Source organism: Agrobacterium sp. CG674 (genome assembly GCF_053521645.1).
On sequence record NZ_JBNWDZ010000003.1, the window covers coordinates 1 to 55769 of the forward strand.

Sequence of the window (55769 nt, forward strand, 5' to 3'; positions counted from 1 at the left end):
CTGCAATCCCGGCCAGCGCCGGGCAGGCCAAGCGCTGATCGCCTAAAGGGGGTCAAAATTGGATAAGTAAAAGGGGTGAATGTTCGGTGCTGATTGACAGGGATATCGAAATCTCTAATCGTGCGGCTGTCTTCGCGGATATTCTTGGTCACAACGATTTGTGCAGCGGTAATTTTCATTTGAGATGCCCCGGTCACTCCGGCACCGAAATCTTGCTCTTTATGTGCTTGAGTTGCGACACGATGGAAAATGTCATGATGACAAGGAGAGACCACGAGCTCCATTTGCCGATGTGGACGACGGACCAAGCGCCCAACTGGTTCGGATATTTCCATATGCCGAAGAAGGTGGAGATGTTTTCTGCCAGCCATACGAAAAACCCGATGAGAATGAAGGATAGCAGCAGCGGCATTTTGCGATCCCGATCATAGGGGCGATAGATTACGGTCGCGCGGGCGTAGAGGCCGATGGCGCAGGCGGCGATGTACCAGCGGTAATCGCCGATATAGTGGTGGGTGAAAAAGTTGAGGTAGATGGCTATGCCAATCAGCGTTGCCATCCAGTAGGGTGGATGGTGGCGGATGCGGACATCCAGTAATCGCCACGCCTGTATGACGTAGCTGCCGACAGCCGCATACATGAAGCCGGAAAACAATGGGACGCCGAGAACTTTCGTGTAGGCGAAATCTGGGTAGGACCATGATTGGATGCTGCCAGAGGTTTTGAAGACCTCAAGAGCGAAGCCGACGACGTGGAACATGAGGATCGCCTTGGCTTCATCCATCGTTTCCAGTTTGCTCCAGATCATGAAGAACTGTATGGCGAGCGCTATAATGAGCAGCACGTCGTAGCGGGGTAGTCCTAAAACGCCTTCGCGGGGGACGAGGAAAATCGAGATGAAAAACAGACCTGCAAACAGGCAGGCACGGGCTTCCTTGACGCCGAAATAGAGGAATTCCACAATGAAACGCTTTGTGCCCTTCAATTCACCCCAAGGTTTTGCGTCGCAGAGAAGCGCATCGAGTGAGGAAAGACGGCTTGGTGGGTAGGGGTTTTCGATGCTCAATCTGATGTCCTCTTGCGCGGCTAGATTGCATATCTATAGCAATCCAGATTAAAGCAACATCATGATCGAATATCGACATCGCCTGTTTAACCGTCGCGCGTGCGTTCTGGCTGCCGCGTGCGGAGTCATTATTGCAGGGCTGGCATTGCGGCGTTTCGGCTACGATATTGGTCTGCCGTTTGTTGTCGTGAAGTATGGTGGTTCGATCCTGTGGGGATCGATGGTCTTCCTGTTGGTCGCCAGCTTGCTGCCTTGTCGGAACCGGCGCACTGCGATTTTCGTAGCGTGCAGTGTTGCCGTTGTTGTGGAGCTTATACGCCTCGCGCATTTTCCTGCGCTGGATGAGTTTAGGGCAACAACGGCGGGTGCGTTGCTGCTCGGGCGCGTTTTCTCGCTGTGGAATATTGCCTGCTATCTGGCTGGCATTTGCGCGGCGGCCCTCATCGCGTCACGGCTCTCGAAGACGTAGCGGCTTTGCGAGCCCGTTTTCGCGCCATGATCGCGGGTCGGATGGAGCGGTACCCCAGCAGGATAAACATCACCGACAGATAGAAGACGGGCTCCAGCGTCAGCGATTTACGAGCCAGCACGAAGTGGAGCACGGCACCGATCAAAACGAGGTATGAGAGCTTGTGGAGCGTGTTCCACCGCGAGCCGAGTTTGCGGATCGACCAACGGTTGGACGTCAGCGCCAGCGGAATGAGCATGACGAGCGCCGCCATGCCGAACATGATGTAGGGCCGCTTGAGTACATCCGACAGGATGGAACTGAAGACCAGTCCGCGGTCGAGAACAATGTAGACAGCGAAATGAGCGAGCACGTAGTAAAAGGCTATGAGGCCCAGTGCACGCCGGTAGGCGATTAGATTGATATTGAAGAGATCACGCAGCGGCGTGACGACAAGACCTATGCAGAGGAACCGCAGCGCCCACGTTCCGAGAAGGTGTTCGAATTCCTTGACGGGATTGAAGCCAAGCCCGCCGGTCGCAGCGAGGTAAAAGTACCAGATGCCGGGACAGAGGCCCAAGCCGTATAGCGCCCAGATGGCCGCTGGTTGGTACCGCTTGGGCAAAGATGGAAGCGAAAGGGCCAATGCCATGATCAGTAATTCGCCTTGAGATCAAGATCGCTGTAGAGGCTGGCAACCTCGTCATAGCCGTTGAACATCAAGGTTGGGCGGCGTTGGGTGCTGAAGAAGCCGCCTTCGCCAATGCGCTGCTCTGTTGCCTGGCTCCAGCGCGGATGGTCCACCTGCGGATTGACGTTGGAGTAGAAGCCATATTCCCGGGCGTTGGAGTTCTTCCACGTCGTCTCAGGCTGCTTTTCCACCAGCGAGATACGGACGATGGACTTGATTCCCTTGAACCCATATTTCCATGGAACCACGAGGCGGATCGGCGCGCCATTCTGGTTGGGCAAGGTTTCTCCATAGAGACCAACAGCCATAATCGTCAGCGGGTGGCGGGCTTCGTCCAGGCGCAGACCTTCGACATAGGGCCAATCCAGCGGCTGGAACAGACCGCTCTGACCCGGCATTTCTTGCGGGCGTACCACGGTTTCAAATTTCACGTATTTGGCGCTGCCCAACGGCTCGACCTTGTCGAGGATGGTGGAGAGCGAAAAACCGATCCACGGAATGACCATCGACCATCCCTCAACGCAGCGCATGCGGTAGGTGCGCTCCTCAAGCGGATTTTTCAGCAGTTCCTCAATGCCGAATTCCTGCGGCTTGCCAACAAGACCATCAACCTTCACGGTCCATGGCGTCGGCTTGAAGCTGCCGGCGTTTTCTTTCGGGTCTGCTTTGCCCGTCCCGAATTCGTAAAAGTTGTTGTAGCTGGTAACGGCATCGAGGGGTGTCAGTTTATCATCCAGCTTGTAAGGGCCGGGCTTGGCAGACAGGGGCGCAGCCATCGCGCCCTGTGCGGTCAGCCCCACTGTCGCCAAACCTGCCGCCGTTCCGAGGAAGTTTCGTCTGGAAAGATAGATGTCGCGCGGCGTGATTTCGGAAGATGAAATGCGGGGCGGGCGGTAGGCGGGCATGAAAACCTCCTGGAGAAGCCAATCAACGGTATTGCTATCCAATACCCAGGAGTTGGCCTCGTTAGATGTGTTTTATATTACGAGGAAAAAAAGGAATTGGAGCAGGCGGAGAAAACAATTTTACGAGATCAAGAGAAAAATCGAGATCCGGTCCCGTTGAAATATCGAAGCCCGCGAGGCGCACCAGAAAATGCGCCTCGCGGTCCCGCTTTTAAAGCGTCAGGCGGAACTTGGCGAAACCCTCTGCGCCATCGCCCGCGTCTTCAATCTTTGCGCCTTTTACATCCCCAACATATTGCCGGGCCTTAGGGCCGGTCTCGAAGATCGCCGTTGTGTTGGCAACAGGAGAGAAAGACCAGTTGTCATCTGCCGAGGGGTTGATTGTGCCCTGCGCGATGATGTAGCGCACGATGACATCGCGGTTGGTATCCGGTGCTACAAAAATGATCTTGTCTGAGCCGATATTGGGGAATTTGCCGCCACCGCTGGCGCGGTAGTTGTTTGTCGCCACCACAAATTTCTGCTCGGGGTCGATGGGCTTTCCAGCAAATTGCAAGCCTATGATGCGGTTGCTGTCCGGGTTGATCGCCTTGCCGTCCTTATCGAACTTCGGTGGCTTGGAGACATCGATCTGGTACGTCACCCCATCGATGATATCGAAGTTATAGGAGGGAAAATCACTGTTGAGCAGTGGCGCATCCTTGGCACCCGCCTTGACCGTCTGGAACATGCCAGCCGACATTTCGAGCCAGTCCTTGACCTGTGCGCCGGTAATCAGCACGGCCTGAACCGTGTTGGGGTAGAGATAGAGATCGGCGACGTTCTTGATGGCGATGTCACCGGCGGGGACATCGGTATAATAATCAGCTCCACCACGGCCGCCGGACTTGAAGGGGGCAGCCGCCGAGAGAACCGGCATGTCCTTGTACTGCCCGTCTTTCAGCATGTCCTTGATGTACCAGGTCTGTGCATTGGAAACGATCTGCACGGATGGATCATCCGCCACCAGCGCGAAATAGGAATAGAGCGGCGCGGTGCTCTTGCCCACGGCGCGGCGAACATAGGCCAGCGTCGCTTCGTGATCGGCCTTCACGGCAGCGATAACCTCCGCCTTGTCCTTCACGTCTGCCACGATCTTGCGGTTGTCATCGCGGTGATAGATCGGGCGTACCTCGGTGGTGAAGTCCACGATCTTCCAGCTCTTGCCGTCTTTTTCCAGCAGCAGGTCGATGAGGCCCATATGCGAGCCCCAGAAACCGCCCATGACGGCGGGCTTGCCCATCAGCGTGCCTTTGACGGGGTCAACGCCTTGAATGCCGTCCCAGGTCTTGGGGCCGGGAAAGACGAGATGCTGGTGGCCGGTAAAGACGGCATCGATGTCTTTGACGCCGGCGAGATACAGCGAAGCGTTTTCCATACGGTCGCTCTGGCCCTTGCCATCGATGCCGGAATGCGACAGCGCGATGATGATATCGGCACCCTGTTCCTTCATGACAGGCACCCAGGCCTTGGCGGCATCGACGATATCGCGGGTCTGCGCCTTGCCTTCAAGGTTCTTGGCATCCCACATCATGATTTGTGGTGGGACGAAGCCGATGATGCCAACCTTGACAGGGCTGGTGGCGCCAGAGCCGTCCTTGATCTGCTTTTCGAGGATGACATACGGCTTGAAGAAAAGGTCGTCATTCTTCGGGTCGGATGCAAGCTGGCCCTTGGTGAGATTGGCGCAGACATAAGGGAAGCCCGCGCCGCCCAGCGTGTTGAACATGAAGTCGAGGCCGTAATTGAACTCGTGATTGCCAAGCGTTCCGCAATCATAGCCCAGCACGTTCATGGCGTTGATGACGGGGTGCTTGTCGCCCGCCTTCATGCCCCGCTCGTAGGCTATGTAATCGCCGAGCGGGTTGCCTTGCAGGAAGTCACCATTATCCACGAGCATGGAATTACCAGCTTCTGCACGAATGGAATCAATGATGGAGGCCGTGCGCGCCAGCCCCAGCGTATCGTTCGGCTTGTCGGCGTAATAATCATAAGGGAAGACGTGCACATGGATGTCAGTCGTTTCCATGATGCGCAGATGCGCCTGGTTGCCCTGTGCGCGTGCCGCGAAAGGATGCAGCATCACAAGAGCTGACGAGGCGGCAAAGCCTCCCAACAGGGAACGTCGCGTGATGGGGTGAAGGCCTGTAAACGAAGACATGGAAACTCCTCGATGAAATCCTGGCTGCGTGGGGTGAGGGCAGCGTAAGATGAATTCAAGAGGAGTCCATCATCAAAATGACAGGCTTATGACTTGTCCCGGATTTTAAACCACCCGGTAAAACTGGCTTATCCGGCCAGCGTCGGCTTCACCTCATCATGGAAGAAGCGGAAGTAGGATGAAAGCTGCGCGAGTGTGTTGGTGGAAAGCTCCAGTTTAAGCCCCAGGCGGCTTCCGCGCTGCCACTGCACGATTCCCTCTATATAACCGAGATCCTCGCTCTCTACCTTCACCCGGCTTCCCTTCGCCGCAGCAAACGGCCCCTCAAGCTCAAGCGCCATGCCGGTGGCCGAAAGATCGACCACGCGGCCGCTTGCCGTCTGGTTTAGATAATGGACGGTTCCGTAAATGCGTGTCTTGCTGCGTCCGGCATTGCGATTTTGCATGTTTAAACTGCTGGTCATTCCATGGGGTCCACATTTGCTTTTGTGCAAAACTCGCATGGAAGGTTTGAGACCCCTTTAGAATATTGGATAAAATTACACGCAGTGTCGTTTCAGGCGCGGTCTATGCGGCATTGATAGCAATTGTTGCGGGCCGAGCGGACGTGCACATAGGCGATGTCATCCCTTACCAGCAGATCTTCCGCTCGCTGTGTAATTATGTCCGTCGGGGTAACGGCGCCGGTGCCATAGACGATGCGATTGTCATGGCTATAGCCGCGAGTGATGTAATCGGGGCTATTCAACATGGCGGGCAGAATTCCATGCGATTCGTCAGGGCTGCATGATTCGGCGTGAATGAAGATCGGGCCGGTTTCCGCAAAAGGTTGCAGCGCCGGAAAGGGGCGATAGGCCAGCAAAAGTGCGCTTTCGCCATCCTTTATGTGCCCAAGGCAGACCCGGCAGGGAAGGGTTCCCGTCGCGCGAAGGCGTTCCGGTTTCTGGCCGTTTGCGTCCGGTTTGCCGTTTCGGAAAGCGTCTGCCTCATCGGCAGCCATTGCGGTGAAAATGATCTTGGTCATAGCGGCTCCTTGCGTTGCTGGTTTGCCGCTATGCTCTTCAAACATGCGTGTATCCACCCGTTTCTTGCGTCAGAATGCGACAACCCCATTGCTTGTGCTGTTGAGTGTGGCAATCAATCGAACATCCTCTTTTTGGAAAGTTCATATCCATGCTGCGCAGGTTGATGGCCACATCTCTGGTCACCGTTTTTTCTCTTCTTTCACCTGCAGCCCACGCGCAAACAGCGCCCGCGCTGGATGATCTTTCCGAGGAGCAACTGCAGCAGACGGTCAACTTCGTCATCGGAAACGCGATTTTCAGCCTGTACCATGAAGCCTCGCGCATGCTGATCTCTGACCTTGCCTTGCCGGAACTGGGCGGCGGGAAAGATAGCGCTGATCAGCTGGCGGCAACCATCATGCTGGAGGCAAATGAAGAGTGGCTGGATACAGCCATCGTCAATGCCACAGACAGCTGGTATCTTGCGCGCTCAGTGCAGGTTCTGCCTGATCACAGTGCGCCACTGTTCTCCTCACTGGTGCCCAACACCTCTCGCGACAAGCAGATGGCCTGCATGATGGTGGGCAAGGATGCTGGTGGCTATGGCGATCTTGCCGATATGATGGGCCTTGCGAAGACGGAATGGAAAGCCTGCGAAATAGCCTATCCGCAAACCGTCGCGCATTGGAACGAGGTTTTGCAGTCTCACGTTGCCAAACCGGGAGCCACGAAGTTCGTGGCTCGATATGAGCCTGCCCGTGATGCCTTTCTGGATATCTACGCGACCATCCTGAAGGAATCGAAAGTTCTCGATCTGATCGCCCGCAGTTTTGATGGATATGATCTGAAAGGCGAGGTGAAGTTGACGGCGCGCACATGCGGACGGCCTGATGTCTATTGGTCAGCCGAAAAGCGTGAAATCACCTATTGCTACGAGACAGGCAAATTCCACGGAGAATTGATCGCGGCGCATCTGTCTGCTGGCGGCGGCGAGAAAGAAAGCGCCCCAGCTCAGGAAATACCGACAGCGGTGAACCTCGGGCTGGAGCTCTGACGCTTTGGAAGTCACCATCCTCGGGTTGAGCCGAGGATGGTATGGAAATTGGGATTACCCCCGACCTGAAATTTCCAGATATTCGCTGTCCGTCAGCGGCTCTACCCATGTCTCATATGTGCTGACGGGCGAGAAACCCATCATCTGGTAAAGCTGAAGTGCGCGCGGGTGGTCGAGCGTGTTGGTGGAAACTGTGACCTTCTTGGGGCTGTCCTGCCACGCGGAATAGAGCGCCTGCAACAGGAACCACTTGCCCACACCAGCGCCGATAGCCTCTTCCATCAAACCAAAATAGGACAGCTCAGTCACGTCAGAATCGACCTTGTGCAGCTCGAAGAAGCCAGCGGGTGCGCCGTTCATGTAGAGAACAGTGACGCAGTTGGCGGGGTCGCGCAATGTTGCCGTCAGTTCGGCGTCGCTCATGCGCATCCGCTTCTGCCAATGCCAGCGTTTTCCAACCCGCCAGAACAGATAGCGATAGAAATGCAGCGGAATTTCCGTGGTGCGCATAATGGCGGTCTGTATGTTGACCGGCACCGGCAGGCTCATCTTCGGCGCCGAGGTCATTTCCAGTTGCGTGACATGCGCCTTAATCGGGCCGTAGGGCGCAGTTTCCACGGGCTCGGCGGGCCCGGTCACGATTGCCGTATCCGGCTTGCTGCCCCACTCGGACCACGAGCCGTCATAGAGCGAATTGTCTGTATGTCCGAGGGATTCCAGCGCAAGGGTAATGACGGCTGCCGTTACGCCGGAGCCACAGCTTGTCACGACAGGCTGAGACAGATCGATGCCCGCATCCGTTATCATCTTGCGGATGGTCGGCAGATCCTTGAAGTGGCCGTTTTCTGAAAAGGCGGTTGCGGGCAGGTTGCGCGCACCCGGCATATGTCCAGAACGCATGCCGGCGCGGGGCTCTGCCTCTTCGCCGGTGAAGCGTCCGGCCCCACGGGCGTCGGCAATCTGCTCTTCGCCGGCATCAACAATGGAGCGCATGGCTGCGAAGGACGTCACGCGCTTCGGTTTGAAGTGCGCGTCGAAAATCACAGGCTCGACTTCGCTCACGCCTGTTTCGAGTGGCTTGCCCGCAGATTTCCAGCCGTCCAGACCGCCATCCAGAACATAAACCTTGTCAGCGCCCATGACCCGCAACATCCACCATACGCGAGGCGCGGAAAAGAAGCCGGGGCCATCATATACGACGATCGTGTCGCTCTCGCCAATGCCCAGCGCACCCACCTGATCAGCAAAGAACTGCGGTGAGGGAAGAGAGTGGGGCAGGCCAGTATCGTGATCGGCAATCTTGTCCTGATCGAAAAACACGGCGCCGGGTATGTGTCCGGCTGCATATTCCTCTTTGCCATTGCGCTTGTGCGCAGGCAAATACCACGAGGCATCCACTAAACGAAAATGCTGGGTTCCAAGCTGCTGCTCGACCCAATCCGCCGAAACGACGAAACGGCTTTTGTCCGTGCTCACTGTGTGTCTCCCAGATGTCAGGCGGTTTCACCGGGCTTGCCAAAACGAATTCGGAAGCGGCGGTTCTCCTTGCCCTTCTTTTCAATCTTGGCGATATGAATTTCGCCAACTTCTTGCGTGCTGGCTACATGAGTGCCACCGCAGGGCTGGCTGTCAACCGCAGAGTTTTCTCCGATGCAAACAAGGCTAACGCGACCTAATCCAACTGGTGGACGGACATTCTTGGATTTGACGATATCGGGATTGGCGGCAAGCTCTTCGTCGGTGATCCATTTGAGAAAGACCGGATGATTGGCTTCGACAAGCGCCATCAGCTTTGCCGTGACCTCGTCCTTGTCGATGGTCTCTGACATGTCGAAATCGACGCGGGACTCATCTTCACCAACGGCAGCGCCTGTAATCGGCCAAGGGCAGACGACGGACAGCAAATGGCAGGCCGTGTGCATGCGCATGAGCTTGAGGCGACGCGGCCAGTCAATATGCAGTGTCAGCTTTTCGCCAATGTCAGGCGATGTTTGACCTTCAAGAGGCGAATGGATGATGACGCTTTTATCAGCACCGTGCCGGGTCAAGCCCAGCTCGATTTTGGAGCCATCCGCTCTTTGCAGAAAGCCCGTGTCGCCGGGTTGGCCGCCCGAAGTGGCATAGAAGCAGGTCTGATCCAGCTCTATGCCACGATCTTCATGAACAGCTGTGACAACCGCTTCGCATGTGGAAAGATAGAAATCGTCACGAAACAGGGCATTCACAGGCATGTGGGCATTGACCTCTATGCAGTCTCGTAAGGCACCGAAATCTGCGTTTTTTCCGTCAGCCATGCGGGAACGGGAAGACCCTTTGACCGCAGGAAATCAGGGTTGAAGAGCTTCGACTGATAGCGGCTGCCATAGTCGCAAAGTATTGTCACAATTGTATGGCCCGGACCGAGCTCACGGGCAAGCCGAATTGCACCGGCAATGTTGATTCCGCTCGAGCCGCCGAGGCACAGACCTTCCTTCTCGATGAGATCAAACACCAGAGGGATCGCCTCTGCGTCTGAGATCTTGAATGAGAAATCAGGCTTGAAACCTTCCAGATTGGCCGTGATGCGACCCTGCCCAATGCCCTCGGAAATGGAGGACCCTTCCGATTTCAGCGCACCGTTCTGATAATACTCATAAAGGGCGGCACCATCCGGATCGGCAAGGCCGATTTTAATATCGGGATTGAAATCGCGAAGACCATCCGCCACGCCCGCCAATGTGCCACCAGAGCCAACGGCGCAGATAAAGCCATCCACCTTGCCATCGGTCTGGTCCCAGATTTCGGGAGCCGTCGTTTCGATATGCGCCTGCCGATTTGCGATATTATCAAACTGGTTGGCCCAGATCGCGCCATTCGGATCTGTCGCGGCCAGTTGCTGGGCCAGCCTGCCGGAAACCTTCACGTAATTGTTCGGGTTGGAGTAGGGCGCTGCAGGCACCTCGACCAATGTCGCACCCAAAAGCTTGAGCGCGTCCTTCTTTTCCTGGCTCTGTGTCTCAGGAATGACGATGACCGTCTTGTAGCCTAGCGCATTGGCCACCAGCGAAAGGCCGATGCCGGTGTTGCCCGCCGTGCCCTCCACAATGGTGCCGCCGGGGCGAAGATGGCCGCGGCGCTCGGCATCGCGGATGATATAGAGAGCCGCACGATCCTTGACCGACTGACCCGGGTTCATAAACTCGGCCTTGCCCAATATCTCGCAGCCCGTTGCTTCGGAAGCAGCGTTGAGACGGATGAGCGGCGTGTTACCGATGGCGGTCAGCACAGAACTGTGAATGGTCATGATCAGGCCTTTTGGTTCGGTCAGTAATTGAGTTTCTGTTTCTCCTTGTCATCGCGTTCTATGACAAGGAAATATCTTCTGGCGAAAGCGGGCAAGGCGCAAAATCCTGCCCGGCGCACGCTTTATTCGCTTTTCTTGATGTCGGAATACGCGCTCAAAGCACGCTGTCTCGCTTCATTGTGATTAACAAGCGGCGCAGGATATGTCTTGCCCAGTTCAATGCCGGCCTTCTTCAGCACGTCCTTCGGTGCATCGAAGGGCTTGTGAATGAACTTCTTCTCAAGCCGGGAAAGCTCGGGCACAAAGGTTTTGACATAGTCTCCATCCGGGTCAAATTTCTCACCCTGAAGGATCGGATTGAATATTCGGAAGAACGGCGAGGCATCCGCACCCGATCCTGCCACCCACTGCCAGTTGCCCGCGTTGGACGCGGGGTCGGCGTCAACAAGCGTATCCCGAAACCATTTTTCACCCTTTCGCCAATCCACCAGCAGGTGCTTGATCAGGAAAGAGGCCGTTATCATCCGCACTCGGTTGTGCATCACGCCATGGCGCCAGAGCTGGCGCATCCCGGCATCCACAATTGGATAGCCCGTCATGCCTTTCGTCCAAGCTTCGAACTTGCTGTCGTCAGCGCGCCACTCAAACGCATCGAAGCTGCTATTCCAGTTTTTCTCATCCAGCTCCGGAAAATGGAAAAGCAGATGGTAACAAAACTCGCGCCAGACAATTTCCTTGCGGAACCGGCTGGTGTCATTTGACGCAATGTTGCTGGGCAGGCTTCTGGTCGCGTCCCAAACCTGAGCCGGAGAGATTTCCCCCATAGTCAAATGTGGCGAGAGCATGGACGTTGCAGGTCGCGCCGGGAAGTCACGGCCTTCCTCGTAGCCTTTCAGGGCGTTTTCAATAAAATCTTTCAGCTTGTCCTGGCCGCCGGTTTCACCCGGCGTCCACACGTCTGAAAACTCTTTTGCCCAGTCAGGCTTGGAGGGCAAAAGGCTCCAGTTTTCCACCGTTTCGCTTTTGGGCCAGCTCGAAGGAGACAACAGTTTTTTCGGTGCTGCCACGGGCTCGGCAGGTTCATCGCCACCTTCGATGGCGCGCCAGAACGGAGTGTAGACCCGATAAGGGCCTCCGGTCTTTGTCTTCAGTCGCGATGGTTCGTGGATAAGATAACCGGCAAAGCTCTCGACCTCCAAACCTTCTTCACGAAAGTCTGCCTTGATCTGGCTATCGAGCTTCTGTCCATCAGGATCATATCGCCTGTTCCAGAAAACAGTCCTAGCCCCGGTCTCTTCAATCAGTGTTTTGAGCACCGTTTGCGAGCTCCCGCTGCGCAAAACAAGCGTGCTGCCGAGCGTCTGCAGAGCGCTTGAGAGCGCCTGCAAGGAGTGGTGCAGCCACCACTGCTGGGCACTGCCGATAGCCCCCTGTAGGGCCACGTCATCATCGTGAATATAGACCGGAATAACCGGTCCCTCATGGTCGATGGCAGCGAGCAAAGCGCGGTTGTCAGCAAGCCGTAAGTCTTTGCGAAACCACACAATAACGGGAGCGTTTTTTTCTGTCATATGTCACCCGGTTCACTTTGGACTGAACGTTTGTTGATCGGCCTTGTTCCCAATTGCCGTGCATATCGCGCTCACGTTGATATGGTTTGCAAGTGGTGAATCGCTGTCTCTTGAAACCAATTAGCGCGGAACCATATCCCGGGTCCAACGTTAGAGGCGGGTTAATTGAGTATGGAAGTCCAATCAATGATGCTGAATGACGTCAAATGGGAGAGCCCGGTGATTATCTCCCTGGAAAACGGCGCACCTAGAACTTTCACCGGCGCCTACGAAGCCTTCGATTTCTTGCAGCATGAGTGGCCGAGCCGCCATGGCAAGGTCTATGAGCAAGCCTTGCGACTGTGCAGGGCATCTCTCATGGGCAGCGTGGGAGGAGAGATAGCGCGCATTGCATTCATAGAAGCGAGCCGCGACGCCCATTGCCTGGTCGAAGGTCGCAAACTCGCATCCTGATTTCTAACTTCTCGATAAAAGCCACCTGTGCAATCCGCCAGGTGGCTTTTTTAATGGGGCAATTATTTCGGGACAGGGCGGGCATGACCCGCGCATGCGGGGCCATTAAGAAAGGCCTGGAAATTTCATTCTAATTTTCGCCTATTTCCTGTCAAATTCTCGCTAAATTGCAGGGATAGGTCAGATACCGTCAGCCAGAGGGCGCTCGTCCTCCAGCGCTGACATACTCTGAATATGCATGTGTGTGACCTCCCACGGGGCCGGAGCGTGTCACATGCTTCTAAAGGGCAAGAATTTGAAAGTATCTGCGTACATTCTAGCCGTCGCTGTCTGCGCGGCGCTCACTGCACCTGCGTCTGCTGGCATGCTCAATCAAGCCGAACGTTATGCTGGGCTTCACGAGGGAAAAAACAACAAGACGCTCAAGGCCATTCTCGGCGTCAATCCGAGAAAGACGCCATGGTGCGGGCATTTCCTTAGCGTCGTGGCTGAAAAGTCCGGCAGGCAGCCCCCGAAGTCCTCTGCAATCGCCAAGTCGTGGACATCTTTTGGTTATGCGGTTCCAAAGAGCAACGCGAAGCCCGGCGATGTCGTTGTTGTCAGAAGCGGTGCTAGTTACCACGCTGGTATTCTGAAAAGCCTGGACAAGAACACCGCCCAGATACTGGGCGGCAATCAGTCTGGCCGGGTTCAGGTCTCAAACTTCAGCCGCAAGTCGATAGTCTCCGTGCGCCGCTAGTTACGGCTGCTCGTGCATGCCGTCTCTCTGATCGTCGTCTTCAAGATCGGTGGCAACGATAAATGCATCTTCGTGCTGTCGTGCCGCCTGCTTGCGTGCCCTCAGATTGATCGACTCATCGGGATCAATTTCTTCGGACTCGCCCTTCAGCTCACGTTCTGTCCGAAAGTTGGCTACGTCCTTGTCGTCAATATCCAGAGAATCGGTGTGCTTTTCCTGATCCATTGGTTTTGAGTGTTTCTCGTCCATTTGGTTACTCCTTTGTTAACCTATTAACGAGGTGCCATGCCTTCAGGTTCCCTGTTGGTGTGCATCAGCAGCAGGAACCAAATCCCACGCCGGATTGTTTGTGCTCCGACAGGTTAAAATCGGAGACATGACATGACGACAGAACGCGAAGACAAAATCCGTGCAAGAGCCCATGAGAAGTGGGAAAGCGAAGGCCGTAAAGAAGGCGAGCATGAACGCCACTGGGCCGAAGCGGAGCACGAGCTAGATACTGACACCGCTGACGGCGTTGACCCCAGCGAGGCGACACGTTCTCCCGCGGTTGCCTCTCTCAGTCAGGAGCGCACCGAGACAAAGCGCAAGGGCAGCGACAGCGAGCTTCAGGAAGGGCTGGAAGATAGCTTCCCTGCGAGCGACCCAGTTTCCGCTACATCCTCGACAGTGACAGGCGGAGCGTCGGAGAAAAAAAGCTCAGCCCAGTCTCGTTGATCCGAGAAAATTTCTATTCGATATTTTAAGGCGCGGTGCCGCATGCACCGCGCTTTATTTTTTCTGATCCATAAGATGATGAGGGCGAGGCACAAAAGTGCAACTGGCCAGAAATCTGTCGCTTGGTCCCAGGACCAGTTCCAGAGGTAGTAGCCTTCGAGGTGAGGCGGCTGCATCTGCACCGACGTTTCGAAGTCCCGCTTTTCACGCCCGTGGAAGTGGCCTACAGCGAATGCAAGGCCAACAATCACCGCATCTCGCCATTTCATTACAATGCGCGCCAGCGTGGCCACAATGCCAGCCATGACGATGGCTTCCAGAATATGGCCAGCCCAATCCCAATCGCGCTGAATGGTGCCCCAATCGATTTCGATGACACAATCCTGTCGTGATGAAAGTGCTATTCATTTCAATGAGAATAAAGTGCAGCGAACGAAACAGTACCTCTGTTCCAATCCATTTCTTCACTCTTGGAAGAAATGGCTCCCCGGGCCGGATTCGAACCGGCGACCTGTCGATTAACAGTCGAATGCTCTACCGCTGAGCTACCAGGGAACGTGCGCTGCTTGGCGCGGTGTGAGCGGGGTAATACAAACGCTTTGGCGATTTGCCAAGCGGTTTTTTCAAAAAAAATGAAATCATCTTGTTTTATCCACCGAAGACCCCACGTTTCCGGGCATGTTAGCAATAAAAAAGTTTTTGGCGGATGTTCCTGAAAGGGGTTTAGCGCGATGACTTTCGGTCTTCACCCCCAAACGGGGCGTCTTCATGTGGGAAAATGGAGCATGCCGATGCCTCGCTCGCGAGTCGGGCGCATCGTTATTGGCGTTTTGCTCATTATTTGTGGCTTGTTGGGGTTCCTGCCCGTGCTGGGCTTCTGGATGGTCCCGCTGGGGCTTCTCGTCCTTTCGCAGGATCTGCCCTTTGTGCGCCGTCAGCGCCGAAGATTGACTGTGTGGTGGGCACGTCGCCGGCGCGCCCATGAAGCGCGCCGGGAAGGCATTACGCGCCCGTGAGGGAGTTGGTGATGCCTTGGCCTGCCCAGAACGCGGCATAGCCCAATATGGCGAAGTAAATGGTCGTCAGAATGAGGAACAAATAGCCGCCTAGCACAGTCGCGCCATCGCGCTGGATCATTCCTGCCGAGAAGAGCAAAATGGCGACGCCGGGCAGCGTGTTCGAAAACGGCACGAAGCCGAGCGGCATCATCAGCAATATTCCGGCAGACATAATGGCAAGGCCATTAACGCGCGCCATAACTGCGCCAGTGGTGAAGGCGGGCAGGCGAGGGCGCATATAGCGGTCCAGCTTTGAAACGATCCCAACCCCCTTCTGAAGGGCAGGGCGAAGCCGTTCGGTTTCCATCTGCTTGTCAAGAATGCGTTTTGGCAGCCATGGCATCCGGTTGAGCGTGATCGCCAGGCTGATCATCACAATTGCCGCACCAAAAACCGTGCTGACGCCGGGAATTGAAACCGGAATCAGAAATGGCAAAGAAGCAATGGCACACATCAGGAGCAAACCCTGCTCGCCAATGGCTTCCATTAGCTCCCGCAAGGTAATCGTTGCGCCTTTCAGATTATCGATCAGTTTTTGGAGAACCGCGCTCAGGCTCTCCGATGTGTCTGCGAATGTCGTTTTGCTCGTCATACTCTATCCCGAAACATGTTTGATGCGGGATAGATACCACTCGTAAAACGACGTGCCTATGGCAAACCCATGTAAGCTAGAACTCTTGATCTGCCTGATACACTACAGCCGTGTCTAACCTCAGTGAGAGACCCAGGAACTGTAGGCGCCCGCCGCGAGAACCAGAAACAGAATGCCAATGATAAACGGATTTAGCGAAGTAACGAAGCCAACATAGTCCATACTCATTTCCTCCTCCATTTGTCCCATTACGAATATAGAGAAATTCACCAAATTTACTAGTATAAATTGATTTATAGTTGCAGCGCACCATAAAGTTACGCAATGGCCGCAGTTCTGGGGTGATTGGAATGTTGCGATGCAAGAAAAACCATTCCGCCGCCGCAATATTGCCTCGCATGAAGCATTTTAAACCTTAAGCTGGATGGGCCAATAGGTGAGGTGCGGGATGCTGAGAGAACTTTATGCGCGGACCATGGCGCTGGCTGCCCGCAAGACGGCCATATGGTGGCTGGCCCTTATTGCGTTCGTAGAAAGCTCTGTCTTTCTCGTGCCGGCCGATATCCTTTTCATTCCCATGGTCTTGGCCAAGCCGAGGCGGGCCATGGTCTATGCACTGGTGGCCACGGTCGCTTCGGTGCTGGGTGGCATCGGCGGGTGGTATCTGGGGCACTATGCGTTTGAAAGCATCGCGAGGCCTGTGCTGGAATTTTATGGCAAGCTGGACAGCTTCGAGCATTTGAAGGCCTCCGTCGATGACCAGACAATCCTGCTGCTACTGGTAACGTCTGGTCTTGCTCATCTGCCGCCAATCAAGGTGGTTACGATTCTCTCCGGTGCCGCAAATATCAATCTCGGCCTGTTCATCGCCGCAGCCGTCGTTACCCGCGCAGCACGCTTTTTCATTCTCGCAGGCTTGCTGCAACGATATGGCGAACCCATCCGCCATTTCATCGAAAAACGCCTGGGAATCATGACGGCTATCGCCGCCGGTGTGCTGATTGCCATCTACGCGACTTATGTCCTCGTTCGGTGACATTGGCGGGCTGAGCTGAATGATCGCTCGCGCCCGGTCATCGCATTCAGCTTAGTGTCAGCATTCAAGACCACGTTCCCGAAAGAAAAACGGGAATGATGATGATGATGCGCAGTTTGGTATTTCGAGGTGTTTTGGTTCTGGTTGCCCTGTCATGCGCCTTTCTGCTCTACATTGGGGCGCTTCAGCTTTCCGGAAACCGCCATGAGGTCATCCCCGGGCAGCTCTACCGATCCAGCCAGCTTTCACAGGATCAGCTTGCGAGTTATGTAAAGGCAAACGGCATCAAGACCATTATCAATCTGCGCGGCCAGAATGATGGATCCGAGTGGTATCGCAGTGAAGTGGCGACCGCGGAGAAGCTTGGGGTTCAGCACGTGGACTTCGGAATGTCTGCCCGCAAGGAGCTAACGCCGGGGCGGGTCGCGCAACTCATCCAGATCATGCGCGACGCGCCAAAGCCGATCCTCATTCACTGCAAATCCGGAGCCGATCGTACGGGGCTGGCGTCAGCGATCTACGTCAGTCGGATTGCGGGACTGGACGAAGACACCGCAGAGCATCAACTCTCGATCCGCTTCGGCCACCTCGGCATTCCCTATTTTTCATCGGCCTATGCGATGGATCGCAGCTGGGAAGTCATCGAAACCATGAAACCCGCACCCATCATCGCAAATGCGATGGAGCAGGTCATCTGATCGGCCATCGTGTGAATCGATAACACGGATTGATGCAAGATGGCTCTTGCATTTTGATTCTCTGGATTTTGGGAAAGCCGAGGCACGGGGGATGCCTCTAAAATAATGGTCGGAGCGGCGGGATTCGAACCCACGACCCCTTGACCCCCAGTCAAGTGCGCTACCGGGCTGCGCTACGCTCCGACACAGGAAAGGCGTTTATATAGATGGCTCTTCATGCGCAAGGGGAAAATTGCTGTGCTCGAAAAAACACCTGTAGAAACCAATGAGAAAATGCTCAGGATGCCGTGCGAATCTGCATTGAGCTATTATTCGGGCAGGGTGAATATTTATTAGACAAATAGACTGCCGCGATCTTGCCATAATTCTTTGACTGTGGTTCTCTCTGCTTGCCCTGACTGGAGGGGTAAAAGGTTGAGACCCGTCATTTGCTGGGTGGGACAGCGACGGGTCTCCCGATTTTCTTTTTAAATATTGCTGATGGCCCGAGGCCAGGTCAGGTAGTAGAATTTGCTGCCAACGGCGCCAAAATAGGCGCTTTCGCCAGACATCACATCCACATACCCGCCGTCTGAGTCCTTCACGTAGCCGACGCCATCTTCGCGCTTGACGTGCTGCTTCAGAAACAGGCTCCAGCCAGCAGGCGTGATTTGATCGCGTTTGACGTGCTCGGGTTTTTCGCCTTCGACATCCCAAGCCGTAACGACAAAGCCCTCAACGGGGTCGCACACCTTCAATGTCCCGGCCGTGAGAGCCGCAGCCATAGCCTTGCCCTGAGCGGCGCTAGCGGCATCACGTGAGGTGTCTACAATCCAAGTCTTGACGCTCGCCATGAAAACGTCGCTGGCGATATCGTCATCCGATCTGGTGGAACTGGCTCTGATCTCGACCCGGGCTTTGGCTGGCGCAGTGGCATCCAGCAAGAGTTTTTCAGGACTTGTTGTGGAGGAGGGGTGCTCCAGGCCAATTTCGATCTTTGCTTCGTGCTGCGCGATGACTTCTAATGCAAGTTGCGTAGAAGAAAGTTTCAGGTGAGTTCCAAGAGCCGAAACCATTGCTGGCATTTTCCTGTTTCAGGCCGGCGCATTCATCTGCGCTCTGGCCACCGCTTCCCATAAGCGAGCATTTACGTGGGCTCTTCTCATGAAAAGACCGGCTTCGTCGTTTAAAAAACTGACACAAACCGGTCTAAATTCGTCAACATGCGCGAAACTGGAGTCAATCAGTTTTCTTGTACGGAGACGCCGCCGGGCCCAATGTTCATCTCGATGCCCTTTGGTTTTGTCTCTTCATTCCAGGCGTAAATTCCGAGGCCTACAACGGCGATGATAAGCGCGCCAATGATGAGGTAAAGATTGTTGGTTCTTGTCATGTGTTTTTCCTGTGCACAAATTTGCGAGGTGCAAACGTCTGAAATGACAAGAGGTTCCACGCAAATCAGTAGGCGTTTTCGGATTTTATCAGACGAATCGGCGTCAGCACCAAGATCTTGAGGTCAAGCCACAACGACCAGTTCTCGATGTAGTAAAGGTCATGGGCTGTGCGGTTCTTGATCTTGTCGCCATGGTCGATTTCGCCCCGCCAGCCATTGATCTGCGCCCATCCCGTCACGCCCGGCTTGACCTTGTGGCGTGCAAAATAGTGCTCGACAACTTCGGTGTATTTCAGGTCGCCGGTCTGCGCATGCACAGCGTGTGGTCGTGGTCCAACCAGAGACAGATCGCCTGCCAGAACGTTGAACATTTGCGGCAGCTCGTCCATCGACGACTTGCGCAGAAACCTGCCTACCGGTGTTACGCGAGGATCGTTCTTCGTGACGGCCTTCTTGGCCGTCGGATCGCTCATTTCGGTATACATTGACCTAAACTTCCAGACATTGATTGTCTCGTTGTTGAAGCCATGCCGTTTCTGCTTGAACAGAACGGGACCTTTGGATGTCGTTTTTACCGCGATTGCAGCGCCCAGCATCAAAGGCCACAGCAGGGAGATGCAGATAAGACTGAAAACAATGTCAAAGACCCGCTTGGCAACCGCGTCCCAGTCGCGAAGCGGCTTGTCCATGACATCAAGCATCGGCACGCTGCCAATGTGTGAATAGGAACGAGGGCGGAAACGCAGCTTGTTGGCATGCGCGGCTATGCGAATATCGACCGGCAAGACCCAAAGCTGGCGAATGAGCTCAAGTATTCGCCCTTCGGCACTCATCGGGATGGAAATGATCAGCATGTCGAGCTTCGTCAGGCGGGCGAATTCGACGAGCTCGGCAAAGGTGCCAAGCTTGGGATAGCCAGCGACAACGTCTGGCGACCGTGCGCTTTTACGGTCATCAAAGATACCGCAGATGCGAATGTCATTATCGTGCTGTTCGAGCGAGCGGATAAGGTCTTTTGCGGCCTGTCCGCCTCCAACGATAACCGCCCGACGTTCCATGACGCCATTTCGGCCCCAGTGGCGAATCATCAATCCGACGATAATGCGCTCGATCAGCAGAAAAGCGGCGCTCGTGCCGTACCAGAGCCATAGTGTCTGCCAGGTGTAATCCTCGGCCGGCAATGTTGCGATTATCACCAGAGCTGTCAGCAAAAATGAAGCGAGAAGGGCAAGTTGAACACGCGGCATCGTGCCGATGGAACGTCGCAGCATGGGTAGCTGGTAGGTATCCGCAATTTGTAGCAGGATGGTGCAGCACAGACTGTTCCAGATGCAAATGGAAACGAGCGCTATCTGCGATCCGAATGTCGCTGGCGCATCAAATGCTGTGATAAAGATTCCCAGACCCGTCAGAATAGCAAAATCGAACAGCCGCAGCTGACCTATGACGATATTGGGGGAATGGCTCACTGCCCGAAGTTGGTTCGCAACCTGAAGAGCCACGGGGTTGAGCTGAACCTGCTGGCGCTCTTGTGCCGGCGCCTCCTGGCTGTTTCCAGTCAGCTTTTTGCGCAAAGCATCCAGATCAATCGGGGTATTCTCGCCTCCTAAATCGCTCATTTTATCATTCCGCATTCTCGACTGGAGAAGAGAGTAAAAATAACTTCCTAAAAAATGCTTAGAAACACACTTTATTTTGTATGCCTACATCAATCTCAGATGTCTAAATAGTCGCTTAATAATATCGATGACTATTTTTATTGCGGATGAACAGCTTAACTGTCCATCCGCAAATATAGGGCGCGGGATACGCAATACCTGTTTACCCGCAACTGTGGGCCATTTGGAAACGACGCGCTTGGCGTGCTGGTTCCTGGCTACAAACTTTGTCTCAATTCCTCTTGAGGTAGAGCGCCTGTACCGTGGGATGGAGGGGTACGGCTCAAAAGAATCGTTCGCGAACGTAGATGGTGTCTCCGGCGATGACTGGTCCAGATATGATGATTCTGCCTGTCATGACATTGGCGTTGATTTTGCGGGTTATATCGACGTCACTCTGGTTGGCCCTGGATGTGAAGCCGCCCGCAACGGCAATGGCATTCTGCGCTGTCATGCCGGGTACATAGGAATATTGGCCCGGCCTGCCGACTTCACCCATGACGAAGACCGGGCGGTAGCGGTCGATCTCGATCGTCACGTCAGGATTTTTCAGGAAGCCCTGCTGCAGCTTCTGCGCAATACCGGATTCAAGCTGCGAGACTGTTTTGCCACGTGCTGAAACCTGACCCACGAGAGGAAACGCGACGTAACCAGCCTGGTCGACTGTATAGGTGTTCGTTAGCCCTGCCTGATCGAAAACGTTGACACGAAGGCGGTCGCCACTGTCAAGCCGATAGGGAGCAAGCGCTGCCTCGTTAAAGGCGCGCGGTGCCGGCTTATAAGCCGAGCAGCCGGCGAGAGTTGCTACCACAGCAACGATCAACGCCGATATCAAGGGTGGGGCAGCGAATGTCATCCGCAATCATGCTCCGAAGGAAACGTCATGACGCAGTTATCGGGGTGTTATGGTTAACACCCAGTAAACAAAAGAATTTCCTTTTCGATTTTGTCTCGTTTCATAGTCCTGAAGCGTCGCCTTAACGCTTGTGTTACCGGATGCAACTAAAGTTCCCGATGATCCGAATTGAAACACTGCGCTCAAAAAACCGAGAATGAATGTGAACGAAAATGCCCCTCACGCAGGTGAGTTTGATGACGCTCCGCAAAGACGTCGCAACCTCTCGGTCAACGACGTCGCCGATTTTCTTTCCATGCGGGGTGCAAAGCCGATTGTTGCCCTGCTTTCACCCAGTGGGGATGAAGGCTCCACCGCAAGCGTGATGTTGGCGAGATCCATTTCCGAGCTCGGTCAATCCGTAGTGCTGGTCGATATGACTGCCTCCGGCTGCCCAACGAAGCTCATGTCACAGGAGCCGGAACTCTCGGGGATTTCAGACCTCCTGTTCGGAGATACGGCATTCGGCGAAGCCATTCATCACGACCGCCTTTCAAGCGCACATATCGTGCCGCAGGGTGTCGCTCAACCCCGTAACGCCACCAGGCTCATCGAGCGGTTGACCATGATCCTGAATGCGCTCTCGGATAGCTACGACACCGTGCTGCTGGAGTTCGGTGCCGCTGACTTTGCAGGCGTCGCGACCTTGCTGAAATACATTGATGCTGAAGTCATCCTATCCCTTCCGGGATCGGACGCTTCCGCAAAAGCAGAGATACAGCTCGAACTGCAATCACACGGCTATGCCGATGTCATGGTGATCGGTGGAACTCACTCTGCTGATCTCGCAGCAGAGTGAGATTCATTTTTGTGGCTTAGGCCCAGCCATCCAGCGGATGATGAACATGGCTGGCACAATCCAAAGCAGGCCTGTTGCCATGAAATAGCTGAGATGCACCCACCAGGGCTGGGTGGAAAGCGCGGCTGTTGCGAAGCTTGTTGCGACCACCGCATAGGCGATTACCAGACAGATGATGATGATGGTGCCGATAAATGACCTGAGTCGCTGGGGCATGCCGTCTTCCGTTCGCGTTTGATCTCTACGGTTTCTTATACAGGCGCGACCCAATGCCGCAAAGCTTATTGCCGTGGAGCAGGGGTCTGAGGGCTTGTTTTGCACGATGTGTTGTTGCAAACCACCTTAAGGACTTGCGGAGTGTCAATACATGCGGGCAAACACGGTGGCCACATCAGAAATTCCTGTCGACCAGCGGCACGCGGAAGCGTTGAACAAGCAGGCGAAAGACCGTCATCTCTTGCGCATCTGGCTGCGGGTGGTGCTGTTTACGCTTTTCTGTCTGGTTCTGGTCGGTGGCGCAACGCGGTTAACCGAGTCAGGTCTTTCCATCACTGAATGGAAGCCGATCCACGGTGCCATTCCGCCGCTTTCCGTGGCTGAATGGGAAGAGGAATTCCAGCTTTACAAGCGCATTCCGCAGTATCAGGAAATCAACAAGGGCATGTCTCTGGAGGCATTCAAGGTCATTTTCTGGTGGGAATGGGCGCACCGGATGCTGGCCCGGGCAATCGGGCTGATATTCGGGCTGCCGCTGGCTTATTTCTGGCTTACGGGGTGCATCGAAAAGCGTTTGAAAATGCCTCTGCTTGGTCTGCTCGCGCTGGGTGGTTTTCAGGGCTTCATCGGCTGGTGGATGGTTTCATCCGGTTTGGTCAACCGCACGGACGTCTCGCAGTATCGGTTGGCGACGCATTTGACGATTGCGTGCCTGATTTTCGCAGGCTGTATGTGGATCTTGCGCGGTCTTTCACTCCATTCCACAGACGCCACGCATCAGCGACAGGGCAGGATGTTCGCTGCGTTTCTGGCCTTCTTCTGTCTGTTCCAGATTTATCTTGGCGCCCTTGTCGCCGGGCTAAACGCAGGACTTTCATACAATACATGGCCGCTTATGGATGGCGCACTGATTCCCGGCGACCTATTCCTGCAACAGCCATGGTGGATCAACCTCTTTGAAAACCCGAAAACCGTGCAGTTCGTGCATCGTCTCGGCGCCTACGGCCTCCTCGCGGCAACGCTCTGGCATATGATTTCACTGCTGCGCGCGAACCCCAGCACGCCCCACGCCCGTCGTTCGGTGTTGTTCTTCGTCTTGATCTGTCTTCAGGCGGCGCTCGGCATCACGACATTGCTGATGCACGTCAACATTCACGTGGCTCTTGCCCATCAGGGCATGGCGCTGCTGGTCCTCGCTTTCGCAATTGCCCATTGGCGCGGTTTCGTGGGTGAATATCCTGCCGACGCACAGGCTGTGGCAAAAGGCTGATTTCCGTCGTTGTGTTCCTTAGCTATTGTGGAATGAATGGCCGGTACGCTCTCAGTGTGATCATACGAAAAGGGCGGTGGAGATGCTCCACCGCCTTTCCGAATTCCGGTCTATGGCATTTCAAGCCAAGGCGTCGATCATGCCGACAGCATCAGTTCCATGTTCTGCACAGCCGCGCCGGATGCGCCCTTGCCGAGATTATCAAGAACCGCGACGAGGTTGATGTGTTCGGAGCTTCCAAACACAAACAGCTTCATCGTGTCCTGATTGACGAGCTCTTCCGCATCAATCCGCGTGACAGACTTGCTGTCTTCAAGCGGTACGACCTGAACGATGTCTTGACCAGCATAATGGGCAGTGAGGGCAGCGTGAATGCTCTCTACACTTGTTCCATCCTTCAGGTCGCCCAAAAACAACGGCACCTGAACAATCATGCCCTGAGCAAAGCGGCCGACGGAGGGTGAGAACAGCGGGGAGCGATCCAACTGACCGTGAATTCTCATCTCAGGCACATGTTTGTGCTTGAGTGTCAGGCCGTAGAGAAAATTGTTGGCGGCGATAGCGTCATCGCGGCTCTGGTCTTCCATCTGCGCAATCATCTGCTTGCCGCCGCCGGTGTAACCCGACACGGCATTGACGCTGACGGGATATGCGTCCGGCAGAATGCCTGCAACGCGAAGCGGTCGGATCAGGCCAATCGCACCCGTTGGGTAGCAGCCGGGATTCGCAACGAAACGGGCCGAACGCACTTTCTCGGCCTGTGCCCGATCCATCTCCGCAAAGCCGTAAACCCAGTTCTGATCGACCCGATACGCAGTCGAGGTGTCAATGATGCGGACCTTGTTGTTGCCGGATACCATGTTCACGGCCTCGATGGAGGCGTCATCCGGCAGGCAAAGGATCGATATGTCCGCATTGTTCAGCATATCCTCGCGCATCGCCGCATTCCGGCGCTCTGCCTCGGGAATTGACAGCAGTTCGATATCGCGGCGCTCGGCGAGGCGCGTGCGAATCTGCAAGCCCGTCGTGCCATGTTCGCCATCGATGAAGATTTTCGCTGTCATGTCCTTATCCTGAACTTTCAATAGGTTACAATTGTGGGCGGATTCAATGTGCCAATCACGTGATTCTATCTGTCAACTCGCTTTCGCCAGCTGTGCGGCACGCGCCTAAGCATATACATGGCTAAAGTTGCCCCGGCAATGAGCTTGGGAAATGACGATTTGTCTGCTTACCACGATTGGCAGGGTCCGATGCGGACTCCGCGGTTTGAGACTGCTCTGCTGCCTTTACGGAGCATTCGGGTTGTTGTAGATCGTTTGCCCTTGGTTGTGCTTCGGGTTTGTATTGATGAATTATCGCTCCGATATTGACGGGCTGCGTGCAATCGCTGTCCTTGCTGTTATTTTTTCGCACGCGAACATCGCCCATTTTGGCGGAGGCTTCATCGGGGTCGATGTGTTCTTCGTGCTGAGCGGTTATCTGATCACCAGCATCATTCTCGAAGACTATCGCCGAGGCGATTTTTCGCTCCCTCGATTTTATCAGCGTCGCGTCAAGCGCATCCTGCCCGCCTTGTTTTTTGTGCTGGCCTGTTCTGCCGCCGTGGCGTGGTTCTTGCTGCTGCCCGGAGCTTACGAGGCCTTCTCAAAGAGCCTGATGCTGTCGGCGCTCTCTGTGTCGAATTTTTATTTCCTCAAAAAAACAGACTATTTTGCAGCCGACGCGGCAGAGGTGCCGCTTCTGCACACTTGGAGCCTTGGAGTTGAGGAGCAGTTTTACCTTCTCTTCCCATTGCTCTTTCTATTTGGACTGAAGACGCGGACGATTTTCATCACGGTGGCAGTGCTGGCGGTAGCCAGCCTTATTGCTAGCGAGATAGGGTCCTGGTGGTTTCCTTCGGCGAATTACTACCTATTGCCGACAAGAGCCTGGGAAATTCTTGCTGGTTCTCTCTGTGCGTTTTACCTGATGGACAGAGAGCGTCGGCCAAATGGAATTCTCGCGGCGCTTGGGCTGATTTTCATTGTCTGTGCAATCGTCCTGTTCGAGCCTTCGACCCGCATTCCATCCTTTGCCGCCCTGCTGCCAGTCGGGGGAAGTGTGCTCTTGATCCTGTTTTCCCACCATACCGGGATTGTTGGGCGAATTCTGTCCGTGGCGCCAATTGTGTGGATTGGCCGCGTAAGTTTCAGTGCGTATCTCTGGCACCAACCCGTTTTTGCATTTGCGCGGATCAGAAGCCTGGAGCCGCCAACGCAAGTGATGATGTCCGGCCTGATCGTCCTTGTGCTCCTCCTTGCAGCCGTAAGCTGGCGCTTTGTCGAGCAGCCGTTTCGTCACGCCCGGGCGAGCGGTCGCAGAATTGCAATGTCGGTGGCGTTCAGCCTCGTGCTCGCAGTCGGTTTTGGCAGTTGGGGCGCGCAGGAGGGGTTGCCGTTCCGAGTTGATCCCAAGGTTGCCAGCTTCATGAACTCTGCCGTCTGGAGCGGTGCGTGCCTGTTCCAGTCCAAAGATGGGCTTCCCTTGCTTCCCGCTGAGAAATGCATGTTCAATACCGGCGCCGCGCAAAAGACCTACGCGATCTGGGGTGACTCGATTTCCGCCGCAATCTCGCCTGCGCTGCTGGAAGAACTTAAGGAACGCAATGTCGGACTGATCCAACTGACGCACGGCCATTGCGCTCCTATCGCTGATGTCTGGACATCGCGAAACGACCAAGCCGTCAATTGCTCTGAGTTCAATCGGCGCGCTCTGGATTATCTTTTGGCAAGCAAAGTTGAAGTGGTTGTCCTTGCCGCATCATGGGTCAATTTCTTCAACGCATCCCACATGTCCGTAGATGGTGTGGAATTGGGGGGGGCGGAGATTACAGTGCCGGTCTTGGCCAACAGGCTGAAACGGACTGTTGAGAAACTCGAGCAAGCCGGAAAGCGTGTCGTTCTCGTTTACCCAACACCGCGCTTCAATAAATCAGTGACGGAAGTGATGGCGGCGATGATGATCAAGGGCGATAGCACGCCGGATTTTGCCTATCCCGTTGCGCGTTTCAGGGAGGACACGGCGCGGGCTTATGCCATTCTGAATGGTGGCGCAGATCACAAGATCGAAAAGGTACTTCCGGAAACCATTTTCTGCGGACCTGCTGGCTCCGACCAGTGTTATCTCGGACGTGATAGCGTTCCCTTCATCGCCGATAAGAGCCACTACACGCAAAAGGGCGCAGAATTGGTTGTCGATGGCATCATGGACGAGCTTGAAAACGAGCCAGACGCCGAGAAGGCCGCTGCTCTCCGTCCGTAAGGACGTTGAACCTTGTTGGGGCGGGGGGACTCAGCCTCTCGTTTTGAATGCCTGACCGTATAGACTGCTCAAATAAAAAGGCGGAGCCGAAGCCCCGCCTTTCCAAATGTCGATAGTCCGATAAGCGATTAACGCTTGGAGAACTGGAACGAACGGCGAGCCTTGGCCTTACCGTACTTCTTACGTTCAACAACACGGCTGTCGCGGGTCAGGAAGCCACCCTTCTTCAGAACCGAGCGCAGGGCTGGTTCGAAGTAGGTGAGAGCCTTGGAAACGCCGTGACGAACAGCACCGGCCTGGCCGGAAAGACCGCCACCGGCAACAGTTGCGATGATGTCGAACTGGCCAGCGCGTGCTGCTGCAACGAGTGGCTGCTGCAGGATCATCTGCAGGACGGGACGTGCGAAATACGCAGAGTAGTCACGGCCGTTGATGATGATCTTGCCAGAGCCAGCCTTGATCCATACGCGGGCTACGGCGTTCTTGCGCTTGCCGGTCGCGTAGGAGCGGCCGAGTGTGTCAACCTTGCGAACATGCACGGGAGCAGAAGCTTCCGATGCAGGGGCGAGGTCTTTCAGGGAGGAAAGATCGGCCATTATCAGGCGCTCCTTACGTTCTTGCTGTTCAGCGTTGCCACGTCGAGAACGGCTGGCTGCTGTGCTTCATGCGGGTGGTTGGAACCGGCGTAAACGCGGAGGTTCTTCATCTGGCGACGGCCAAGAGGACCACGTGGAATCATACGCTCGATAGCCTTTTCGAGAACGCGCTCCGGGAAGCGGCCTTCGATGATCTGGCGAACCGTACGTTCCTTGATGCCACCTGGGTAACCAGTGTGCCAGTAATACTTCTTGTCGGAATACTTCTTGCCGGTGAAGACAACCTTTTCCGCATTGATGATGATGACATTGTCGCCATCATCGACGTGCGGTGTGTAGGTTGCTTTGTGCTTGCCGCGCAGGCGGGTTGCAACAACGGTGGCGAGGCGACCAACAACGAGGCCTTCGGCGTCGATGATGATCCACTTCTTCTCCACCTCGGCAGGCTTCTGAACGAAAGTAGACATTCTTTTAACTTTCTCTAGGACCTGTCACACCCAAACGGAGCATGCAGGCGTTTCTTGTTGCTTGAGGCTGTTCATAGTTTTCATAGTTTCACAGCCGAAAAGACGGCATTTCCGAGGAAATCCTGTCTGGCGCGCTTATAGGCGCTCACAAAAACCCCGTCAACGGCAGAGTTTTTGACGTCAGTCAAAAATGACAAGTAAAATCAGTGGGTTATGGATGTGGTTTTATAATACCACAAGAAATGTCTGTGAAATCAGCCTAATCGCATGGTCAGAACGCCCAAAGCGATGACGCCGCCTGCCACATACCGCCATAAGCTGGCCTTTTCGTTGAGGATAACGACGGAGATGACGATGGCGAAAAGAATGGATGTTTCTCGCAGCGCAGCCACCACCGCGACTGGTGCCTTCGTCATCGCCCAGAGCGCCAGACCGTAGGAGAGGATGGAGCCCGCGCCTCCCGCCAAGCCGCGGAACCAGTGCCGTCTCACATGTGCGGCAACCGGTTGCCAGCCGCGCTGGTAGAAGGCCCAGGAAAACAACATAAGCGGCGGCAGAAGCGACATCCACAATGTGTAGGAGAGCGGGCTGGTGGAAAGCCGTGCGCCGACACCATCTACGAAGGTGTAGCCCGCAATCACAACCGAATTCGCGAGTGCGAGCAGAATGGGCCACCTACCGCCACTGCGTGCTTCCAGCGCCAGAGTGAGGATGCCTGAGGAGATGATGGCGATTCCTGCAATGGCGGCTGCGCTCAGTGTTTCGCCCAGAAAAAGGTTGCTGCTGGCCGCAACGATGAGAGGGGCTACGCCGCGCATGATGGGGTAGACGAGGCCGATATCGCCCACCGTGTAAGCGGCGGCAACCAACCTGAAATAGGTGAATTGCAGAACAGCTGACAGCACCAGGAAGGGCAGGGCCGCAGAGCCGGGCATTGGCAGAAAAGGAATGAAGGGAATGGAGCAGGCGGCAGCACCTGCGGCAACCAAACTCGCATCCAGCGCCTTGTCTGCACCAGACTTGACGAGCGCGTTCCAGCCAGCATGCAGAAGTGCACCCAGCAACACCAACAGCAAGACATCAAGGGACAAGGTGCGACTCACATCTGTTTGAACATCGCCAGCTTATGCGCTCCGGTCCGAACTTGCACCGGTGCGTAAGCCAGCCATTGCGGATTGTTTGGAACGTTGGGTCGAACACGCTGTTTACCGTCACTCGCTGATAGCAGCAGGCATGCAGCTCACTTTTGTGACCCGCTGGTGCAGACAGGTGCTATAACTCATCCGCAGAACTGGAGGACGTGATGAACCACGATAGCTACGAAGACGATGACATCAGACGCATTCTGAAGGATGTCAAAACCATTGCTCTTCTGGGCGCATCGCCCAACCCGGCAAGACCAAGCCACGGAGTGATGAGCTTCTTGCTGAGCAAGGGTTACACTGTTTTTCCGGTCAATCCCGGTCAGGAGGGCAAAGAGATTCTAGGTCAGCACGTCTATGCGAAACTGGCCGACATTCCTGAATCCATCGATATGGTGGATGTCTTTCGTGCTGCGGAATTTTTGCCCGCTGTCGTGGAAGAAGTCATTCTCCTGTCGCCAAGACCGAAGGTCATCTGGGGGCAGCTGTCGGTTCGCCATGATGATGCCGCTGCGAAGGCTGAGGCCTACGGCATAGAAGTCGTGATGGACCGATGCCCCGCAATTGAGTATCCGCGTCTCAATATTGCATCATAGTTAGCACAAGTCGCACTTATCATTCGCCTTGAGAGCGTTATTATCCCTCTGCTCTCAAGGCAGGTAAAACAAAAATTGGAGGGACACATGTCAGCAAACAATCCCGGTTTCTCAACTTTGGCAATTCACGCCGGAGCGGAACCCGACCCCACCACCGGCGCGCGCGCCACGCCGATCTATCAGACCACGGCCTATGAATTTCGCGATTCGGACCATGCCGCTGCGCTGTTCGGTCTGAAGGAATTCGGAAATATCTACACCCGCATCATGAACCCGACTCAGGCCGTTCTGGAAGAGCGTGTTGCAGCCCTTGAGGGCGGCACTGCAGCCTTGGCAGTGGCTTCCGGCCATGCGGCTCAGCTGCTGGTTTTTCACACGCTTTTGCAGTCAGGCGATAACTTCGTGGCAGCCCGTCAGCTCTATGGCGGCTCGATCAACCAGTTCGGTCACTCATTCCAGAATTTCGGTTGGCAGGTCCGCTGGGCCGATGCCGCTGATCCGGCAAGTTTTGAAAGCCAGATCGACGACCACACGAAGGCCATCTTCATCGAAAGCCTAGCCAATCCGGGCGGCACATTCGTAGATATCGCCGCGATTGCTGAGGTCGCGCACAAGCACGGCCTGCCGCTGATCGTCGATAACACGATGGCAAGCCCATACCTGCTCAGGCCTATCGAGCACGGTGCAGATATTGTCGTGCATTCGCTGACGAAGTTCCTGGGTGGCCACGGCAATTCCATGGGTGGCGTCATCGTGGATGGCGGCACGTTCGATTGGTCTGCCAGCGATAAATTCCCGGCATTGTCGAAGCCGCGCCCGGAATATTCCGGTGTGGTGCTGCACCAGACATTCGGCAATTTCGCCTTCGCCATAGCAACCCGCGTCCTTGGTCTGCGCGATCTTGGTCCGTCGATTGCGCCTTTCAACGCCTTCCTCATTCTGACCGGTATCGAAACGCTTGCCCTGCGTGTGCAGCGCCATTCTGACAATGCTCTTGAGGTTGCCAAGTGGCTAAAGGCTCATTCGAAAGTCAGCTGGGTCAACTATGCGGGTCTGGAAGACAGTGCCAATCATGCACTTCAGCAGCGTTACTCGCCAAAGGGTGCCGGTTCTGTCTTTACATTCGGCGTGAAGGGCGGCTACGAGGCTGGCAAGGCGATTGTTGAAGGCCTGCAGCTGTTCTCGCATGTTGCCAATATCGGCGATACGCGCTCTCTGGTTATCCACCCGGCATCGACAACGCATGCGCAACTGACGCCGGAGCAGCAGACTGCCGCAGGCGCCGGGCCGGATGTGGTCCGTCTGTCCGTCGGCATCGAAGACGTCAAGGATATCATCGCAGACCTGGAACAGGCACTCGCCAAGGTTTGATCAGATCAGGAAAGGTTGCCCATGACCCATAGTCTCAACTTCAAGTCAGAGGGCGACCTTGCCGCCGTTCAGCCGGAAGAGGGTGCACCCGCACCCGGCCGGCTGATCTCGGGCGACCCGAAGTTCACCACATGGAACATCGAGGAAGCCTCCGGTGGGATCTATGCCGGAATATGGCAGTCCACGCCCGGCAAGTGGCGCGTCGAATATGACGAATGGGAATATTTCAGCATCCTGGAAGGATATTCCGTCCTGACGGAGGACGCTGCCGAGCCCATCCATTTGCGCGCGGGTGATCGTCTCATCTTAAGACCCGGCTTTAAAGGAAGCTGGGAAGTGATTGAAACGACTCGCAAGGACTATGTGATCCGGCTGTGAGGCGAATCGCGTTACGACCCCCACACCAGATCTAACCGCTCGAGGCCGTGGAAATGATACACGTCCTTCACCTGCGGCTTTTGCGAGATACGCAGGCCGGGCAGGCGTTTGAAGAGGAGCGGCAACACGATGTTGAGCTCCAGCCTTGCCAGAGGTGCACCGATACAGAAGTGAATCCCGGCACCAAAGGACAGGTTTGGTGCCTCGCTCCTATCGGGCATGAAGCTGAGCGGATCGGTAAATTTCTTCGGGTCGAGATTGGCCGCCGCCAGAATGAGGCTGACCTTGTCACCGCGATTAAACGTGATGCCGTCGATCTCAACGGTCTCAAGTGCCCATCGCTGGAAAATGTGAACCGGCGCGCCAATGCGCAGCGTTTCTTCCACCGTCCTCTCGGTTGACTTCTCATCCTGAAACAGCACACCGGTGTCACTTCCACTCTCCAAGATGACGCGGACCGAATTGCCGATCTGGTGCACGGTTGCCTCATGCCCCGCATTCAAAAGCACAATCGTCGTCGAGATCAGTTCCTCGTCGGTAAGATACTGACCCTTGTGTTCGGTGTGGATCATGTGGCTCAGCAGGTCGTCCTTCGGCTCTGCCCGGCGTTGCGCAATCACGGTTCGCACATAATCCGCAAATTCCTTCGCGGCGATGTCGGCGGCCAGCTCATCCTCACGGGTACGCTTGAACATGTACATGCCGACATAGGCATGCGACCATTTCAGCAGTTGCGGTCCCATATCTTCGGGAATCCCGATCATGCGGGCAATCATCGTCACCGGAATGATATCAGCGAAAGAGGATAGCAACTCCGTCCTGCCATCAGCCTCGAACGCGTCTATCAAACCATTGGCGAGTGCTTCGATCTCCGGTGTCATCTTCTCGACATGGCGCGACACGAAGGCACGGTTCACCAGCGTTCTTAACCGCGTATGTTCCGGCGGCTCGATTTCCAGCAGCGAATGCCGCTCCGCCGCATCGAAGTGGGTGACATGGTCCTGTGGCGGCGCGAGGCCCAGTTCCTCGCGGGTGGCAACGTGCAGGATCTGCCGCCCGAAGCGCCGGTCTCGCAGCAACGCGTTTACATGGTCATAACCCGTGAAAAACCACTGCTTCTGCTCTTCCCAATAGAAGGTGGGACAGTGGGCATGCAATGCGGCATAGACCGAATTGGGGTCGCCATAGAATGCGGGGTTGCGGGCGTCGAGCGAAACCGAACGTTTGTCGGTGTCGATGTGAAGGAATTCAGGCACGGTTTTCATGCCTGATCCTTAACTGAAAGCCATGCCGCGAGAAAGTGATTCTATTCGCCCACAGCCACCCCTTCGCGGCGAGGATCGGCGCTACCGATAAGTCCCTGACCGGTGATTTCGATGGCATGGAGACCGGAGTTCATCTCTCCCGGTTTAACCTGATAACCCAATGCTTTAAGAGGTTCTGCTAATGTTTCGGCACTGGTTCCGGCTTCGATATCGTAGGTGCCGAAGCGGTTGATGAGGTGCTGTTGCGCCACGATCTTTTCCACTGGCATGCCCCAGTCGATATAGGCAACGAGCGCCTGCGCAACATAGCCGATGATCTGGCTGCCGCCCGGCGACCCGATGGCGAGCAACGGCTTGCCGTCTTTCATCACGATTGTCGGCGCCATGGAGGAGCGCGGACGCTTTCCGGGCTCGACACGGTTGGCAACTGGCACGCCATTGTCATGGGTCTTGAAGGAGAAATCCGTCAGCTCGTTGTTGAGCAGAAAGCCATTGGTCATCAGGCGCGAGCCGAAGCCACTCTCGATTGTCGTCGTCATGGAGACGACATTGCCTTTGGTATCGACAATGACGAAGTGGCTGGTGGAGGGCATTTCGAGCGTTGGCCCGCGCCCGAACAATGAGGCGTGGTCCCATTGCGGCTCCCCGGCTTTGACAGCATCTGCGGCAAGCGCCTTGTCGCCATCCAGCAACGCGGCGCGCGTGGCCAGATAATCCTTGGCAAGTAAGCCCTTGGTGGGTAGCGGCAGGAAATCCGGGTCTGCGACATAGCGTTCACGGTCGGCAAAGGCGAGGCGCTGCGCATCCCCAATCAGCCGCCAGCTTTCCACATTGTCTGGTCCAAGCGCCCTCAGATCGAAGTTTTCGAGCATGCCCAGCATCTGCCCCACAGCCACGGCACCGGAGGAGGGCGGACCCATGCCGCAAACATCCAGCGCGCGGTAGTTGGCGCAGACCGGCTCGCGCTCTTTGATGCGATAATTTGCAAGATCAGTAAGCGACAGGACGCCCGGATTGCCGGTCGCCTCTCGCACGGTCTTGACGATCGCCTCAGCAATCGGCCCGCTGTAAAAAGCGTCAGCACCACCAGCTGCAATGGCACTAAGGGTCTGCGCATAGGCCGGGTTTTTCAGAACATTGCCGGCCTTTAGCGGCGCGGCAGACGCATCATAGAAATAGCTGCGCGGCGCATCGTATTTCTTCAGCCTTTCGCCTTCCGATGCAATCAGGGAGGCAAGACGCGGAGATACCTGAAAGCCGTCGGTGGCCAGTGTTTCGGCTGGCTTCAGCACGTCGGACCATGGCGTTTTTCCGTATTTGCGGTGCACGTCTGAAAGCAGCCGTACCGTGCCTGGCGTGCCGACAGAACGCCCGCCGATGACGGCATCCATGAATTTCAGCGGTTGACCCGTCTCATCGAGAAACAGTTTCGGCGTCGCCTCCATCGGCGCGGTTTCGCGTCCGTCAAACGTCGTCAGTTTTTTGGCTGCGGCATCGTAATAGACGAGAAAGGCGCCGCCGCCCAGGCCGGAGCTCTGTGGCTCTACAAGGCCGAGAACCGTCTGAACCGCCACCATGGCATCAATGGCATTACCGCCATCAGCAATGATCTTCCGCCCAGCCTCGGCAGCCAGCGGGTTGGCCGCGGCCACCATGAAATTCTTTGCCTCGACACGACTTGCCGCTTTAGTGCCCGTTGCCCGCTCCGGGGCGAGAGTGTCAGATGCCTGCTGCGCCTGGACTGAGCCAGCGGTCAGGGCGGCTAAAAGCGAGACGCCGGTGAAAAACCTGATGGGCATGGCAGAACCTCCGTTGCTGGCGCCCAAGATTGGGTCGCCTGCGCATGAAGGTCAAGTCATGAACTAACGATTGGCGATGCTGGCAATGCGGGTTAGGGCGGCAACCTGGCGGTCGGCGTTGTTGTCAAATGGGTCTTCGTCCCGGTCATCCGCCGGTATGACGATATTGGTGGAGCCCTCACGGACCACTGTGCGATTACGGCCTTCCTTCTTGGCGCCATAAAGCGCGCGGTCCGCCATGATCATCAATGTGTCGAGGTCCGCGTCCGCCGCAGGTGAGGTGTAAACACCAGCGCTGACCGTTGCCATAAATTCCCGGTTGTCTGTCCTCATAACGATCCGGCTGAAATAAATCCTGATAGCTTCAGCCAGAACAGCCGCCTTCGCCGGGTCGTCGCACTCTGCCAGGCAGGCGAATTCCTCACCTCCCATGCGCACCATCACGCCCTGTCCATCTGCGATTTGTCCAGCCTGCGCACAGAACTTAACCAGCACTTCATCGCCCCACTGGTGGCCATACTCGTCATTGATCTTTTTGAAGTGGTCGATGTCGAACAGAATGAAGGCAATGTGTCTCGACGTGCCTGTAAGGCGCGCTTTCAGCGTGTTGAAAGCATGGAAAAGGCCACGACGGTTCAGCGTGCCGGTCATGTGGTCTGTCATGGCCAGATGTTGCAATGTGCGACTGCCGTCTTCCATGAACATCTTGACCGCTATCATGGTAATGATCACGAATCCCAGCGCTGATGCCAGCGCAGCTGTGCCCATTGGGGGAATAAGTTCGGTGGTTGCTGCAGTGTAGGGAATGATAATCCATGCCGAGACGCAGCCCATGAGGGCTTGAAAAATGAGTGCAACAGCCAGAAATTTCCGCGTGCTTGATATGTATTCCTTTGAGGTCAAAAGCACGCCGGCGAGCATGCAGTAGCCTACGCCGGAGCAAAAATGATACAGAATGATCCGTGCTGTCATGCTTTCGCGCGCAGGATTGATAAACATGAAGGCGATCCAGATCAGCGCTGGGATTGCAATCCAGCCATCGATCCTGCGGTTTTCAAGCTTCAGCAGTCCTGCCAGCCACAAACCAAAGGCACCAAGCGCGATGGTATTGGCGATCTGAATCGACCAAAAGTTAGGAATGACCCCACGAAGCCCGATAAGAATAGTGCCGATGCCAATACACGCAAAGCCAGCAGAAAAGCACAGGTGATATTTCTTTGCCGGATTGTGTAGCCATACGACCGCCAGAACAGCCGATAGGGTCAGGGTCTCCATCGACCAGAGTAGCATGCCTGTCTTGGCGTCCAGCACGGTGCAATCTCACTTTAATACAGCTTTGCGCGAAGATATGCGTATCGGTATTCGCCGTGCACATGCTTGATCGCGTACTACTTGAATTTGATGCTAAAAACCGAAAATCAGAATACACCGGATCGGCCTGAGGGCAATATCAGCACTTAAACCCTAAGAAGTTATTTCTGATTGTTATTGCGACTGGTTGTTGAACATAATTTTTTGTCCGGTTAATCTTTGATTGACCAAAAATACGTTGGAGGGTTGAAGACGTTGCTCGCTTTGTGAAAGGCGGATGGCGTTGAGGAGCGCGGCAGTGTAAGCCGACTATGGATTTTTGCCGGGACGCGATTAAGGATATCCGTTACCTCAGTCTTGAAGAACCGGGCAATGACACTCTATGTAGAGAGTAGACGAATAGAATTGATTCCGGATGCGAAAGCCGCCGGGTTAGAGTTGACAAAGGACGGACATGAGAAATCCAGTTGATACCGCCATGGCTCTGGTGCCGATGGTTGTGGAACAGACCAATCGCGGCGAACGGTCCTATGATATCTATTCACGTCTGCTGAAAGAGCGGATCATCTTCCTGACCGGTCCGGTGGAAGACCATATGGCGTCGCTCGTTTGCGCGCAGCTCCTGTTTCTTGAATCGGAAAATCCGAAAAAGGAAATCGCGCTGTACATCAATTCTCCAGGTGGCGTCGTAACTGCCGGCATGGCTATTTACGATACAATGCAGTTCATCCGTCCAGCCGTGTCCACGCTTTGCGTCGGTCAGGCTGCGTCGATGGGTTCGCTGCTTCTGGCTGCCGGTGAGAAGGGCATGCGTTTCTGCACGCCGAATGCTCGCATCATGGTTCACCAGCCATCCGGCGGTTTCCAGGGTCAGGCGTCCGACATCGAGCGTCATGCCCGCGACATCATCAAGATGAAGCGCAGGCTGAACGATGTCTACGTGAAGCACACGGGCCGTACACTTGACGAAGTTGAAAACACGCTCGACCGTGACCACTTTATGGATGCGGACGAGGCAAAGGGCTGGGGCGTCGTCGACAAAATTCTGACATCGCGTCAGGAAATGGAAGCCGTTACCGGCAGCTAAGGCGCTTTAAATGTGATCCGGGTTTGAAGCTCCGAATGAATTTCGGGGTTTCAACCGAAAAATAAAGCGCTAATAGTAGTTATTAAGGCTGTGTTGAATTTTTATGACATAGTTTGTTGTGATCCTGCATAAGCTTGTTTGGGCTGAGAGGGGTTGCAGTACCAAATGCTGAGGCGTCACTGCTTTGGAGTTTGAAGGGGAATTCGTTGCCGCCGTTGCCGGATCATACGTCCGAAAACGGTTAGTACCCCGGGAACGAAGCGGATATGGATGCTTATGGGAAGCGACCGTTTCTGCAGACGATAAGTTGACCGCGTTTCGCGGTGCGAAACAGCGGCGTGCTGGAAGGAAAGAGATATGAGCAAAGTCAGCGGCAGCAACGGCGGCGACTCTAAAAATACACTCTATTGTTCATTCTGCGGCAAGAGCCAGCACGAAGTCCGGAAACTCATCGCCGGGCCGACAGTATTCATCTGCGATGAATGCGTCGAATTGTGCATGGACATCATCCGCGAGGAAAACAAGACATCTTTGGTGAAGTCGCGCGAGGGTGTGCCCACCCCGCAGGATATCATCAAGATCCTCGATGAATATGTTATTGGCCAGAAGCAGGCGAAGAAAATCCTGTCGGTGGCTGTACACAACCATTACAAGCGACTCGCAAATTCGACCAAGAACGGCGACATCGAGCTGGCGAAGTCGAACATCATGCTCGTTGGTCCGACGGGTTGCGGCAAGACCTATCTTGCCCAGACGCTCGCGCGCATCATCGACGTGCCGTTCACAATGGCTGACGCCACGACGCTGACCGAAGCCGGTTATGTGGGTGAAGACGTTGAAAACATCATTCTGAAGCTGCTTCAGTCTGCCGATTACAACGTTGAACGCGCTCAGCGCGGCATCGTCTACATCGACGAAGTGGACAAGATTTCCCGCAAGTCCGACAATCCGTCCATCACAAGAGACGTATCGGGCGAGGGCGTGCAGCAGGCACTGCTCAAGATCATGGAAGGTACGGTTGCATCCGTTCCTCCGCAGGGTGGCCGCAAGCATCCACAGCAGGAATTCCTGCAGGTGGATACGACCAACATCCTGTTCATCTGCGGTGGCGCATTTGCCGGTCTCGACAAGATCATTTCTGCACGTGGCGAAAAAACCTCCATCGGTTTTGGCGCGACGGTGAAGGCAGAAGACGATCGTCGTGTTGGCGAAGTGCTGCGCGAACTGGAGCCGGAAGATTTGGTCAAGTTTGGTCTCATCCCGGAATTCATCGGTCGTCTGCCAGTCTTGGCAACCCTTGAAGACTTGGACGAGGACGCATTGATCCAGATCCTTTCGGAGCCGAAGAACGCTCTCATCAAGCAGTACCAGCGCTTGTTCGAGATGGAGGATGTCGAGTTGACGTTCCAGGGAGACGCGTTGCGCGAGATCGCTCGTCGGGCCATCACCCGCAAGACCGGTGCACGTGGACTGCGCTCGATCATGGAGAAGATCCTGCTCGACACGATGTTTGAGTTGCCGACCCTGGAAGGCGTTCGTGAAGTCGTCATTTCTGATGACGTCGTCAGCGGTGCCGCCCGTCCGCTCTACATTTATGCGGACCGGCAGGAAGAGAAAGCCAACGTTTCAGCTTAAAGCAGCGTGGGCTCAGCAATTAGTTACAAGGACCCGCCACTGGCGGGTCTTTTGGTTTGTTATTCACCGGAAACGTTCCCATATTCTCTTGGCATCGGATTTAACGTTTGGAGCGGATTGGCTTCTCCGATAGAGTTTTAGAGTGATTTGCGGCGCGATATGATGTCTTTTGCGGCAGTTGTCTGTTTTGCGATTCTCTAAGACGAACCAAAAAACGGAAATCTGAAGCCTATTGTGATGCGTAGCGTGTGTACGATTGAAGCCGTGTGTTCACGGCAAGCCTATATGCTTTTGTGACTTGAAAATGACAGTGACGAACTCCACTTTTAGTCACGACAAAGAATATGCCGGAACCTCCCCAAGAAAGTCCGGCAAGCGTCCCTCACAAGGGGACCATTGAAAGGAAATGATATGACAAACGTTCCGTCTGCTGCATCTGGTGGTACATATCCTGTACTTCCCCTGCGCGACATTGTCGTTTTCCCACACATGATTGTTCCACTGTTCGTCGGGCGGGAAAAATCCATCCGTGCGCTGGAAGAAGTCATGGGTTCTGACAAGCAGATTATGCTCGTCACTCAAATTAACGCCAGCGATGACGATCCAGACACATCTGCCATTCACCGTGTCGGCACCATCGCAAATGTTCTGCAATTGCTGAAGCTGCCAGATGGTACCGTCAAGGTTCTCGTCGAAGGCAAGGGCCGTGCCCGCATCGAAGACTACACGGCGCGTGAAGATTTCTACGAAGCCACTGCGGTTCAGCTTTCCGAGCCTGAAGAAGATCCCGTCGAAATCGAGGCTCTGTCACGTTCGGTGATCTCAGAGTTCGAAAGCTATGTGAAGCTGAACAAGAAGATTTCGCCTGAGGTGGTTGGTGCCGCCGGCCAGATCGACGATTATTCCAAGCTTGCTGATACCGTTGCATCCCATCTTTCGATCAAGATTGTCGAAAAGCAGGAAATGCTGGAAACCGTCAGCGTGAAGCAACGCCTTGAAAAGGCGCTCGGCTTTATGGAAGGCGAGATTTCGGTTCTTCAGGTTGAGAAGCGCATCCGCTCGCGCGTCAAGCGCCAGATGGAGAAGACCCAGCGCGAATACTATCTGAATGAACAGATGAAGGCGATCCAGAAAGAGCTCGGAGACGGCGAGGATGGCCGCGATGAGATGGCTGAGCTGGAAGAGCGCATCTCCAAGACCAAGCTTTCCAAGGAGGCCAAGGAAAAGGCCGACGCGGAAATGAAGAAGCTGCGTCAGATGAGCCCGATGTCTGCTGAAGCGACCGTCGTGCGCAATTACATCGATTGGCTGGTCGGCTTGCCGTGGGGCAAGAAGTCCAAGATCAAGACGGATCTGAATGCAGCCGAGGCAACACTCGAGCTAGATCACTTCGGTCTTGATAAGGTCAAGGAACGTATCGTTGAGTATCTGGCTGTTCAGGCCCGTGCGACGAAGATTCGTGGCCCGATCCTGTGCCTCGTCGGTCCTCCAGGCGTGGGTAAGACATCGCTTGCCAAGTCGATCGCGAAGGCAACCGGCCGCGAATATGTTCGCATGGCGCTCGGTGGCGTTCGTGATGAAGCTGAAATCCGCGGTCACCGCCGGACCTATATCGGCTCCATGCCCGGTAAGATCGTTCAGTCGATGAAGAAGGCCAAGAAGTCCAACCCGCTCTTCCTGCTCGATGAGATCGACAAGATGGGCCAGGATTTCCGTGGCGATCCTTCATCAGCGTTGCTGGAGGTGCTCGATCCGGAACAGAACTCCACATTCATGGACCACTATCTCGAAGTGGAATATGACCTGTCGGACGTTATGTTCGTAACGACAGCCAACACGCTGAACATTCCCGGCCCTTTGATGGACCGTATGGAAGTCATACGCATCGCCGGTTACACGGAAGATGAAAAGCGCGAGATCGCCAAGCGTCACCTTCTGCCGAAGGCAATCAAGGAACATGCTTTGCGCCCGGAAGAGTTTTCCGTCAGCGACGATGCTCTGATGGCCATCAGCCAGCAATATACCCGTGAGGCTGGCGTTCGCAGCTTCGAGCGCGAGTTGATGAAGCTTGCGCGCAAGGCTGTCACGGAAATCATCAAGGGCAAGTCGACGTCTGTGGCCGTAACGGCTGCAAACATCAACGATTACCTGGGCGTTCCGCGCTACCGCCATGGTGAAGCCGAAGGCGAAGATCAGGTCGGTGTTGTCACCGGTCTGGCCTGGACCGAAGTGGGCGGCGAGTTGCTGACCATCGAAGGCGTGATGATGCCCGGCAAGGGCCGCATGACCGTGACGGGCAACCTGAAGGAAGTGATGAAGGAATCCATCTCGGCAGCGGCGTCTTACGTCCGCTCGCGTGCAGTTGATTTCGGCATTGAGCCGCCACGGTTCGACAAGTCCGATATCCACGTGCACGTACCGGAAGGTGCGACGCCTAAGGATGGACCATCGGCTGGTGTTGCTATGGCAACCGCCATCGTGTCCATCATGACGGGCATTGCGGTCGACAAGAATGTAGCAATGACGGGTGAAATCACCCTTCGTGGTCGCGTTCTGCCGATTGGCGGATTGAAGGAAAAGCTGCTGGCGGCTCTGCGTGGCGGTATCAAGAAGGTCTTGATCCCGGAAGAAAACGCAAAGGATCTGGCGGATATTCCTGACAACGTCAAAAACGGAATGGAGATCATTCCGGTGTCACGCATGGGTGAAGTCATCAAGCACGCGCTTGTGCGTATGCCCGAGCCGATCGAATGGGATGGCAGCATCGAGACGCCCGTCATAGCAACTGTCGACGGCGTGGATGACGCCGGTCAGACAATCGCACATTGAAACGTGCGTGGCAGGCATGATGCTTAATAAGCACAAAAACACAAAAAGGCTGGCAGTTATGCCAGCCTTTTTTGTGAAAAGGTCCTGAGACCCCTTGTTTTTCAGGCCGTTCCAGCGCTTTTGGGTGGCGGTACGCAAATAGATAAGTATTCTGCGCCAATCCAATTTGAGTCGTTTCAAACCATTGAAAGGGGTGGAAACATGAACAAGAATGAGCTCGTTTCTGCAGTTGCCGAAAAGGCTGGTCTTACGAAGGCTGATGCCGCTTCTGCGGTAGACGCAGTTTTCGAAACCGTCCAGGGCGAACTAAAGGCCGGTGGCGACATTCGTCTCGCAGGTTTCGGCAGCTTCACTGTAAGCCGTCGCGAAGCCTCCAAGGGCCGTAACCCATCCACGGGTGCAGAAGTCGATATTCCGGCTCGCAACGTTCCTAAGTTCTCTGCAGGCAAGGGCCTGAAGGACGCTGTCAATTCTTGAGTTTCCAGGGGCTGCGGCGCCAGCGGCGCGCTGACAGCTCTCCGGCTTACGAGGAATGAATTTGGCCCATTGTGCGTTCAGCGCGAAGGTGTCATCGAAATGCAAAAAGCCCGGCTTTCCACGCCGGGCTTTTTGTTTATGAGTGAATTTTAATTGTCATGCGCCTGTCATCTCCATAGCCCAAGAACCCATCATGCATTTTTCAATGCCATGAAGGGGACACCATGACATTTCGTTTTTCCAGTGCCGCACTTACCGCAGCTCTGTGCGCATCCGTCGCATTTCCGGCTGCCGCCGAACAGGTTTTCAACCGCATCGCGTCATTTCCGGTAGCGCAGAATCTGCCCTCTGACAAAGACGCGAAAACGGTCACATCAGCTGAAATCATCACGGCGAGCCAGGACGGCAAGACGCTGATCTATTCGGACAGCCCGCTTGGTGGCATCGGTTTTATCGACATTACCGATGCGAAGGCCCCAAAGGCACTCGGCGCGCTGATGATGGATGGTGAGCCGACATCGGTCGTGGCCTCCGGTACGAGGGTCTTTGCAGGCGTCAACACGTCTGAAAGTTTCGTCAAGCCATCCGGCAAGCTCGTCACTGTCGATATTGCTGGTAAGAAAATCGAAGCCAGCTGCGACCTCGGAGGCCAGCCTGACTCCGTTGCGATTTCCCCCGACAAAAGCTTCCTAGCCATCGCCATCGAAAATGAGCGCGATGAGAAGGTCAATGATGGCGCGCTGCCGCAATTGCCAGCCGGCTTCCTCGTAACCATCGGTTTGAAGGACGGCGCTGCCGATTGCTCGACACTTAAGAAGATCGAGATGACCGGCATTGCCGAGATCGCGCCTGATGATCCGGAGCCAGAATTCGTCGCCATCAATGCCAATGGCGAGATCGTTGTTACGCTTCAGGAAAACAACCATATCGCCATCATCGATGGCAAGAGCGGCAAGATCACGAGCCACTTTTCCGCTGGCACCGTCGATCTTGAAGGCATTGACACGAAGTCAGACGGTCAGCTCAAGTTCACTGACAGCCAGAAAGCCCGCAAGCGCGAGCCGGATGCCGTTAAGTGGCTGGACAATGACCGCCTCTTCATCGCCAATGAAGGTGACTGGGAAGGCGGTTCGCGCGGCTTCACCATCTTCGACAAGACCGGCAAGCTGCTCTACGAAGCTGGCTCCAGCTTGGAACAGGCAGTTGCAGCCATCGGTCATTATCCCGAAAAACGGTCCAAGGCGAAGGGCATCGAACCGGAAGGTTTGGAATCTGCCACCTTTGGCAACGAGAAATATTTCTTCGTTCTGGCCGAACGCGCATCTGTTGTCGGCGTCTATAAGGACACCGGCGCCGAGCCACAGCTCACGCAGCTTCTTCCATCCGGCATTTCACCAGAAGGCGCTGTCGCTATTCCATCGCGCAACTTGCTGGTGACAGCCAATGAGGCGGATCTGGGAGAAGATGGCGGCGCACGTTCGCATGTCATGATCTTTGAACGCGCTGAAGGGCAGGCGGCCTATCCGCAGCTCACCTCGGCAACGGTCGATGGTGCGCCAATCGGTTGGGGTGCTCTTTCCGGTCTCGTGGGTGATGCAGAGAAGGATGGCATTCTCTACGCCATCTCCGACTCGGTCTATGGCAACCAGCCATCAATCTACACCATCGACGCAACGAAGAAGCCTGCGCTCATCACCAGCGTTTTGCGCGTAAAGCGTGACGGCCAACCGGCGCAGAAGCTCGACATGGAAGGCATTACCCTCGATGGCAAGGGCGGCTTCTGGGTCGCATCCGAAGGCAACAGCGAAAAGCTCGTTCCGCACGCGCTTTACAACGTCAACGCCAAGGGCGAGATCAAATCCGAAATCGCACTACCAACAGATCTTCTGCAGGGAGAAACCCGCTTTGGTTTCGAAGGCGTGACCTTGGTCGGCAAGGGTGACGACGCGACGCTCTGGATGGCTGTTCAACGTGAATGGGGCAAGAGCGAAAAGGGTATGGTCAAACTGGTATCCTACAATCTGAAATCCGAGGAGTGGGGCGCCGTGCACTACCCGCTGGATGAGACGAAGGATGGCTGGGTAGGTCTTTCCGAAATCACTGCTCACGGCGACAATGTCTATATCGTCGAGCGCGACAACCAGATCGGCGATAAGGCCAAGATCAAGAAGCTCTACAGCGTCGCAATCTCTGACCTGAAGCCCGGCAAGATCGGCGGCGAGTTGCCATTGGTCAAGAAAACCGAAGTCCATGATTTTCTGCCTGACCTGAAGGCTCAGACAAACGGCTACGTCGTGGACAAGCTTGAAGGCTTCACCTTCGACAAATCCGGCAAGGCATTTGCCGTAACCGACAATGACGGCGTCGACGATTCCTCGGGTGAGACACTGTTCTTCCCGGTCGATCTGAAGGGCACACACTAATCTGTGCGACGCCTCATCCTTGCCACAAGGGCAAGGATGACAAAGCCGATGAATGGGACTCATAAAACAAGAAAGCCGGGCGTCATCTTTGAGGCCCGGCTTTTGTCGTCATGATCCATTCACTCAGAGATCACTAATCTCTTAACGCATATTGCTCCAACGCATCCCGGTTGATCTCAATCCCCAGGCCCGGTCCATCGGGTATCTGCACAACGCCGTCGACATGGTCCAGCGGACTGGTGAGGACGGCTTGGCGGTAGGGGTTTTCGGTTCGGTCGAACTCCAGAATGGGCGGGCGCGGGTTGCGGCGGGCCGGGTCTGGTGGCAGGTAGGCCATGAATTGCAGGGCGGCAGCAATGGCAACGCCTGTTCCCCATACGTGCGGAACGACGCGCACGCCGTACAGCGTTGCCATGTCTACGATGCGTTTGGTTTCGGAAAAACCCCCGGCTCCCGCAAGATCGGGCTGTAGAATATCGATCGCCCGGCTTTCCAGCGGCGCGCGCATCCCATAGCGCCCATGCCAGGTTTCGCCACCGGCAACCGGGATGGGCTGACCCTTGCGAACGGCTTGATATGCGTCGAGCTGCTCGGGCACGACGGGCTCTTCGAACCAGTCAATCCCCAGCGGCGCAAGCGCATTGCCGACTTCGATAGCGTCAAGCGTATCATAGCCATGGTTGGCGTCGATCATGATGCGCACATCCGGCCCGACGGCTTCGCGGGCAGCGCGGATGACGGCGATGTCTTCAGCCACGTCAAAACCGATCTTGATCTTGACCGCATGGAACCCCTGCGCCGCGTACCCCGCGACTTCCGCCGCAACATCGGATACCGCGTCGACGCCATCCTTTCGGAAGGAGCCGGTGGCGTAAGCCTTGACGCTTTCGCGAAAGCGACCACCCAAAAGGCGGGAAATGGACGTTCCGAAGCGTTTGCCTTTGATATCCCACAGCGCAATATCAATGCCGCTTAGCGCAGTCACGGTCAGCCCGCGCTGCCCCTGATCCCGAAGCAGATTGTAGAGCTGGTGCCAGATGATCTCGATATCGAGAGGATCTTTGCCGATGAGATGCGGCGCATAGGCCGCAACGACGGCCGCGTTCGGTTTGGCCGGGCCAAGGCATTCGCCCCAGCCCACGGTGCCATCATCGCAAATGATTTCAACCAAGCAGTGGATGCGCCGATCAAAGCGCATGGATGCGCTTTCAAAGGCATGGCCTAGTTTGTAGTCCAACAAATGGGTGCGGACCGCCTCTATCCTCATGATTTGTATGGTCCAATCAGCGCCTGCATCATGCCGACTTCTTCCTCTGTCAGATCGGTCAGTGGTGCGCGAACCGGGCCGGCATCAAAGCCGATCAGGCGCACACCGGCCTTGATGGCAGAGACGGCATAACCCTTCTGCCGGTTCCGAATGTCCATGAAGGGGTAAAAGAAATCAATGAGAATGCGGTCTGTCGTGGCTCTGTCGCCTGCACGAAGTGCCTTGTAGAATTTCTGCGCAAGGGCTGGCACGAAGTTGAAGACGGCAGACGAATAGGTCGTCACGCCAGCACCGAGATAGGCATCTGCAAACAGTTCAGCCGTCGGCATGCCGCCAAGATAGGTCAGGCGCTCGCCAATGGTCGCGGTGATCTTGCGTACGAGCCCGATATCGCCGGAACCGTCCTTGAAGCCAACGAGGTTGGGGCAACTGTCGCAGAGTTTCTGCAGAGTTTCAGCCGTCAGAATGGAGTTGTCGCGGTTGTAGACCATCACGCCGATGGAGACGGAATCGCACACTGCCTTGATATGTGCGTAAAGACCCGCCTGCGAGGCATCCATCAAATAGTGCGGCAGCAGCAGAATGCCGTCAGCACCGGCTTTCTCAGCGCTTTGGGCAATCTGAATGGCAATTTTTGTGCCGTAACCGCAGCCGGAAACAATAGGAACCGAGCCTGCAGCAGATTTTGCGGCCTTCACAACGGTGGCTACTTCCTCAGGCGCAAGCGAGAAGAACTCACCCGTGCCGCCTGCAGCGAAGAGGACGGTGGCATCGAAGCCGGACAGCCAGCTGACATGGTCAAGATATGGCTTTTCGTTGAATTCGCCATCCTTGCTGAACGGCGTTACGGGGAAAGAGAGAAGGCCTGCGCCCAGCGCGACCTTGAGTTCCTGTGGGTCCATTGCCATAAAATTCTTGTCTCCGATGATGTGTTGGTGCGGATAATATTCGAGATATGACCTGTGTCAATAACTTATAATACAAGTTGTCAAAATCTCCTGATGCGCAGGGCAGGGGCGGCGATGTGTTGAGCGTGGGGCTGCCGTGATGGTCACCGTTTCACGTCGAGATAAGGTGCATCTGCTCTTGATATGCCATGAATGTCTGGCATAGACATAAGATAACAAGAGAATTTACGTATGACCACATCTTGTATCTGCATGTCGTGATGCGCAAGCATACTGGGAGGAAAAATGCTGAAAAATCTGTTGCTGACCGGCGCTGCCGGGGGTGTTGGCAAGGCCATTCGCCCGTTGCTGAGCCAAGTCGCTGAAAAGGTCGTACTCTCAGACATGGTCGAAATGAGTGATCTTGCGGACCATGAGAGCTTCGTCAAATGCGATCTTTCCAACCGCGCAGAGGTCGATGCTGCGGTTGCGGGCGTCGATGGCATCATCCATCTCGGCGGGATCTCGGTGGAAAAACCCTTCGAGCTGATTCTCAAAGGCAACATTGAAGGCGTCTATAATCTTTACGAAGCAGCACGCCATAACGGCATGCCGCGCATCGTCTTCGCCAGTTCCAACCACACGATCGGGTTTTACCGGCGGGATGAGAAGCTGGATGGGGATTCGCTGATGCGGCCCGACTCGCTCTACGGCGTCTCAAAATGCTTCGGAGAGAATCTCGCGAGCTTTTACTTCGATAAGTTCGGGCAGGAGACCCTGTCCGTTCGAATCGGGTCGATCACCGAAAAACCCAGCACGACCCGCATGTTGGCGACGTGGTTAAGCGCTGGCGATTTTGTGGAGCTTTGCGCACGCGGGTTTGAAGCGCCAAGACTTGGCCACGCCGTGGTTTACGGCGCGTCCAACAATGACGAGACATGGTGGGATAATAGCGGCGCAGCGTTTCTTGGCTGGAAACCGCAGGACAGCTCGGCGAAGTGGCGCGCCGAGGTGCTTCTCGAAGCCGGAAAAGAAGATCCAAAGGATCCAGCCCACATCTATCAAGGCGGTGTGTTCACCACTTATGGACATCCGGCAGACGGGTAATTGCGGGCTTTGGGGGGAAGGGATGGCCGTGAGGAAACCTATTTCGGCTTATCCTGTCTTTCTGAATCGTACTGTACCCAGCGAAAAAAGACATAGATTGGCAGCGCAATCAGCGCCAGCGTAACGATCGAGTTCGCAAACATGGTTCATCCTGTAGCAACGCGACTTCATCATGATGTCGACGCCGCCAATATGTTCGAACAATTCTTTAGAAATATTGAATCTAACAGGTGAATTCATGGGTGATGGCGTTAACGTTGTGTCGAGATACGACGCCATACACGCAAGCTGAAAAAGTACTTAATGAAATACTAAATTTCCAAAAGAGGTGCCGCCGCCGCCGTGTTTTTATAGCACACAATGCGGCGACGGCAGGGTATCAACCTTTCAAAAGAAGAACCGATGGCAATGTCTGCCGCTCGATCAGCCGCAGAAAGAAATAGCCTATACCAGCCTTGCCCATCATCAGGCCCGGTGCTTCTCCTCTTTGCTGGACACCGCACGGAAGGGGCTGCTCCGCATTCAGATAATGCTCGATGATGAAGTCACCCACCTGATCGGCAAAGATCGCAATATCCGGCCTGTTCAACTGAACACCTGCGCTGAGAACGAAATCCGCTGTGCCACAAAGGCCGTGGCAAAGGCAAAGGTCTTGCGGAGCTGTTGTCGACATCAGCAATCGTGACGCACCTTGGAGCGCAATGTTAACCTCCTCCGCTGCGCCAGAATCTGAAGGCACCAGCTCCATGAGGCGCAGGCGCGTCAGCCCGATGCCGGTTGAACCGCTGCACCAGGTGCAGTTGCAGGTGGGGGCAAGCGTTGCGGCACCGGCGGTAATCGTATCAACGCGGAAATCCGGCCAACCCTGCTGGGCCGGGTCGAAGCAGTTGCGCTCATAGCGGATGGCTTCCTGTGCGCCGTGCAGCAAAGCATCATCGCCGCTTACCGCATAGGCTTCCAGAAGCGCCATCGCCATGCCGGAAACGCCATGGGCGTATCCAAGAAGATTATTATGCTTTGGCAAGAGCGATGGCCAGGAGAGGCCTCGCGCATCCACCACGCCCTTTGCCAATAATTGTTCGGCATGGCGAACTGCCGCAGCCGTCAATGCCGGGCGGGAAAAATGTTTGCCCATATAGATAAGGCCCGGAATAGCGCTTCCAGATCCGGCGATCACATCCAGCGCATCATCTCCGAAGGGAAGTGCCGCGTGGCGTTCCGCCAGTTCCAGCCCCTGTTCTGTCCATTCTGGCCGATTGAGGCCGCTTCCCAACTGGCACATCATATAGGCCGCGCCCAGGCTTCCCGTATAAAAACTCCGTTGTGACAGTACGTCGAAATCCGCAAGCCGTGACTGAACCTGTCGCACGGCACCATCGACCGTGGCCAGAAGAGGTGCCGAAGGCGCATGAACGGCAAGCCGGCCTAGGAAAAGCGCTATCCCGGCAACACCGTCATAGAGTGACGCGGATGCGGTTCGATAGGCCGCCGTTGCGCTGCCATCGGCGATTGTCATCGCCCAGCCCATCCATGTGCAACGGCCATCATGCCACATCGCATCGCGGCAAAGCCCCATTCCAATGCGGCTGGCCGCCTCAAGATAGCCGCTCTGGCCCTGCGCGATCTGTGCTGTGGGGAGTGTCATCAAGCTCATCTGCTAAATCCTTTCAGGCCGGTATGGTGTAGATGTCGCTGTTGCCAGCGCTCAAATGCGGTGCGTTGAGCAAAAGGCTCTCCTCCACGAAACGTCGCTCGAGATGCTCAATCCGCGTCTGCGCGGTCTGGTCGCCGATCGCCCAGGCGCTGACGATGGCATCTGCCAGCAGCATGGTGCGTGTCTGGCCAAAGCTCATGCCGTAGCCCGGGTCATCCGCACCGCCGACGCCATCCGCGATGCGTTTCGAGAAGAGCGGCACATTCGGGTCGAGATCCGCAGCCGCTTCCGCAAGCGTGTCTCTGAGGAGTGACAAGGCGAATGGCAGGTGTCTGCGTGCAAGGTAGAACACTGTGCTGTCCGTGCGGTCATAGGTCGCCGGGTCCAGCAATGTCTTTGCCCGAAAGGGCACGGCATAGGTGTTGAGCAGTCCTGCCATCCGCGCCATCAATGTTACCACCGAGGTCGCACGCGTATTGAGATAGAGGCGCGCCAAGGCCGCGTCATCATGGTCGCAGTGCGGGCTGTTGCCCGTGATGTGATAGAAAGCCGATTGCATTTGTGACGAAGCCATTGGCAACAGAATGGAAACATTCGCATTGGCCTGCACAGGGCCATGCGATGCTGCCGCAAAGGCACCGGGAAAAACATGGCGGCAGCAATCACCCTTGCGCACGTGGACAGAGCCATTCGCCTCGACCTTGTAAACCTGCCACTGCGCAGACCAACGCGCGCCTTCGGGAAACGCCGCGCGAAGCTGCGATAGCAGGTCAAGGTCGGCGGGTGTGGCCAGCGGGGAAGGGGCGTGTGCGCTGAAAGGCCTTGAATAGGCCGCCTCATAAAGCGCTGGCCAGAGGCTCTCGGAAAGGCGGCTGGTAACGGAGCGTGCCTGCTCTGCAGCCGCCATGGGCGGCAGTGTGACGATGTCTCGTGTGCCGATCTGGAATTGCGACACGCCGATGATCTTGATGGAACCCAGAATGGTCATCAGAGATGCCTGCAATGATAGGGGTAGCCGAGCGGTGTCTGCGATAAGTGATCTGTCGAAAGCTCGCATGGTCATGCTCCTGTCTCTTCAAGGCCGAACAATGAGGTGGCAGCGCTGCCTGGGTCGTTGAAAATGCTGGATGCCGTCTGGATCGCCAGAAGCGCTGAGGGTGAGATTTCCGCAGTCGACTGGGCAATCTCGTAGGCTGTGAGAACGAGGCGGGCTGCGGCAAAGCGAACGCAGCGTTGCTTTGCCTGCGCTTGCTGCTCCACCGTGAGGGCAAGTTCCTTGATGTAGGTTTGCCAGAAGGTGCGGCAGCACGCTTGTGCGCGCGAAACCTCGTCAGCTGTTGCAGGGCCGGTGGGGCGCCCCTGCATGTCAAACCGCCCGACGATCACAGGCTGCATGAAGCTCGCGAGCACGCAAGCCACATCCCATGCGGCATCGCCGAGGTCTGCCAATTCCCAGTCAATCAGCTGAAGCTTTGCTGCAGCATTCTGATCTTGCGAAATCAGCTGGTTTTCCCACTTCATGTCGCCATGGATCAGGCATGTGCGGCTCCATTCCGATTGCAGAAGCGATAGCTGCTCTTTCAGCCCCGGCTGCTGGCGCAGCGCTGCAAGCACGGCCTTCGCACCGCCACTCATGTTTGGCATCATGGTCTCGCCATAGTGCGAGAAATTCAAAATCCATGGAGGCTGTGCGGGAAAGGTACCCTGCCGTGAGGGTTCTGCAAGAATGTCGGGTGATTGCTTGTGGCAGCACGACAGCAGCCTTCCCAGTTGGGCGGCAATATCTTCCATGGCGCCAGCAACACATGCGACCTGCATTTGATAGAATGTCAGGCTTCGGGAGTTTGGGACAAGCTCTACGGCCAGCAAATGCCGGTGTTTGTCATAGTGCCGCAGTTTCGGCATCAGGGTTTTCAGGCTGTCCGCCGCGCCGTTGTTTTCAACAAGGGCATAGAGGGCTGCTTCGCGCTTGACGGATTGTGTCGTCTCAGCCGCCATCAACGGAACCTGCTTGACGAAAATGCCTGAACCATCGCGGCGGGCAACCTTGAAATTACGGTTACGACGCCCGGCTTCCAAAATCGTGATGTCATCATCGAGAAGCTCGGCTGCGGAGAGTATGCTTCGATCGATGAGATAAGGCACAAGCGTGCCGCTGGTCAGATACATTGTTTTCCCCAAGGCAGATGATGATGTCTAGAAAACGCACGGAAACCGGGCGCAAAGCCCGGCCTAAAACGATCCCATCGGCCGCAGGCGGCCGATGGGCAGGCTTACATTGCTGTGAAAGCTAAAGAGGTTTCAGCGGGTGCTTATTGCCCGGTGCAATGCATGTGCGTCGGGTTGCAAATCGTAGCGAGAGTTCCGCATCCGATCGAAGTCACAGGCCTGTCAGAAGCCTGCTGAGGAGCAGCATATGCGGCTGCGCCGTTGCAAACGAATGGAATGCCCGTGGAGCAAACCGGTGTGATGTTGGTGATCTGGCAAACCGGCGTCAGCGTCACGTTCTGAGGCTGCGGTGCTGTGCCTGGACCTGTGCAATGCATGTGCGTCGGGTTGCAAATCGTGGCGAGAGTTCCGCATCCGATGGATGTTGCAGGCGTTACGGTTGCCTGCTGAGCGGCGGCTGCGCCGTTGCAAACGAACGGAATGCCTGTGGAGCAAACGGGCGTGATGTTGGTGATCTGGCACACTGGTGTCAGCGTCACGTTCTGCTGCTGCTGAGGTGCAGCATAGGCGGCTGCGCCATTGCGAACGAACGGAATGCCTGTGGAGCAAACGGGCGTGATGTTGGTGATCTGGCAAACAGGCGTCAGCGTCACGTTCTGCTGCTGCTGAGGTGCAGCATAGGCGGCTGCGCCATTGCAAACGAACGGAATGCCTGTGGAGCAAACGGGCGTGATGTTCGTGATCTGGCAAACAGGCGTCAGCGTCACGTTCTGCTGCTGCTGCTGAGGTGCAGCATAGGCGGCCGCGCCGTTGCAAACGAACGGAATGCCTGTGGAGCAAACCGGCGTAATGTTTGTGATCTGGCACACTGGCGTCAGCGTCACATTCTGCTGCTGCTGAGGTGCGGTCTGTGTTGGCGCAATGCAGCCCTGCACAGCGGTTTGGCAACCGTAGAGACTTGTGGGCGGGCAATGCCAATAGGCCGTTGGCCCAATTGGTGCGGCCTGTGCCGCCGTTGGCGCGATGCATCCCTGCACGGCAGTCTGGCAACCCATAAGACTTGTTTGCGGGCAATGCCAGTAGGCCGTTGGCCCAACAGGCGTGCCCTGTTCTGCCGCTGGCGGGCAATGCTGAACCGCAGTGTGGCAGCCATAGAGGCTTGTCTGTGGGCAATGCAGGTAGGCCGTTGGGCCCACGACTGTTTGAGCTGCCGGTTGGCAACCCCAATACGAAGTAAAAGTCATCGATCCATTCCCGAATTCACAGTTGAAGGGGGCTTTGTGACATGTCTGGAAAGTGCAGCCAGCCAAGTGCAACCACCGGTAATTGCCTCGCCTGCTTTTAACTCGCCTTTGACGGGAATTTTCCTACTGTACTTTCTCAGGTTGTGCAATTAAAAACTACATTTATTACGAGCATATAAAAATTTACTGCCGGATCGCGTGTATTATAACTGCGATGAACGTCCGCCAGTTTCGGCAATTCCAGTAATCCCCTTGGTGTTTTAGGAGACAAAAATCATGACTTCCGATACAAGTGAAAGTACGGGCGATGGCCCCGATAGCCCGAGCTCTCCTCCCAGCCGTTTCATCATTTCGCATCGCATGGCGCCATACAGGGCAGGGCGTGCGCGTCGTTCGGCAAAGAGCAACTTCAGTGAGCGTTTAAGCCGTGCGCTGGGCGGCTCTATGGATATCGTTAGGGATAACGGCATGGAGCGCGAGGATGTGCGCCGGGTTCTCGTCGTCGAGGCAGACGAAGAAGAGTTGCAAGCGAAAATGCGCGACCTTGCGCCGGATACCATTATGGAGCGGGAATTTTTGCGCTGGCCTGCATCCCTGCGGCTTGCGCCTTGGGGCAGCCCTGAAGCTCCGCCTCCGCTTTCAGAGCAGATGCCTTCCAACAGCAATGCCTCGGCAGCTACGCCCGTTTTCACCTTCCGCGTCACCTCGGCTGGTTCACCGGTTGCCGATGCTACTGTTGAGCTGAGCTTGCTTGCAGTCCAGCTTGGTGCCCAGCCGAACAGTAGCAGCGTCAGCGCGTCAACGGATGCGCAAGGTCTGGCCACGCTGCCATTCGACACGACGCAGTGGCAGCCCGTAACGGCGCAGATATCTCCGCGTGGGCGAGTATGGTCCGCCATGGTGGTTCAACCCGTGTCGGGTGGGATGGTTGATGTTGCTCGGCTGCCAACATCCGGGCCGCTGGGTTGGTGGCATCGCCTTGCGGGAATCAACATCTTCGATCCGCAGGCGGGGGCTGGCATTCGTGTCGGCGTCATCGATTCAGGGCTGGGACCGCACCCCTATCTCGATCACATTGTCCCTGCCGGAGCCTTTATCGATGGGGCCTTTCAGCCCGGGCCAGAGGCGACCGCAGATGTTCTGGGGCATGGATCCCATGTCTCAGGCCTTATTGGCGCTCGTCCGCCAGCCGGCGGTGCCGATTTCGCCGGTCTTGCGCCGGGTGCGGATGTTTTCACCGCTCGCGTGTTTGCGCCGAACAAGGGGGCGAACCAGGGCGATATTGCCGCCGCAATTGACGCGATGGTGAATGCCCATGAGGTGGATATCATCAATCTCAGCCTTGGCGGCCAACCTTCCATCATAGAATATGATGCGGTTCTGGCAGCCTATGGCAGCGGCACCCTGTGCATTTGCGCCGCTGGTAATGATTTTGGCCAGGCGGTGCTGGCGCCGGCAAGCTATCCCTTGTCTGTTGCAGTCTCGGCTGTGGGGATGCCCGGCACGTTTCCCGCTGGCAACCTTGCCAATTTCACCAGGCCATCGCAACTGGATCGATACGGCAAGGGTGGCCTTTTCCTGCCAAGCTACGCCAACATCGGGCGACAGGTTACGGTTACAGCGGCAGGCTCGGCTGTCATATCCACCGTTCCGGCCGATGAGTCGGAACCGGCGCCCTATGCAGACATGTCCGGCACCTCCATGGCAACGCCCGTCACCACAGGCGCACTTGCAGTTCTTCTGTCGCGAGATGTGATTTACAAAAACCTGGCAAGAACATCCGCACGCACCAAATATGCGCGCGCGATTCTGGAAGATGCAGCGCTTTCCATCGATCTGGCGAAGCAATATCAGGGAGATGGCCTCAGCCGCGCTCAGTAAGGGCGACACGCGATCACATGCCATCCGACTCATTCCTGTGTCGGATGGCAGATTCGTGCGCTAAGTGTCCCTATATGGAGTGTGCGATGACCAACCTGGAAAAAATCTACCTGATCACCATCCGCCACAGCGCGCCCCAGCCGGATAACTGGCAGAAAACGCTCTCGCAGACATCAGGCATAACCCTAATCTCCACCACAGGCCGCCACGCCCGCATCAAAGCCACGCCCGAGAGCCTGGAATCAGCCCTTGTCGCCCTAGGTCCGAACGCCATCGCCGAAGAGGAATTACCGCGCCATATCTGAAAAGCAGTAAAAGCCGCGATAAAACGGCAAAAAGCACTTTGCTTGCGGCATATATAGGCAGATATTAAAAAATTACGGGGGGTTATGGTGGGCGATGAGAGACTCGAACTCCCGACATCCTCGGTGTAAACGAGGCGCTCTACCAACTGAGCTAATCGCCCTTCGCGTCTTGCAGATCATGTCCGCCGCGTCGGTGGCCGTGATCTATTAGGATCGGAAAAAAACCGCAAGGGCTTTTGTGAAGTTTTTTTGTTTTTTTTGTTTTTTTTGTGGATAGGCCCCATCTGGACGGCCGTATTTTAGCCCCGAAAAGCCTGATTCCTAGGGCTTTGAGCCGGATATGCAGATTTTTCCGCTGATTGCCTCTATATGAGGGCAGGGTGGGCTGCGGCGCATACCTATCCAACGCTAACCTCATTTTGCGCGAATCCATCTTTGTGTCGCGTGTCAGGAAGAGCTGTAAGCGCGTAACGCTGAACATCATCCGCATAATGGCGTTTCGACCCGTCGGTCAGGTCGCAGAGATTCGCTTCCAAAAGCAGATCGGGACGCCTGTGGAAAACTATTGCGGGTCTTCGTAAAAAAAAGCGTTGAGCGAAAATGCCGGGAAACCGGGCATCTACGGAAGTTTGTGAATGCAAAATGCACTAGCTTATTCTTTTGTCGTGAAACTTGCTTGACACTCAAACACGAACGCCTTAGTTAGCCGCTCAACGAACTGCAGAGGCAAGTTCGTAAGGCGGGTTTCGGCCAGTCTTTTAAGGAATGTGCGGGTGTAGCTCAGTTGGTTAGAGTGCCGGCCTGTCACGCCGGAGGTCGCGGGTTCGAGCCCCGTCACTCGCGCCATTCCT

The 55769-nt window shown here is 55.6% G+C and carries 53 protein-coding genes and 4 tRNA genes; 24 read left to right on the forward strand and 33 right to left on the reverse strand.

Annotated features, from left to right (window positions below; genetic code table 11):
- Nucleotides 1-193: 193 nt before the first annotated feature.
- On the reverse strand, nt 194-1066 hold the full coding sequence (locus tag ACQZ51_RS09200; RefSeq protein ID WP_448776660.1) for a DUF817 domain-containing protein: 873 nt from the start codon (nt 1064-1066) through the stop codon (nt 194-196).
- Nucleotides 1067-1127: 61 nt separating this feature from the next.
- Here ACQZ51_RS09200 and ACQZ51_RS09205 point away from each other — a divergent pair, with 61 nt between their 5' ends.
- Nucleotides 1128-1535, forward strand: coding sequence for a ribosomal maturation YjgA family protein (locus ACQZ51_RS09205; RefSeq protein WP_448776662.1), 408 nt, complete (start codon nt 1128-1130; stop codon nt 1533-1535).
- Here ACQZ51_RS09205 and msrQ read toward each other — a convergent pair.
- From msrQ to ACQZ51_RS09230, 5 genes are all read right to left on the reverse strand, one after another.
- Nucleotides 1507-2166, reverse strand: a complete 660-nt coding sequence (gene msrQ, locus ACQZ51_RS09210; RefSeq protein ID WP_448776664.1) for a protein-methionine-sulfoxide reductase heme-binding subunit MsrQ — start codon at nt 2164-2166, stop codon at nt 1507-1509. The genes ACQZ51_RS09205 and msrQ overlap by 29 nt on opposite strands.
- 2 nt (nt 2167-2168) lie before the next feature.
- Nucleotides 2169-3110 carry a protein-methionine-sulfoxide reductase catalytic subunit MsrP gene (gene msrP, locus ACQZ51_RS09215; protein WP_448776666.1) on the reverse strand — a complete coding sequence of 314 codons (942 nt, stop codon included), beginning with the start codon at nt 3108-3110 and terminating at the stop codon, nt 2169-2171.
- A 211-nt stretch (nt 3111-3321) separates the two neighbouring features.
- Entirely contained in the window at nt 3322-5310 is a 1989-nt protein-coding gene (locus tag ACQZ51_RS09220) for a bifunctional 2',3'-cyclic-nucleotide 2'-phosphodiesterase/3'-nucleotidase (protein ID WP_448776668.1), read from the reverse strand.
- Between the two features lie 128 nt (nt 5311-5438).
- A complete protein-coding gene (locus ACQZ51_RS09225) occupies nt 5439-5774 on the reverse strand; it encodes a PilZ domain-containing protein (protein WP_192066625.1) in 336 nt (111 codons plus the stop codon).
- A gap of 92 nt (nt 5775-5866) precedes the next feature.
- Nucleotides 5867-6334: a DUF1203 domain-containing protein gene (locus tag ACQZ51_RS09230; protein WP_448776670.1), complete on the reverse strand. Its 468-nt coding sequence runs from the start codon at nt 6332-6334 to the stop codon at nt 5867-5869.
- A 149-nt stretch (nt 6335-6483) separates the two neighbouring features.
- Here ACQZ51_RS09230 and ACQZ51_RS09235 point away from each other — a divergent pair, with 149 nt between their 5' ends.
- A complete protein-coding gene (locus tag ACQZ51_RS09235; RefSeq protein WP_448776672.1) occupies nt 6484-7368 on the forward strand; it encodes a DUF4344 domain-containing metallopeptidase in 885 nt (294 codons plus the stop codon).
- Nucleotides 7369-7422: 54 nt separating this feature from the next.
- Here the strand turns inward: ACQZ51_RS09235 and sseA are convergent, their stop codons facing one another.
- The 4 genes from sseA to ACQZ51_RS09255 form a co-directional block, all read right to left on the reverse strand.
- The gene (sseA, locus tag ACQZ51_RS09240; RefSeq protein ID WP_448776673.1) at nt 7423-8844 is read right to left on the reverse strand and encodes a 3-mercaptopyruvate sulfurtransferase; all 1422 of its coding nucleotides are present in this window, start codon (nt 8842-8844) and stop codon (nt 7423-7425) included.
- A 17-nt stretch (nt 8845-8861) separates the two neighbouring features.
- Nucleotides 8862-9599, reverse strand: coding sequence for an alanyl-tRNA editing protein (locus ACQZ51_RS09245; protein ID WP_448776675.1), 738 nt, complete (start codon nt 9597-9599; stop codon nt 8862-8864).
- Nucleotides 9600-9613: 14 nt separating this feature from the next.
- On the reverse strand, nt 9614-10651 hold the full coding sequence (locus tag ACQZ51_RS09250; protein ID WP_448776677.1) for a cysteine synthase A: 1038 nt from the start codon (nt 10649-10651) through the stop codon (nt 9614-9616).
- A 122-nt stretch (nt 10652-10773) separates the two neighbouring features.
- The gene (locus ACQZ51_RS09255) at nt 10774-12222 is read right to left on the reverse strand and encodes a cryptochrome/photolyase family protein (RefSeq protein ID WP_448776679.1); all 1449 of its coding nucleotides are present in this window, start codon (nt 12220-12222) and stop codon (nt 10774-10776) included.
- Between the two features lie 186 nt (nt 12223-12408).
- Between ACQZ51_RS09255 and ACQZ51_RS09260 the strand changes: the two genes are divergently transcribed.
- Together ACQZ51_RS09260 and ACQZ51_RS09265 are read left to right on the forward strand one after the other, a co-directional pair.
- Nucleotides 12409-12675: a DUF982 domain-containing protein gene (locus ACQZ51_RS09260; protein WP_042618502.1), complete on the forward strand. Its 267-nt coding sequence runs from the start codon at nt 12409-12411 to the stop codon at nt 12673-12675.
- A gap of 295 nt (nt 12676-12970) precedes the next feature.
- Nucleotides 12971-13414: a TIGR02594 family protein gene (locus ACQZ51_RS09265; protein ID WP_448776681.1), complete on the forward strand. Its 444-nt coding sequence runs from the start codon at nt 12971-12973 to the stop codon at nt 13412-13414.
- Here ACQZ51_RS09265 and ACQZ51_RS09270 read toward each other — a convergent pair whose 3' ends face one another.
- Complete coding sequence (locus ACQZ51_RS09270; RefSeq protein ID WP_448776683.1) at nt 13415-13663, reverse strand: hypothetical protein; 249 nt, start codon at nt 13661-13663, stop codon at nt 13415-13417. It lies immediately after the preceding gene.
- Nucleotides 13664-13795: 132 nt separating this feature from the next.
- On the opposite strand from ACQZ51_RS09270, the gene ACQZ51_RS09275 reads away from it, so the two are divergent.
- Nucleotides 13796-14131: a DUF2934 domain-containing protein gene (locus ACQZ51_RS09275; protein ID WP_448776684.1), complete on the forward strand. Its 336-nt coding sequence runs from the start codon at nt 13796-13798 to the stop codon at nt 14129-14131.
- Between the two features lie 122 nt (nt 14132-14253).
- Nucleotides 14254-14523 carry a hypothetical protein gene (locus ACQZ51_RS09280; RefSeq protein ID WP_448776686.1) on the forward strand — a complete coding sequence of 90 codons (270 nt, stop codon included), beginning with the start codon at nt 14254-14256 and terminating at the stop codon, nt 14521-14523.
- Between the two features lie 88 nt (nt 14524-14611).
- Here ACQZ51_RS09280 and ACQZ51_RS09285 read toward each other — a convergent pair.
- Nucleotides 14612-14686 (reverse strand) — tRNA-Asn (locus ACQZ51_RS09285).
- A 176-nt stretch (nt 14687-14862) separates the two neighbouring features.
- Between ACQZ51_RS09285 and ACQZ51_RS09290 the strand changes: the two genes are divergently transcribed.
- The gene (locus tag ACQZ51_RS09290; protein ID WP_448776688.1) at nt 14863-15147 is read left to right on the forward strand and encodes a hypothetical protein; all 285 of its coding nucleotides are present in this window, start codon (nt 14863-14865) and stop codon (nt 15145-15147) included.
- On the opposite strand, the gene ACQZ51_RS09295 is transcribed toward ACQZ51_RS09290, so the two are convergent.
- On the reverse strand, nt 15134-15781 hold the full coding sequence (locus ACQZ51_RS09295; RefSeq protein ID WP_042618498.1) for an exopolysaccharide biosynthesis protein: 648 nt from the start codon (nt 15779-15781) through the stop codon (nt 15134-15136). The two genes, ACQZ51_RS09290 and ACQZ51_RS09295, sit on opposite strands and share 14 nt — an antisense overlap.
- A 448-nt stretch (nt 15782-16229) precedes the next feature.
- On the opposite strand from ACQZ51_RS09295, the gene ACQZ51_RS09300 reads away from it, so the two are divergent.
- Together ACQZ51_RS09300 and ACQZ51_RS09305 are read left to right on the forward strand one after the other, a co-directional pair.
- Nucleotides 16230-16817, forward strand: coding sequence for a YqaA family protein (locus ACQZ51_RS09300; RefSeq protein WP_448776690.1), 588 nt, complete (start codon nt 16230-16232; stop codon nt 16815-16817).
- 95 nt (nt 16818-16912) lie between these two features.
- Complete coding sequence (locus ACQZ51_RS09305) at nt 16913-17515, forward strand: dual specificity protein phosphatase family protein (RefSeq protein WP_448776691.1); 603 nt, start codon at nt 16913-16915, stop codon at nt 17513-17515.
- Nucleotides 17516-17621: 106 nt separating this feature from the next.
- Here the strand turns inward: ACQZ51_RS09305 and ACQZ51_RS09310 are convergent.
- The 5 genes from ACQZ51_RS09310 to ACQZ51_RS09330 form a co-directional block, all read right to left on the reverse strand.
- Nucleotides 17622-17698 (reverse strand) — tRNA-Pro (locus tag ACQZ51_RS09310).
- A gap of 284 nt (nt 17699-17982) precedes the next feature.
- Complete coding sequence (locus ACQZ51_RS09315; protein WP_448776693.1) at nt 17983-18570, reverse strand: hypothetical protein; 588 nt, start codon at nt 18568-18570, stop codon at nt 17983-17985.
- Between the two features lie 167 nt (nt 18571-18737).
- The gene (locus tag ACQZ51_RS09320) at nt 18738-18887 is read right to left on the reverse strand and encodes a hypothetical protein (RefSeq protein ID WP_192066607.1); all 150 of its coding nucleotides are present in this window, start codon (nt 18885-18887) and stop codon (nt 18738-18740) included.
- 65 nt (nt 18888-18952) lie between these two features.
- Nucleotides 18953-20506, reverse strand: a complete 1554-nt coding sequence (locus tag ACQZ51_RS09325; RefSeq protein WP_448776695.1) for an undecaprenyl-phosphate glucose phosphotransferase — start codon at nt 20504-20506, stop codon at nt 18953-18955.
- 322 nt (nt 20507-20828) lie between these two features.
- Entirely contained in the window at nt 20829-21401 is a 573-nt protein-coding gene (locus tag ACQZ51_RS09330; protein WP_448776697.1) for a polysaccharide biosynthesis/export family protein, read from the reverse strand.
- A gap of 202 nt (nt 21402-21603) precedes the next feature.
- On the opposite strand from ACQZ51_RS09330, the gene ACQZ51_RS09335 reads away from it, so the two are divergent.
- Entirely contained in the window at nt 21604-22239 is a 636-nt protein-coding gene (locus ACQZ51_RS09335) for a tyrosine-protein kinase family protein (protein WP_448776699.1), read from the forward strand.
- A gap of 3 nt (nt 22240-22242) precedes the next feature.
- On the opposite strand, the gene ACQZ51_RS09340 is transcribed toward ACQZ51_RS09335, so the two are convergent.
- The gene (locus ACQZ51_RS09340) at nt 22243-22455 is read right to left on the reverse strand and encodes a DUF2842 domain-containing protein (protein WP_042618492.1); all 213 of its coding nucleotides are present in this window, start codon (nt 22453-22455) and stop codon (nt 22243-22245) included.
- 151 nt (nt 22456-22606) lie between these two features.
- Between ACQZ51_RS09340 and ACQZ51_RS09345 the strand changes: the two genes are divergently transcribed.
- Nucleotides 22607-23725 (forward strand): COX15/CtaA family protein, encoded by a 1119-nt coding sequence (locus ACQZ51_RS09345; protein ID WP_448776701.1) that lies wholly within the window; start codon nt 22607-22609, stop codon nt 23723-23725.
- Nucleotides 23726-23862: 137 nt separating this feature from the next.
- Here ACQZ51_RS09345 and argC read toward each other — a convergent pair whose 3' ends face one another.
- Nucleotides 23863-24789: an N-acetyl-gamma-glutamyl-phosphate reductase gene (argC, locus tag ACQZ51_RS09350; protein ID WP_448776702.1), complete on the reverse strand. Its 927-nt coding sequence runs from the start codon at nt 24787-24789 to the stop codon at nt 23863-23865.
- Nucleotides 24790-25075: 286 nt separating this feature from the next.
- Between argC and ACQZ51_RS09355 the strand changes: the two genes are divergently transcribed.
- Nucleotides 25076-27028, forward strand: a complete 1953-nt coding sequence (locus tag ACQZ51_RS09355; protein WP_448776704.1) for an acyltransferase family protein — start codon at nt 25076-25078, stop codon at nt 27026-27028.
- Nucleotides 27029-27156: 128 nt separating this feature from the next.
- On the opposite strand, the gene rpsI is transcribed toward ACQZ51_RS09355, so the two are convergent.
- The 3 genes from rpsI to ACQZ51_RS09370 all read right to left on the reverse strand — a co-directional run bounded on the left by rpsI (nt 27157) and on the right by ACQZ51_RS09370 (nt 29182).
- On the reverse strand, nt 27157-27624 hold the full coding sequence (gene rpsI / locus ACQZ51_RS09360; RefSeq protein WP_192066595.1) for a 30S ribosomal protein S9: 468 nt from the start codon (nt 27622-27624) through the stop codon (nt 27157-27159).
- Nucleotides 27625-27626: 2 nt separating this feature from the next.
- A complete protein-coding gene (gene rplM, locus ACQZ51_RS09365; RefSeq protein WP_192066593.1) occupies nt 27627-28091 on the reverse strand; it encodes a 50S ribosomal protein L13 in 465 nt (154 codons plus the stop codon).
- A gap of 254 nt (nt 28092-28345) precedes the next feature.
- Nucleotides 28346-29182 carry an EamA family transporter gene (locus tag ACQZ51_RS09370; protein WP_448776707.1) on the reverse strand — a complete coding sequence of 279 codons (837 nt, stop codon included), beginning with the start codon at nt 29180-29182 and terminating at the stop codon, nt 28346-28348.
- A gap of 212 nt (nt 29183-29394) precedes the next feature.
- Between ACQZ51_RS09370 and ACQZ51_RS09375 the strand changes: the two genes are divergently transcribed.
- From ACQZ51_RS09375 to ACQZ51_RS09385, 3 genes are all read left to right on the forward strand, one after another.
- On the forward strand, nt 29395-29829 hold the full coding sequence (locus ACQZ51_RS09375; protein WP_448776708.1) for a CoA-binding protein: 435 nt from the start codon (nt 29395-29397) through the stop codon (nt 29827-29829).
- An 87-nt stretch (nt 29830-29916) separates the two neighbouring features.
- Nucleotides 29917-31200 (forward strand): O-acetylhomoserine aminocarboxypropyltransferase, encoded by a 1284-nt coding sequence (locus tag ACQZ51_RS09380; RefSeq protein ID WP_448776709.1) that lies wholly within the window; start codon nt 29917-29919, stop codon nt 31198-31200.
- 21 nt (nt 31201-31221) lie between these two features.
- Nucleotides 31222-31578, forward strand: a complete 357-nt coding sequence (locus tag ACQZ51_RS09385; protein ID WP_448776711.1) for a cupin domain-containing protein — start codon at nt 31222-31224, stop codon at nt 31576-31578.
- An 11-nt stretch (nt 31579-31589) separates the two neighbouring features.
- Here ACQZ51_RS09385 and ACQZ51_RS09390 read toward each other — a convergent pair whose 3' ends face one another.
- The 3 genes from ACQZ51_RS09390 to ACQZ51_RS09400 form a co-directional block, all read right to left on the reverse strand.
- Entirely contained in the window at nt 31590-32843 is a 1254-nt protein-coding gene (locus tag ACQZ51_RS09390) for a cytochrome P450 (RefSeq protein WP_448776712.1), read from the reverse strand.
- Between the two features lie 41 nt (nt 32844-32884).
- A complete protein-coding gene (gene ggt / locus ACQZ51_RS09395; protein WP_448776713.1) occupies nt 32885-34642 on the reverse strand; it encodes a gamma-glutamyltransferase in 1758 nt (585 codons plus the stop codon).
- 63 nt (nt 34643-34705) lie between these two features.
- Complete coding sequence (locus ACQZ51_RS09400; protein ID WP_448776715.1) at nt 34706-35953, reverse strand: GGDEF domain-containing protein; 1248 nt, start codon at nt 35951-35953, stop codon at nt 34706-34708.
- Nucleotides 35954-36407: 454 nt separating this feature from the next.
- On the opposite strand from ACQZ51_RS09400, the gene clpP reads away from it, so the two are divergent.
- The 5 genes from clpP (at nt 36408) to ACQZ51_RS09425 (ending at nt 44404) form a co-directional block, all read left to right on the forward strand.
- A complete protein-coding gene (gene clpP / locus ACQZ51_RS09405) occupies nt 36408-37040 on the forward strand; it encodes an ATP-dependent Clp endopeptidase proteolytic subunit ClpP (RefSeq protein WP_448776717.1) in 633 nt (210 codons plus the stop codon).
- Nucleotides 37041-37397: 357 nt separating this feature from the next.
- A complete protein-coding gene (gene clpX / locus ACQZ51_RS09410) occupies nt 37398-38675 on the forward strand; it encodes an ATP-dependent Clp protease ATP-binding subunit ClpX (protein WP_448776718.1) in 1278 nt (425 codons plus the stop codon).
- Nucleotides 38676-39086: 411 nt separating this feature from the next.
- Nucleotides 39087-41504 carry an endopeptidase La gene (lon, locus tag ACQZ51_RS09415; RefSeq protein ID WP_448776720.1) on the forward strand — a complete coding sequence of 806 codons (2418 nt, stop codon included), beginning with the start codon at nt 39087-39089 and terminating at the stop codon, nt 41502-41504.
- Nucleotides 41505-41687: 183 nt separating this feature from the next.
- The gene (hupB, locus tag ACQZ51_RS09420) at nt 41688-41981 is read left to right on the forward strand and encodes a DNA-binding protein HupB (RefSeq protein WP_446737711.1); all 294 of its coding nucleotides are present in this window, start codon (nt 41688-41690) and stop codon (nt 41979-41981) included.
- A 224-nt stretch (nt 41982-42205) separates the two neighbouring features.
- Nucleotides 42206-44404 carry an esterase-like activity of phytase family protein gene (locus tag ACQZ51_RS09425; protein WP_448776722.1) on the forward strand — a complete coding sequence of 733 codons (2199 nt, stop codon included), beginning with the start codon at nt 42206-42208 and terminating at the stop codon, nt 44402-44404.
- A 133-nt stretch (nt 44405-44537) separates the two neighbouring features.
- On the opposite strand, the gene ACQZ51_RS09430 is transcribed toward ACQZ51_RS09425, so the two are convergent.
- Both ACQZ51_RS09430 and kdgD read right to left on the reverse strand, forming a co-directional pair.
- Nucleotides 44538-45671, reverse strand: coding sequence for a mandelate racemase/muconate lactonizing enzyme family protein (locus ACQZ51_RS09430; RefSeq protein ID WP_448776723.1), 1134 nt, complete (start codon nt 45669-45671; stop codon nt 44538-44540).
- Nucleotides 45668-46573: a 5-dehydro-4-deoxyglucarate dehydratase gene (gene kdgD, locus ACQZ51_RS09435; protein WP_448777556.1), complete on the reverse strand. Its 906-nt coding sequence runs from the start codon at nt 46571-46573 to the stop codon at nt 45668-45670. The genes ACQZ51_RS09430 and kdgD overlap by 4 nt, the downstream gene beginning before the upstream one ends.
- 291 nt (nt 46574-46864) lie before the next feature.
- On the opposite strand from kdgD, the gene ACQZ51_RS09440 reads away from it, so the two are divergent.
- Nucleotides 46865-47665, forward strand: coding sequence for an NAD-dependent epimerase/dehydratase family protein (locus ACQZ51_RS09440; RefSeq protein ID WP_448776724.1), 801 nt, complete (start codon nt 46865-46867; stop codon nt 47663-47665).
- Nucleotides 47666-48044: 379 nt separating this feature from the next.
- Here the strand turns inward: ACQZ51_RS09440 and ACQZ51_RS09445 are convergent, their stop codons facing one another.
- The 4 genes from ACQZ51_RS09445 to ACQZ51_RS09460 all read right to left on the reverse strand — a co-directional run bounded on the left by ACQZ51_RS09445 (nt 48045) and on the right by ACQZ51_RS09460 (nt 52732).
- Nucleotides 48045-49319: a lanthionine synthetase LanC family protein gene (locus ACQZ51_RS09445; RefSeq protein WP_448776725.1), complete on the reverse strand. Its 1275-nt coding sequence runs from the start codon at nt 49317-49319 to the stop codon at nt 48045-48047.
- A 13-nt stretch (nt 49320-49332) separates the two neighbouring features.
- Nucleotides 49333-50382 (reverse strand): T3SS effector HopA1 family protein, encoded by a 1050-nt coding sequence (locus ACQZ51_RS09450; RefSeq protein ID WP_448776727.1) that lies wholly within the window; start codon nt 50380-50382, stop codon nt 49333-49335.
- Nucleotides 50379-51488: a phosphotransferase family protein gene (locus tag ACQZ51_RS09455; RefSeq protein ID WP_448776728.1), complete on the reverse strand. Its 1110-nt coding sequence runs from the start codon at nt 51486-51488 to the stop codon at nt 50379-50381. Before ACQZ51_RS09455 ends, ACQZ51_RS09450 begins: the two co-directional genes overlap by 4 nt.
- A 143-nt stretch (nt 51489-51631) precedes the next feature.
- Complete coding sequence (locus ACQZ51_RS09460) at nt 51632-52732, reverse strand: hypothetical protein (protein ID WP_448776729.1); 1101 nt, start codon at nt 52730-52732, stop codon at nt 51632-51634.
- A 276-nt stretch (nt 52733-53008) separates the two neighbouring features.
- On the opposite strand from ACQZ51_RS09460, the gene ACQZ51_RS09465 reads away from it, so the two are divergent.
- Complete coding sequence (locus ACQZ51_RS09465) at nt 53009-54613, forward strand: S8 family serine peptidase (protein ID WP_448776730.1); 1605 nt, start codon at nt 53009-53011, stop codon at nt 54611-54613.
- Between the two features lie 86 nt (nt 54614-54699).
- Nucleotides 54700-54918: a hypothetical protein gene (locus ACQZ51_RS09470; protein ID WP_448776731.1), complete on the forward strand. Its 219-nt coding sequence runs from the start codon at nt 54700-54702 to the stop codon at nt 54916-54918.
- Between the two features lie 85 nt (nt 54919-55003).
- Here ACQZ51_RS09470 and ACQZ51_RS09475 read toward each other — a convergent pair.
- Nucleotides 55004-55079: transfer RNA gene (locus tag ACQZ51_RS09475), tRNA-Val, on the reverse strand.
- Nucleotides 55080-55687: 608 nt separating this feature from the next.
- Between ACQZ51_RS09475 and ACQZ51_RS09480 the strand changes: the two genes are divergently transcribed.
- A tRNA-Asp gene (locus ACQZ51_RS09480) sits at nt 55688-55764 on the forward strand.
- The last annotated feature ends 5 nt before the right edge of the window (nt 55765-55769 follow it).

Excerpts from the sequence above, each read along its gene's own strand:
- ACQZ51_RS09205 (WP_448776662.1), top strand. The coding sequence starts at position 1,128 with ATGATCGAATATCGACATCGCCTGTTTAACCGTCGCGCGTGCGTTCTG.
- msrQ (WP_448776664.1), bottom strand. The coding sequence starts at position 2,166 with ATGGCATTGGCCCTTTCGCTTCCATCTTTGCCCAAGCGGTACCAACCA.
- msrP (WP_448776666.1), bottom strand. The coding sequence starts at position 3,110 with ATGCCCGCCTACCGCCCGCCCCGCATTTCATCTTCCGAAATCACGCCG.
- ACQZ51_RS09220 (WP_448776668.1), bottom strand. The coding sequence starts at position 5,310 with ATGTCTTCGTTTACAGGCCTTCACCCCATCACGCGACGTTCCCTGTTG.
- ACQZ51_RS09225 (WP_192066625.1), bottom strand. The coding sequence starts at position 5,774 with ATGACCAGCAGTTTAAACATGCAAAATCGCAATGCCGGACGCAGCAAG.
- ACQZ51_RS09230 (WP_448776670.1), bottom strand. The coding sequence starts at position 6,334 with ATGACCAAGATCATTTTCACCGCAATGGCTGCCGATGAGGCAGACGCT.
- ACQZ51_RS09235 (WP_448776672.1), top strand. The coding sequence starts at position 6,484 with ATGCTGCGCAGGTTGATGGCCACATCTCTGGTCACCGTTTTTTCTCTT.
- ACQZ51_RS09245 (WP_448776675.1), bottom strand. The coding sequence starts at position 9,599 with ATGCCTGTGAATGCCCTGTTTCGTGACGATTTCTATCTTTCCACATGC.
- ACQZ51_RS09250 (WP_448776677.1), bottom strand. The coding sequence starts at position 10,651 with ATGACCATTCACAGTTCTGTGCTGACCGCCATCGGTAACACGCCGCTC.
- ACQZ51_RS09255 (WP_448776679.1), bottom strand. The coding sequence starts at position 12,222 with ATGACAGAAAAAAACGCTCCCGTTATTGTGTGGTTTCGCAAAGACTTA.
- ACQZ51_RS09260 (WP_042618502.1), top strand. The coding sequence starts at position 12,409 with ATGATGCTGAATGACGTCAAATGGGAGAGCCCGGTGATTATCTCCCTG.
- ACQZ51_RS09270 (WP_448776683.1), bottom strand. The coding sequence starts at position 13,663 with ATGGACGAGAAACACTCAAAACCAATGGATCAGGAAAAGCACACCGAT.
- ACQZ51_RS09275 (WP_448776684.1), top strand. The coding sequence starts at position 13,796 with ATGACGACAGAACGCGAAGACAAAATCCGTGCAAGAGCCCATGAGAAG.
- ACQZ51_RS09290 (WP_448776688.1), top strand. The coding sequence starts at position 14,863 with ATGACTTTCGGTCTTCACCCCCAAACGGGGCGTCTTCATGTGGGAAAA.
- ACQZ51_RS09295 (WP_042618498.1), bottom strand. The coding sequence starts at position 15,781 with ATGACGAGCAAAACGACATTCGCAGACACATCGGAGAGCCTGAGCGCG.
- ACQZ51_RS09300 (WP_448776690.1), top strand. The coding sequence starts at position 16,230 with ATGCTGAGAGAACTTTATGCGCGGACCATGGCGCTGGCTGCCCGCAAG.
- ACQZ51_RS09305 (WP_448776691.1), top strand. The coding sequence starts at position 16,913 with ATGATGATGATGATGCGCAGTTTGGTATTTCGAGGTGTTTTGGTTCTG.
- ACQZ51_RS09315 (WP_448776693.1), bottom strand. The coding sequence starts at position 18,570 with ATGGTTTCGGCTCTTGGAACTCACCTGAAACTTTCTTCTACGCAACTT.
- ACQZ51_RS09320 (WP_192066607.1), bottom strand. The coding sequence starts at position 18,887 with ATGACAAGAACCAACAATCTTTACCTCATCATTGGCGCGCTTATCATC.
- ACQZ51_RS09325 (WP_448776695.1), bottom strand. The coding sequence starts at position 20,506 with ATGAGCGATTTAGGAGGCGAGAATACCCCGATTGATCTGGATGCTTTG.
- ACQZ51_RS09330 (WP_448776697.1), bottom strand. The coding sequence starts at position 21,401 with ATGACATTCGCTGCCCCACCCTTGATATCGGCGTTGATCGTTGCTGTG.
- ACQZ51_RS09340 (WP_042618492.1), bottom strand. The coding sequence starts at position 22,455 with ATGCCCCAGCGACTCAGGTCATTTATCGGCACCATCATCATCATCTGT.
- ACQZ51_RS09345 (WP_448776701.1), top strand. The coding sequence starts at position 22,607 with ATGCGGGCAAACACGGTGGCCACATCAGAAATTCCTGTCGACCAGCGG.
- argC (WP_448776702.1), bottom strand. The coding sequence starts at position 24,789 with ATGACAGCGAAAATCTTCATCGATGGCGAACATGGCACGACGGGCTTG.
- ACQZ51_RS09355 (WP_448776704.1), top strand. The coding sequence starts at position 25,076 with ATGAATTATCGCTCCGATATTGACGGGCTGCGTGCAATCGCTGTCCTT.
- rpsI (WP_192066595.1), bottom strand. The coding sequence starts at position 27,624 with ATGGCCGATCTTTCCTCCCTGAAAGACCTCGCCCCTGCATCGGAAGCT.
- rplM (WP_192066593.1), bottom strand. The coding sequence starts at position 28,091 with ATGTCTACTTTCGTTCAGAAGCCTGCCGAGGTGGAGAAGAAGTGGATC.
- ACQZ51_RS09375 (WP_448776708.1), top strand. The coding sequence starts at position 29,395 with ATGAACCACGATAGCTACGAAGACGATGACATCAGACGCATTCTGAAG.
- ACQZ51_RS09380 (WP_448776709.1), top strand. The coding sequence starts at position 29,917 with ATGTCAGCAAACAATCCCGGTTTCTCAACTTTGGCAATTCACGCCGGA.
- ACQZ51_RS09385 (WP_448776711.1), top strand. The coding sequence starts at position 31,222 with ATGACCCATAGTCTCAACTTCAAGTCAGAGGGCGACCTTGCCGCCGTT.
- ACQZ51_RS09390 (WP_448776712.1), bottom strand. The coding sequence starts at position 32,843 with ATGAAAACCGTGCCTGAATTCCTTCACATCGACACCGACAAACGTTCG.
- ggt (WP_448776713.1), bottom strand. The coding sequence starts at position 34,642 with ATGCCCATCAGGTTTTTCACCGGCGTCTCGCTTTTAGCCGCCCTGACC.
- clpP (WP_448776717.1), top strand. The coding sequence starts at position 36,408 with ATGAGAAATCCAGTTGATACCGCCATGGCTCTGGTGCCGATGGTTGTG.
- clpX (WP_448776718.1), top strand. The coding sequence starts at position 37,398 with ATGAGCAAAGTCAGCGGCAGCAACGGCGGCGACTCTAAAAATACACTC.
- lon (WP_448776720.1), top strand. The coding sequence starts at position 39,087 with ATGACAAACGTTCCGTCTGCTGCATCTGGTGGTACATATCCTGTACTT.
- ACQZ51_RS09425 (WP_448776722.1), top strand. The coding sequence starts at position 42,206 with ATGACATTTCGTTTTTCCAGTGCCGCACTTACCGCAGCTCTGTGCGCA.
- ACQZ51_RS09430 (WP_448776723.1), bottom strand. The coding sequence starts at position 45,671 with ATGAGGATAGAGGCGGTCCGCACCCATTTGTTGGACTACAAACTAGGC.
- kdgD (WP_448777556.1), bottom strand. The coding sequence starts at position 46,573 with ATGGACCCACAGGAACTCAAGGTCGCGCTGGGCGCAGGCCTTCTCTCT.
- ACQZ51_RS09440 (WP_448776724.1), top strand. The coding sequence starts at position 46,865 with ATGCTGAAAAATCTGTTGCTGACCGGCGCTGCCGGGGGTGTTGGCAAG.
- ACQZ51_RS09445 (WP_448776725.1), bottom strand. The coding sequence starts at position 49,319 with ATGAGCTTGATGACACTCCCCACAGCACAGATCGCGCAGGGCCAGAGC.
- ACQZ51_RS09450 (WP_448776727.1), bottom strand. The coding sequence starts at position 50,382 with ATGACCATGCGAGCTTTCGACAGATCACTTATCGCAGACACCGCTCGG.
- ACQZ51_RS09455 (WP_448776728.1), bottom strand. The coding sequence starts at position 51,488 with ATGTATCTGACCAGCGGCACGCTTGTGCCTTATCTCATCGATCGAAGC.
- ACQZ51_RS09460 (WP_448776729.1), bottom strand. The coding sequence starts at position 52,732 with ATGACTTTTACTTCGTATTGGGGTTGCCAACCGGCAGCTCAAACAGTC.
- ACQZ51_RS09465 (WP_448776730.1), top strand. The coding sequence starts at position 53,009 with ATGACTTCCGATACAAGTGAAAGTACGGGCGATGGCCCCGATAGCCCG.
- ACQZ51_RS09470 (WP_448776731.1), top strand. The coding sequence starts at position 54,700 with ATGACCAACCTGGAAAAAATCTACCTGATCACCATCCGCCACAGCGCG.